The following is a 47,606-nucleotide window of genomic DNA, read 5'->3' on the forward strand; positions in this document are numbered from 1 at the left end:
GCGAGCTTTAGAGCGATGACGCCGACTTAAATCTTGAAAAACAGCCGGTCGGCGAGCTTTAGATTAATGAAAAAACAGTGAGACGTCGATGACGGTCTCACTGTTTTTTTTCTTTTTTCTTTTTGATGGAATAGGTGCATCGCTGCCCGCCCTTGGCCAGACACTCCGTCCGCGACACATCCGCATCCCCCAGCAGAGATTTAAAGAGCTGAAGCTCGCATTGGCATGCATGCTGATATTTGGAAGCCACCTGCTCGATCGGACAGTTGTGCTCCTTCAGCAAATATTCGTCGTCGTTAACCTTTTCCCACTCGACCATATAGCCGTTCTCATTCTGAATTTCCGCAAGCTTGGAGACACGATCGGATATATCCTTGCCTTGCATGCTCTGATCGTATTTTTTCAGCATTTTGTCTTTGCGGCCATCAAAGAGCTGATCAACCGCCTTTTCGCCAAAATGGTCCTCCAGTTCATTGAGCAGCTCCAACGTTAATGTATGGTATTTTCGAGGAAAAAATCCCTCCGCTTGCCCGGTTAACGTATACACCGCCGTCGGTCTGCCCATAGACTGCCTAATCGTTTTGGAAGCGATAAGATTGTCCCGCTCCAACGATTGAATATGGCGCCTTACAGCCATAACCGTGATGCCGAGCTCCTCCGTCAAATCCTTCGTGCTGAGCGCGCCTCGCGTCTTCAGGAGCTGAAGGATATATTCTCTTGTCGAAAGCTGGCCTTGCTCTATATTCGTCATTCGTTATCACCGTCCACTAACTATTCTGTTCTTATCGTATACCGAATCTTCTAATAAGATACTACCATCATACCATTTACTTAGTCGATATGTGTCTGATAACGATATATTTGACCTTTTATATACTATTATATATAATAAGTTTAATAATTCAATTCAATTCATACAGTGTAGCCAAACTTTATAAACGAGGTGATTGCGCCATGATCGAAATTAGCGATAAAGCCAAATCGATGATTAGCGAAATGATTTTGGAAAACGGCATTGAAAGCTTATTCCTTCGGGTTGGGATCGACGATGGAGGCTGCAGCGGCTTATCTTACAACATTAAATTGGACGATTCCTTGACGGAGCATGACCGCTCTTTGCAAAACGAGGGCTTTAAAGTCGTTTGGGACCAACGGACCGAGGAATATTTGGAAGGCATGAAAATCGACTACCTGCACCAAGGCATGACAGGCGGGTTTACCATCGACAACCCGAATGCTAAAGCTACGTGCGGCTGCGGAGCCAGCTTTAGAACGGCAAACTTTAAAGGGACCCGTAAAAAATGCGATTGAATGAGGCTAAGAGCTCCCTACATTTTATATTAATTATACATTTATGTTGAATAAGTTTTTAGGATGCGGTATTATAGCCGTATAACAAATCCATTTAAATTTTGGGAGGAATAAAAATGTCTCATCAATTACCTGCTTTGCCTTATGCAAACAACGCGCTTGAACCCCATATTGACGAACAAACGATGATGATTCATCATGATCGCCACCACAACACTTACGTAACGAATCTAAATGCAGCACTCGAGTCTGCTCCAGAATTGAAAAATAAATCCGTGGAGCAATTAATCGCAGATCTTGCCGGCGTTCCGGAGGAAATCCGTACGGCTGTGCGCAACAATGGCGGCGGCCATGCGAACCACAGCTTGTTCTGGGAAACGATTGGCCCTGATGCTGGAGGCGCGCCAACGGGCGCATTAGCAGCAGCCATCGACAGCGAGCTGGGCGGCTTCGAGGAATTTAAAGCCAGCTTTGCCAAAGCGGCAACAACCAGGTTCGGCAGCGGCTGGGCTTTCCTCTCCGTTGCTGGCGGCAAATTGAAAGTATCCAGCTTGCCTAACCAAGACAGCCCGATTATGGAAGGAGAAACTCCGCTTCTCGGCCTGGACGTGTGGGAGCATGCCTACTATCTCAAATACCAAAACAAACGCCCGGACTACATTGCGGCATTTTGGAACATCGTTAATTGGGCAGAAGTCGGCAGACGCTACGAAGCCGCAATTCAAGAGGGGTAAAACAAATGGCCTTTGTCATAACAGAAGCGTGCATCACCGAAAAAGCGGCCGATTGCGTGGATGTCTGCCCTGTCGACTGTATCGAGCTTGGCGAAGACCAATATTTTATTGACGGCGATATTTGCATCGACTGCGGAGGTTGCGAAGCCGCATGCCCTGTCGGCGCCATTTACTACGAGGAAGACCTCACGCCGGAGCGCCAGATCTATTTGGATAAAGCTATACGGTTTTTTAACAATTAACGATATTAAAGAACGCACGCCTCCCCGAACAGGAGGCGTGCGTTGTGCTTAACGGCGACATCACATTCTTGCAGAAAGCAGGTTCTAAGACTACAAACTCAAAAATCCTGTTTGTTCCAGTTGCCGCGTTCCGTCGGGAATCTCCGGCCGATCCTCGGAATGTACGAGAATATGCCAAGTCCCTTTCGGAAACGCTTGTTCCATAAATAATGGCTGGGGCAGCCAAACCCGGAATAGATTTGATTCATTGAACTCATTACCCGCTGATGCATAATCGCACATAACTAGCTTGCTTTCTTTATGTCCGACGAAATGAGTCGGCCTGATAAGAAAAGGCACCTCAAAAGCCATCCATACCCCCTCGGGCTTTGATGCAGCAGGCACAAGATCAATGTAGGTTTCTTGATCGGAGCAGTTATCCAGGAGAACATAATCAATGTTCCAGTCTTGGTTGTGCTTTCGCTCCATCTGTTGATGATCGAGCCAGAGACTGACATGCTTCTCTCCGTCAGAAAGCCGGCTGTCTAACGCAAGTACAATCGGTCCCACCATAATGGCCTTATGGTTTATATTCCCCGGCGCCGTAATCACGCGTCCCCTTAAATCCAGCTTCAGGTGAATTTCATCCCCCGATTTCCATTCTCTGTGGATTTCCGTATACGTCCCGGGTATGCAAGCAATCCGCTCGCCGTTTACTTGAAGCTCGTTTTGTCGGCTCCATGCAGGAATACGAAGCTTTATCGTATAAGAGCAGCTTTTACTCTGCTTTACCTTGATTCTAATATTGTCCGGTTCGGGATAAGCTGTCTCCATCTCAAAGCCAACTTCGTCCCCATTGTTCACTCGTCCACTCCAATTCCCTTGATAATACAAATTTATGGCTATACCGGAATCATCGTTCATGACCGCCCACCCGGGCGCCGTGAGGAGTCCGCGCGGACCATTGGCCGAGCAGCAACTGCACTGTACGAGTGGAACCTGCATATGACTAGGCACACGTTCCCCAGCCAATGGCGAAAAGTAGGCCCACCAGTTTCCGCTAGGAACCATTGCGCTGAGCAATGCATTGTATAGCGTAGTTTCCATTTCATCTGCCCATTTCGGATCGCCCGTAAGACGCAGCAACTGGTAACAATATTTGATCCAGGTTGTCGTGACACAGGTCTCCATAGGCTGCTCCAGCAGTTCAGTCTGCCTTTTAGTCCCGTCGCACCACAATTCGCCGCTGGAGCCGGAACCTACGATCATACTTTCCTTTTCTCTTACCAAATTCGCAAATTTGATTGCGGCTTCAAGGTACTCATGCCTTCCCGTTGCCCGGTACAATTCGCACAGGCCCTCATAACAGGACATCATCTCATAACCTTTAGGCGATGCAATTTTCAGGGGTTCGATTCCTGCAATGGCATCCTCGATCAGTCGGATTCCGTTTGGATTGTAAGCGCTCGGTTCGCTCCAAAGCGAAACGAGGTACTCGGCGAAATCAAGGTACTTCTGATCATTAGTTCGCTGAAACAACAATACGACAGGCTCCAGGATGGAGCACGACGATAGTGCCTCCAAGAGCGAGAGACCCGTTTCCGTCAGCTTTTTTTGGCCGGGACCGGCTATCCGAATAAGCTCGTCCGTAGCTAAAACAGCCGCCTGCAATGCCTCTTTTTTCCCGGTCAAATCATAGTAGGCGATCAGTCCAAGCAAGGCATACTTTCTTCCCCAGATGTCCCAGTCCCCAAAATCGTTCTCATAGCTGCTGATACGACCATTTTCCGACTGCGTATCTATCAGACCCTGAATCGCGTCAGCCAAAATCGCCCCGTGATGATCAGTTGGTTCAATCTGATAGGCCAGTACGGCGGAGGTAAACCATTTGCCCCAAAATTCCCCTCCCCAACTACCGCCTTCATCCGTTTTATCCCGAAACGGGATCTGGAATAAAGCATGATTGGCGGCCATGACGCCGTTGTGAATACAGGAGGTCATTCTTTGCCCCAGATATCCTTCAATACGTACGCTTCCGTCGCTGGATGGCATTAAACGATCCGTTGCCTTCAATTTCATCTACCAACACTCCTTAAAGCACTTTATAAATTTCTTATAACGCCGATAAAACCAAGCCGGAAATTTGTCCCCTTACAATTAGGAGTATTTCCATGCACCACTTCCAACTCAAACCGATGATCGCTTTCTTGCAACGAGTCCGAAACAAGATAGAGAGAAAACAGCCCATCATCGGACAGCCACTCCGGCCTTGCACGGTCTGAGAAAACCCAATCCGAATCATCAATCCGATAGTTAAATTCAGCCGTCTTCCAACCGAAATCCAGACCTAATGCCAGACCTTTCCCATAAAAGGAGAAGGAAAGCTTCGCTCCCACTGCCGAAGTTTCAAGTACTTGATCGATCCAGACGTGATGCAGCCACCTTTTGAGCACCCAGGGACCTTCAATAGATGCGGCTTTCAGAGGAAGAAGAGATACCGAATGCCATAATCCATCAAACATGGGTGCCGGCAATGATGTCGGAGCAGCTTTCGATTCCGCTTGGATGGACCTTGCACGCTCCGCCTCAAGAAATGCAATCACACCTTGAGCATAGCTCAAACTTCCCCGGGTCGATGGATGGAGTCCGTCAGGCAGCCATTCTTCCCAACTGAATCTCCCTCTTTTGAGTTCGTTCAAAGCATGGAGTCCCACCCACACAGACCCGATTCCATAATGCTCCGCCAGTTGTTCGAATTCCGCTACGGATGCCGGCATTTCTGCTTGCATCATAGTTGTATACATATCCTGATGGTAGGTGTATACAAGAATGACATCGCAATTCCCATTGGCAAGGATAGACCTGATCAGCGTTTCCCTTGTTTTATTTCTCTGCTCGGATCCGACAAATAGATCATTAACCGCATATTCGATAAATACCAAATCACATCCACGGTCAATGATATCTCGCTGCGCTCTAAACACCGCCAAATCGCTGCCGGTAGCCCCAATAGCCGCGTTCTCAATGCATATTTTAGCGGAAGGAAATTGTTCGCCAAACCATGCAGCAACCGGTTCGGGCCAGTTGTTGCGGGGCCTCCCGTCCGTTATGGAGCCACCCATAAAGCCGATCGTTATTTCCCCTTCATTTAACGAACGCCAAACATGCGACAATACATTTCTATTTGTAAATTCATTCAACCCTAACACCTCGCGTTCAGCCTCTTAATCGATAAACTGCAAATATTGAAGCATCCGCTTCAGTATGGCGACAGCTTGAGCTCGTGTCGCATCTTCCTTTGGAGAAAATGCGGAATCTGACAAACCCTGCATAATATTTGCATGTCGGGTGATTGCTGCCGATTCTAACGCCCAATCGGAAATGTCTCCCTGATCTGCGAATGGGTCAAGAACGAATTCCGCCGGATTGACCGTTTTACCGGTGAACGCTATCGCTCGCGCAATCATCACAGCCATCTGCTCCCGTGTGATGGTGTCATGCGGTCGGAAAGAACCGTCTTCATAACCATGGATTAGCCCTGCCTTACTGGCTGCTCCGACCGAACCGGAGTACCAAGTCCCTTCTCCAACATCCGAAAATTTCGAATCCGTTACAGTAGTGGACAAACCAAGGGATCGTACAAGTAGCGCTGCGAACTGTGCCCTTGTAATACTTGCATCAGGTACAAATTCCTTATTGGTCATCCCATTGACAATAAGTTTGTTTGCCAGCAATTTGACATCCTCTGCAGCCCAGTGTCCAACAAGATCGTTAAAGGATCTCTCCGATTCGATTACCGTGTAAATCCCGTTATGAGGGGAATATATCGTGATCTCAAAACGATCATCTTTACGAGAAATGACCGAAGGCATAAAATGCAAGCCGTTATCGTCATCCACCCATACGGCCGTCACTTTCGAAATATCCGAAGCGGCAGCAAATGAAAGTGTTCGACTGATATAGTTGCCGCTGAACTCCGTAACTTCTTTGCCATCGTATTCGACTCTGAAATCTACAGGACTTGCCAACATCTGCATGGATCCCATTTTTGCAACTCGGCTTTTAATGGCATCCGCCATTTCTTCGGCTAATTTTGTAATCGTAATGGTGATCTTCGTATCCCTAGGAATATTTTTAGCTATCTTTGTAGGAAGTAGATAACTGGCGTCAGCCACCTTGATTAGTAAACCTGCATCAGACCATTTCTCTGCCGCATCAAGAAGAGCCGAAGCCGGAATATCAACCTTGACCACAGGATCCGTGTTCTTTACCTCGAGTACGAGCGCAGATTGTTTACTCAAGGAGAAAGCTTGTGCCAGGACGTCCGCAGTCACCGACAATCTGACCACTGTTTGATTATTGTCATTCTTTTCTCTAGTCACAGTAACTTGCTGACCGCTATTACCTAACTTAACATCGGTAGGATTTGTCTGGATACCGGGAACGCTAGTAGGCGTTTCTCCTTCACTTGGCGGCAAAGCTTCTCCCCATACCTTAAACTCTCTACTACTCGGCCAAGCGTTGGCATCGGTGAGTGTCATTCGTACATAGCGGTAGATTCCTTCTACTTCTTCGGTAATCATTGGACCTTGCATGCCATCATTCGTTCGATCAACAAGGGTCACCCAATCCGAACCGTTCGCCGAACCTTCGATCTTGTATTTGTAGGTCTTGGTATCCGTGTCCGCAAACCATTGGTAGACATGAGTCAGGGAATACTTCTCACCGAGATCGACTTCAAGCCATGATGGATACTTTACACCATCAACCAGCCATCTTGTCTCCGGATTTCCATCTACGGCAAGATCCGGGGAAAACACCGCATCTCCTCCGTAATTGGTGTATTCCGAAGCGGTTGCCTGTTTTTTATAAGCGAGATTCACTTTCTGCCCGGTGATCTGGACCGGAACGGTACCCATTACTCCCGAACCGTCTCCAGCCTCCGCACGAACGAGAACTGTCCCGTTTTTATTGGGATAGAGCAGCCCAGTGTCATTTATAAATGCCACATCTGTCGGCGATTGACCGTCTTCTGCCCAGACAGACCATGCAACGGCTTTGTTTGTTGCATTTGCAGGCAGAACATCGGCAATCATCTGTAAACTCTGCCCGTTTAACTTGATTTCATTTGTTCCTCCCTCGCTCGAAACTTCAATGGCGGTTACGGGGATATTTTCCGGGATGACTTCGCCGGTACTGCCATAGATTTCAAACTCCTTGCTGGACGGCCAGGCATTGGCTTGAAGAAAAGTCATTTTTACATACCGGTAGTTCCCATTGACCGCCTCTGTGATCTTATCCCCGGTGACACCCACTATACTGCGGTCTACCATCAACACCCAGTTTTCACCGTCTAATGAACCCTCTATTTTAAATTTATAGGTTTGGGGTACTGCGGCGTACTGAATGATTGTACCGAGAGCTTTAGGCTCTCCCAGATCGACCTGCAACCAAGATGGATATTGCACGCCATCTACAAGCCACCAGCTATCCATATTGCCGTCGACTGCGTTGGATGGATAGTAGATTCCTGCCGCGCCATAATCGGCATAGGTAGAGGCGGTTACCGTCTTACCCCGCGCTAGGTTCTCAGGCTGATTGCTGATTGTGATGATTTTTTCGCCCTTTAATTCCGGCTGACCGTTGTCCGTCACTACCACTTTCACCTGACCGTTCGACTTAGCCGTTAGCAGACCGTCGCCAGCTATGGAAGCCTTAGTTGTAGGCGTGACCCCATCCATCTCGTAAATTTCCCACTTGACGGACATAAAACCGTCATCACCCAGTGGCTCTGCTTGATAGTCCATTTGCAATGTTCCATAAGGCTGTGGAATGGTGTCTGCTCCATTTGCAGTTGTTACAGTCAAGCTTGTAGCATGCTTAATGGTAAGCAACTGCGGAATCTGGTTTTTGTTTGGGAGCAGATTGTCCGGTTCGGTTGTCGCGTTGGAGAAAATTCTTCTAATTGCATTGAGGTAATCGAACCCATACTTTTCTGTAGGGGCGATATAATGGCCCTCGGCATACTCATTCCAGTTGTCGAGAAATAGCAATTTGCCGCTCAAATTTCCATCGGATTTAGCATTCATTCTGGTTTTCGCTTCGTCCAAAAGTCCTTCATACAAATTCGGGGGGATCTCCCAGACGGGTGCAGCCGTGCCCCACGGCCGTGCATCCCAGCCGCTTGATAAAGTCATAATATAGGGAACTTCGCTGTTAATATCGAAATTATTCCACGACTCGATGTGAGACTGGACATAGCTCTCAGACGTGATGTTCGCGTCAGTTGGATACGTATCCATAAAGGTCGGGATGTGATAGGAATAAATATAATCGATACCGATCTCTTTAGCGGCAGCGAAACTTTGTGTTGTATTCGTGTTCTCGGCTGTCATCAGGATAACGCCAGGATAACCGGCAACCGCCACTGCCTGGCGGAATTGGGTAATGGCATTTTTGGCATTCTCTTCCCCACCGACATCGCTGATGAATTTGGACAAGCTGTAGATCGATACGATTGGCTTGCCTTCAACTTTCAAATAATTGGATTTGGAGAAATAGTCCTCTATCCAGAAAGGGACCACATTGTCCAGGAAATCATTGATGTCCGAGACACCGTCGGCCGAATCATTGGAATTTTCCCATTGTATGGCCCATTTCAAATACTCTCTATGCTGAGCGCTGTTGGCCAAGGAGTGCGTCAAGCCATCAAAGGAGGACATAACCGGGGCTTTGCCCTTATTTCCTTTTTGTCTAAACCAGCATGAAAACAAACCGTCTATGCCGTTTTCGACAGCCATCTTGATCTGCCAATCTGTCGACACGTCGTAATTCTCGTCATAATACCCCATGAGTGGAGTCCGCTCCGGATAAAGAACGGGGTTCGTGCTTTCCCAAAAATATCTGCTTCCCCACAAGTTGCACGACTGCGCCACTACGATTTTGTCACCGGTATCGACAGGAACGGGGGTCGGGACCAGATCCCGCGGCTGAACATAGGATTCGCCTTTGACTTCGAACTCCATGCTGCTTGCCGGGCTCCCGTCTCCAGAACCGGTAATCACAAGCTTGACAAATCTGTATCTTCCCTGAACCATTTCTTCTATTGTGCTGCCGCTAACACCGGTTTGGGTACGGTCAGCCAGAACGGACCAGGACCAGTTGTTGGGCGTATTTTGATTGGAACCTTCAATTCTGTAGTACCAAGTGGTATCTGTCTGAAAATGCTGTTTCACTGCTCCCAGCGTAGTGATCGCATCCAAATCAAGGATAATGGTTTGAGGAAATGTTGCATTTGCTGCAACCCATCCTGTGTTAAGATCGCCGTCTACCGCTTTAACTGCGGTATGGATCCCCAGATGAGAGGAAGAGTCGGCCCGGCTTCCCAGCGCTATATTGGCATACCCGCCCTCATCATTTATTGTTTCTGAAGCTTCAACTTTATTTTCTTCCAGACCGATAATGCCCAAACACGGCAAGAAAATAGAAAGGATTAAAATACAAACTGCGATTTTGTTCATTCGTTTCCGATACAAAAATCCCATCCCCTTCCGCATATTCGCTTCTAAACTGTCCTGAAAGCTTCACGTACAGCTTCCAAATAGGAAAATCCATATTTTTCGGTTGGAAAGATATAATGCCCTTCTCCGTATTCATTCCAGTTATCCAGCAGAATTATCTTACTTTCCAACCCGCCGCCGTGCCGGGTATCAAGCTCCTGTCTAGCCGTTTCGCACAATCTTTGAAAATCACGGGGTTCAAGGCGCCATGTTTGGTCTGTGCAAGAATAACCCCACGGTTCCGAGTCCCATCCCATGGAACAAGTCACGATATTAGGAACAGCCCCAAGGGACTGCTCTTCCCAGCATTTCTTCTGCGCGAGAATAATGGAATCGGGATTGTCGCCAAAAAATTCCGCTCCGGGATGGGTAGAGCCATCCGCAAACGTAGGCCAGTGATACGAGAAGCTGTAATCCAGACCGATATCTTTCATAAGCTGATTCCGCTCTGTTACCGGACCCCAGCAATATTGACCGAAAAGGATCAAACCTTTAAATCCAGCCTCTATACAGCGCATACGCATATTCTCGATCGCCCTTGCAGCAGGAAGACTTCCACCAAGTTGCTCAACAAGCAGACCGATATTGTAAATCGACAGAACCGGCTTTCCATCCAGAACAAGGTAATTGGATTTAGAAAAGTACTTTTCCACCCAATATGGCAGCAGATTTTCAATGAGATCGCTTTCAGAATCCACTCCGGAAGCGATGTCGTTAGCGTTCTCCCACATGATCATAAATCTCATTTGATCTCCGTACCTGCTTTGTTCCAGACCTCTTAACCAATGATCGTATTCGGCCGTAATCGGACGTTTCCCCAAATTATTTTTGGATCGATACCAACAGTTCATAAAGAAGTGAATGCCATGCTCTAGCGCAAATTTTATCTCCCAATCAATGATGCGGGGGTCCGCCTCATCATACCAACCAAGTACAGGCCTTCGATTTGCAAAAGGTTTGATTTTCTCCCATGCGGAAGAGCTGTTCCACAGATTGCATACTTGTGCCCCGACCAGGTATTTACCCGTTTCAATCCGAACAGGTTGTGTGGGCTGGCTGCTGTAATCCCGAATCTCGTCGCTTGCCAAATGTACCGCCCCCTTATTAGGAGAACTCCGCCTTTTGTAAGGGGGAGTTCTCATTTTGCCTATCTTTGTGTGGAGGTTATTGACTAGTTAAGCTCCGAGAGGGCCTTCTGCATTTCCCCGTCCCAGAAAGTGTAAACCTTGTCAATCCCCATCTTCTCAAGTTCCTTGATGATCTTTGCTTTGTGAGCGACGAAGTCATCCGCAAGAATCAGCTTGATGACCTCCTGGTTCAGATAATTGACGATACGGTCCGAAATCAGCTTAATCTCATCCGGCTCGCTAGGCGGCAGCAACGGAGAAAGCTCCGCTATGCGTGTTTTGCCGTATTCTTGGCCCTTTGGCGGTATTTTGTTCGGAAATTCCGCATTGTAGTACGAAGTAATTTCCTTTTTCAGCGCATTTTCGGGCTTTTCCAGCTGGATCTCCATGTAGGATTGATTATTTCTGAAATCAAGCGGATTCTTAGTGCCAGGGATGAATCCCGTTATATCCAGTCCGGATTGGTTCGCATATTTCCGATATCCGAACTTCAAGGCGTTTTCAGCGTCTTTCTCGTTTTCGAAATAAGTATCTGTATACGTATACTCACCGTTCTCGTTTACCCAATCCTGTCCTTCGATTCCATTGATAATCGTAAGCACGCCTTCAACAGAATAGAAGTAGTTGATCAATTCCATTGCTCTTTCCGGATTTTTTGAGTCTTTGCTGATTGCATACACAAAGTTTTGTCCTTTGTTTGCCGTATTGTAATAATAGTTTTCTCCACTCATAGGAATTGGGTTGTCTGCGGTCCAACCTTTGTCGTAGATTTTCTTGGATTGCAAATAAGAGTTTGATCCGCCAATTACCCAGTTAATATAGGTGGCAAGTACCTGCCCGGTATTATATTTCTGGACAGCCTGATCATACTTTTGCGTCCAACTGTCCGGATCAATGAGCCCCGCTTTGTTGGCCTTATTCCAGAAATCAAGATCAGCCCAGAATCCCGAGTTTTCATTCGTGTATTTGTTGAAGTATTCGAAGGACTCTCTGTCGATCTGAAGAATATTCGTCAGTCCGCCTATAACCTCTGCTCCTTGGCGTCTTACGTTCCAGTGATCGGCCAGTATTCCGTAGCCCCAGTCCAACCATAATGAAAACCCATGGTATGGCTTTCCATCCTCGTTATTAGGATGAAGCTTTTTCATATCTGCGACAACCTTGATATAATCATCGGGCGTTTCGATTGCCGGGTAACCGAGCTCCTTGTAATAATCCCATCTTACATAGGGACCCGCCCAGATCGTTTCTGGCAATACGGGGCCGTCCGTGCTAATTTCGGAACCAAGGAATTTCAATTGCCCGTCTCCGAACATTTCTTTATAATAAGAAATCGTTTCCGGACTGATGTTCTTTTTAATGTCTTGTCCATATTTTTCAAGAAGCGGTTCCATATCAATAACCAGGCTTTTCATTTGATCAAAATTTTTCTTGGGAATAACCATAATATCTTTCAAATCGTTAGTGGCGAGAATGGCTGCCAGCTTCTCATCGGATGGCTGGGTTTCCATATCGAGTTCGATATTAAATTTCTCTTCGATATGCTTCATAATCGGATCTTCCTGACGTCCTGGCGGAGAACTGGCCCACAATTCTGCTGCCCAGAATGACAAGCCTACCTTTTCCCTCGGATTTTCCTGTGCGCCTGTCTCACCCTGATTTGTTGGCGCTTGTTCACCTGCGTTATTGTTTTTCTGCTCGCGATTGTTATTTGCGCACGCAGTGTTAAACGCGAGTGCAGCAATGAGGATCACAGTTGACCATTTTCCCATTCGCCTCTTCATACCCATACCCCCTGATATTTTTAAAATAATGCTTATTGTAACCTGCAAGCAGGCCAATAACGAAAGTTATCCTTTTACCGATCCAAGCATAATGCCCTTTACAATAAACTTTTGCATAAACGGGTATACAAGTATGATCGGAAATACCGTTACCATAGTGATTGTGGTCTTGATCGAAAACGAATCAAGCTGCTTGTTGCCTGCAACATTTTCCAGATTGATATTACCCTGCATTGCTGCTCGGGCAAGAGACTCCGCCTGCTGCAGGTAGTTATAAAGCATGAGCTGCAACGTTTGAAGATTCGGATTGGATACAAGGAAAAAGTTGTCCTGCCAGGCATTCCATTGACTCACCGCATTAAATACCGCTACAGCTGCGATTACCGGCAGACAAACCGGTGCTGTAATCCTCCACAAAATCGTAAAGTATCCAGCTCCATCGACTAGGGCCGACTCCTCAAGCGCAGTCGAAATCGATTCCATGTACGTCTTGATCAATATAACTGCGAAAGGCGAAATCATTCCAGGCAGTACATAGAGCCAAAAGGTGTTGTTTAACGATAAGGTTTTCATAATAACGAACCAAGGTATGAGTCCGGCGTTAAAGAAAAGCGTAATCACAGTAGCTCTATATATCCACTTTCTGCCTGGAAGAATATTTTTAGTTACCACATATGCCAACATGATGGAGAAGAACAACATCAAAGCAGTCCCAATGATCGTTCTTGCGGCTGAGATGCCGAAAGCCATCAGAATTCCGTCCAGCTTTAGAACACTTTTGAAATTATCCAGATGGAATCCGACTGGGAAGTAAAGCACCTCTCCCATAGCTACAGCTTGCGCATCACTCACAGAGGCAATAAAGATGTAGTAGAAGGGATAGATACACAAGAAAGCGAAAAACAAGAAAATGGTTGCATTGATCATTTGAAAGGTATAATCTCTTTTTTTCATCGTTTTCCCTCCTTGTTAAAATATCGACTGGTTTCTCAATTTCTTCGAAATATAGTTGGCACTGAACAGCAGAATAACACTGATAACGGTCTTTGCCATTCCGATCGCCGTAGACATCGGATAATTATTGAGCGTGATGCCTAGCCTATAAACATACACATCCAGCACCTGGATCTTGGATTGGGTAAGTCCATTCTGAAACAGGAAGTATTGTTCAAATCCCGTATTTAGCAGCCCGCCGATATTCAAAAGCAGCAGTGTGATGAAAGTGGGAATCAGACCGGGCAAAGTGATATGCCACATCCGCTTGAATCGACCCGCCCCATCCACCGAAGCTGCATCGTATTGTTCCTGATCGATCCCTGCAATTGCAGCAATATAGATGATGGCTCCAAAGCCAAGCGATTTCCATATCGAGATGGCTGTTTGAAAATACCAGACAATGTCGGGGTTTGCCAAAGGGTTAAGCGGTTTAGGGATCCAACCCAGATTGAGCAGTACTTTATTAAGAATGCCGTCCCCTGGAGCAAATATGGCGTAAGCAAATGAGAAGACCAGAATCCAACTGATAAAATTGGGTAATGTGCTTATCGTCTGGATAAGCCTCCGTAGTCTGCTATTGGTCATCTCCATAAGGAAGATGGCAAAAATTACAGCAATCGGCGTAGATAACAGACTGAGAAAACTAAGAACAAGAGTATTGCGCAGCACGTTGGACAACTCCGGGTCGTCAAACGCGAACACAAACCACTTAAAGCCCACAAACTCGGTATCTAACATTTTGAGCCCCGGTTTGTAATCGAAAAAGGCCATAGCCCAACCCGCCAATGGGAGATAAGAAAATACGACCAAGATAATAACGCAAGGAATTGCCATTAGCAGCAGGGTTATTCTTCCAGAATCCATCCCCTTATTTCTTTTGGCCATGTACACCTTCTGTTTATTGACCTGCAAGTTGTTTGTTGACATCTAAGTACCCCTAATCTATGATATGTTTAATTTCTGAAGTCCCGTAGGTTCATAGTAATACGATTCCATAATGGGATGCTATGATCAGAATTTTAGTAATTTGCAATAATTATGAACTCTTTGCCTGGAGGTTAACTAAACGATGATGTCACTATATTCCAGGTTTATTAAACGGAAATTTTTTAATCGTCTTCTTATCATTTACACGGGGATCATTATCCTTACGGTCATTCTATTTAGCATGTCCGTCATTCATAGTCTAAAGCGGTCCGCCGAACAAGACGGTCTATACAAAGTTAAAGAAAGCGCTTCCAATGCAATGAATTATATGGAGGAAAAATCCGAATCTGTCACTTTACTGACAAGACAGATTTATCTTAATCCGGTACAACACCAAAGTATGATGGACTTTTTGTCCAGAAAAATTACCAATTACAACGAAGCCGATTACATGGGCGCAACCGTGATCAATAACTACCTTAATGCAGTTGCATCCCTGGATAACGATATTTTTGATGCCGTACTGTATAAGAAGATCAGCAAAGACCTCATGTTTACCTCTAATCATTTGATCTTGAACAGCCAGAGTTTTATTGCGAACAACACATCCTCTTTCAAGAAAATGGACGATGATTTTTATGGTCTCTCGATAACTCCCTCCTATCTTCAAGACTATGCAACCTCAAAGGAATTGCGGATTTTTTCGATTTCATCGAACATCCGCGCGCCCTTTGCCCTTTCCGCTGGGGATAATACGTCAATGTACAACCGAAGCATCGCCATTCTGACCGTAAACTATAACGCAGAACGAATTGTCCGCCATTTCGAAAAAATGGCTAGCGGTAAGTTTTCACCTGAAATCATGGTGTTAAGTCAAAACGGCGACGTGATTTTGGACACTACCGGCGACTATTACGGGAAGACATACCCTCATTTCCGGCCAGACAGTCCGACACCGATTAACTTGGAGCCATCTAGTCTCGTCAGTTCCTTGTATAATGAGAAACTCGGCTATTATGTCGTAGCTATACTGCCGCGCTCTCAAATGATGGTTTCTATCCAGTCCTCCATAAACACGGTTGTACTTATCGCTGCAGTGTGCGCGGCGTTTGCCTTATGTTTCGGTATCGTCAGTATTCGGTTATTTTCAAGAAGGGTAAATCTCATCAATAAAGCAATCCAGAAAGTACAGATGGGCAATTTAAATTACCGGATTCCCGTCAGCAAAAATCAGGATGAGATCAACAGCATAGCGGTTAATTTCAATCATATGTGCAATATGCTCAAGGATTATATCAATAAGATTTACATTTCCGATTTGTTGCAAAAGGACGCCCAGATCCATGCGCTTCAAGCCCAAATCAATCCCCATTTTCTGTACAACACGCTGGAAGTCATCCGAATGGAAGCATTGTCTTACGGAGATGAGAGTACAGGGCATATGATTGAGCTTCTTGCCCAACTGTTTAGAAATAGCATCAAAGGAGAGTTGGTCGTTACGATCAAAGATGAATTGGAATTCTGCAACAACTATCTCGAACTGTATCATGTCAGGTATAGCAACAACCTGATATTCGACTTCCAAATCGATGAAAACATCCATCAATTCGGTATTCCCAAACATCTGTTGCAACCGATCATTGAAAATGCTTTGATTCATGCCGTCGATCATTCGAGACCGGAAAACCATATAACGATCCAGGGTTACAGGCAAGAACAGCAGATTGTAATTGAAATATCGGATGACGGGCAGGGGATGGATGACTCAACGAGGGATCAAATCAGGGAACAGCTCAGAATCACTAGTGAAATAAACCATAATAAAATTGGTCTCTCCAATGTTCATAGGCGTATTCAATTATTATTCGGCAAGGAATACGGAGTGGATATTGACAGCAAATCCGATAAGGGCACTACCGTACGTATCTGTATTCCAACAAAGAGCCGAGAGGAGATGCTGAGTGATGTACAAAGTTTTGCTGGTTGATGACGAGCCTAAAATTATTCAAGGATTGCAGCGTTTGGTTGATTGGGAAGACTACGGCATGGAGGTAGTCGGCACAGTCCAATCCGCAGCGGAAGCGATGGCGATCATGGAAGGAAGAACGATTCACGTCCTGATTACGGATATAAAAATGCCTGAAGTGGATGGACTTCAATTGATCCAATGGACAAAGTCCTTCAATCGGCTAATCAAATGCGTCATTCTTAGCGGTCATGCCGACTTTCCGTTGGTCAAGGAAGCAGCTATGCTCGGAATTGAGAATTACTTGCTCAAACCGGTAAATCGGGAAGAGTTGTCCGATACATTGATTGGGATACATTGGAAAATAGAAAGCGATTTATCTGAACAAACACAATTGAGAAGCGATGCAGTCATTTTGAGAAATAATATTATCAACCGCTGGTTAGTAAATCGAATCAGACGCCAGGAGCTTGAACAAAGAGCCGATTTGCTAAACATCAAATTTGATTCTCCTTCTATCATCGTCAGCTTAATAAAAGTCTTATATAAAGATTCCGATACCGATCGTGACAGGGATTTGATTCAGTATGCCGCCGAAAATATTTGCTCAGAGCTTGCAACGTGGGCTGTCATAGTCTGTGATCCCTATGGATATATCGTATGTATTTTTCCTGGCGAATCCGAAGATACAACCATACAAATCCGGAGTGTTTTAAAGGACTGCTCCGAAGCCATTGCAGCCTATCTTAAACGTGATGTGTTTATTACGGTCGGGACCCGGGAAAAGGAGCTGCACGACGTCCATCTCAGTTATAAACGCGCACTGTATTTAATGGATTACAGCCTTGTACTGCCAACGAATACAATTATGGATGACTCGGAGCAGTCTCCTCTAAAAAACATCATTCCAATCAACATCGATTATAATCGGTTACAGTCTTGTTTGATCAACGGCAATGGCTCCGGAGTATTGAGCTTTATCGAGGAAACTTTATCCGAACTATCACGTGCAGGAGGTGTTTCGCCTTCGCTCGTACAGAATGTCACGATTGAAATTGCCCACCATTTGCTTAGCTATACCCATAAAATAGACCCTGACCATGCGTTTCAGATAAAAAATCAGGGAAGTCTTGTAGCAGAGCTGCAGCAACAAAAAAACATGGATGAAATAAAGCTTTGGCTTCGTTCGCTAGCACAGACAGCTTTGCAGGCTGCTCATCTGAGAGACGAAGATAGGAATCCGATCATCAAACGCATGCTCGACTATGTTGATCGTCATTACATGGAAAACATCTCATTAAAAACCATATCCAATGCTTTTAATGTGAATGCGGCGTATATGGGACAACAATTTATTAAGGCCATGAATGATACTTTCTCCAACTATTTAAACATCAAACGTATCGAGAAAGCCAAGGAGCTGATTACGACAACCGATTTGCCTCTGCAGGAAATTGCGATCCGGGTCGGTTATCATAACCAAAGTTATTTTAACAATATGTTTAAAAAACATACCGGGGGTTACCCTACAAAATACAAAATAACGGCAAGATCCCTTCATTCAACTTAACATTCCCGAATTCGTTGCTTACGCATCCATTGCGTAGTCACCCATTTTTCGCCGCGGATTACAGGCTTGCCGCTATGTAGCGTAAGTTCATTTAATGCTTGATTACTATAAAAATATTCGAAGTAAACAGCAGAACCTTTAACCGGTTTAACAGTAATCTCTAAACTCGGGAATGTGGTTTCTCCTCCTTCTTCTACATCGTTTAAATATATGATTAATGTACTCATTCGATTATTATCACTAGAGGGATTATTGGACCCAAAAAAATCATAATGCTCTTTAAATTCTTGTCCAGGTTCATACTTTAAAACTTGTAATCCTTCGGCATGTACAATTGGCACATGCATCAAGCTTGATATGCGGTTCTCAATAATAGTAATTAAAGGGCTTTCATTTTCATCAAAAAACATTCCGCTGCTCGTACGAATTTGACTCACTTCTTTATTAGCCAACTTCGATTTTTCAAGACGAGATGCTGCAGAATCAATAAGTGCTTGGCATTCTTCATCGCTTAGTACACGATCAAACTTCATTAATAAAGGTTCTTCATTTAAAACTGTGGCAGTAATGATGTGATTGTCAATAGAATAGACAGATTGAATAGGTAAGATAGAAACTTCAGTTATCATAAATCAATCAACCTCCGTTATATTCTTTTCTGATGACAAAAACATGAATCTATAAATGAAGCACAGTGTACTCCGACTGATTAAACGATATTGAAATCTATCAAATATTGGAATGCATTTCTTTACATATTTTTTGGACTATGTGTATGAAGTAGGGAAAAACCCCATCCTCACTCGGATGGGGTTCTTTAGCCATGCAACCCTCCCGTTATACGGGGGCTCTGACGATAAGGGCCTACCGGGACTTGGATTAGGCTGGTTAATCCTTGCGAAGACATCTTGTAGATCTCGTCGCATAATCGGGCGTCAAAGCCTAGGAGCGGATGTCCCCCTAACCCGATAGCTGATGCTGTTAACAGCAATCGCTGTACAAGCATCCCTGCTTCCATCTGCTGGATGCGGTATCCCCTGTACCCCATCGTTGTTGTAAGATGATCCTTGGTCCCCGCTATATGAAAGCATAACGGTACTTGAAACAGGTTCACATTATCGGAAGGCATTCCCCGCTGCAGTTGGAGCCGATAATCCCCAGGATGTATCAATCGCAATGCATGAGCATCGCTGTCATAATGGTAAGCACCTGCTGGAATACCCTCAACATTATACAGACATACGTAGAGTGCGACGCGGGAAACGGAGTTCTCATGGCTTCCATCTAGATCATTCCAATACCTGAAGGAAGCCGCCGTCTCCTGCAACAGCAACGCCAGCTGCTCTTGGCTTACCTTGCTCATCATAAAATCACTGTCCGGCGAATACCGCTTCCGGCTCACAGACGCCAAATCATACAACAACCGCTTCATGCGGGGCAGCGCTACCGCCGAATCCTCGCCGTCAACGATCTTCTTTTCCCTAATTCGCGGTATCGACGGAAGTGATTCGAATAGGGAAGCCTCGTTCATTCTGATTAGCATCGGAAATTCCCTGACCCTCCGGGACCGGATATAATGGTCATGCCGAACCGTTGGCAGCTCCCGGCATAATTCGGTAGCGGAGACAATGTCCTCACTCTTATTCGAATTCGCAGCCCAATAAATCCCGGGCTCTATCGACAGCGGAATTACCGCATACACGCTTTCCTCTTGTTCGGATACACCGAGAAGATGATTTACGGCTCGATCAAGAAACTGGAAATGCACCCCCGATGCAAATCCAAACCGTTTGGCCACTTCCAAGAGCTGCCCCATCAGCGTACCCGCATCAAGACCTTGCAAGCGATAGGAAAAGTTATTGTATTTAAAAAAGTTTTTCCAAAACATGCTCGATACAAATACAGCGCCAAAGCAAGCCGACACGTCATAGCGATTACCAAGAGCCCTTGCCAAATAGGAATCGAAGTCGCCTTCTCGCAGCAATACCAAACGATGATGCGCTACATCATAATGATAGACCCCCGCAGGCAAATCCTCTACCTTTAGATACACATATAATTCATTCGGATATAACGCTCCCCCGGAAGGAGCAAAACGCCGATACAGCTGAAGCAGGCCCATGGTTTGCATCATGGAATTCGAGGCGAGGACTGCTTGGGACAATTGAGTGAGCCCAAATACGTACCAGAGAAAATGACCCATCTGGCGGAGGTCGGGCAACAGCTTCGCTTCACTGCCCTCAAGCGTCAGCGGTACTTCCGGAGATAGCGGAACCACAGGCAAACCGCGATAAAGCTTATAGGCAAGCGGTCCGTCTTCCCAATCCACCGCCAAGTCGGGAGGTTTGGTCTTATCGATGTCAAAATGCAGATCGTGCAAAAATGATTCCAAACTCATCCTTGTCCCTCCTTATATAAACGAGGGTGGTCAACCACGCCGCATTTTTTATACTTATGGAAACGGATGCGGATAGGGATTGAGGTCCTCTAGCTCAAGCGGCTCCTTTACGTACCCGAGCTCCGCAGGTACGCGGAGCACCCGCTCCAGCCCTGCCAGACGGGTAAACTGGTGCCCGAATGTCATCGGCAGCATCCCGGGGATCAGCACTTTTACGCAATGCAGACCATTTCGTTTAATTTCCGGCGCTGTTACATCTACCACAATGACATCGAGATGGAGCCGGCGGAATGTATGAAGAATGTCCTTCAGGTCATCCGTTAAATCAGTATGCCTTTCTCCCCGCTCGAATTCCTCTTCGAACGTTCGCAATGGGCGGTTTTCATCCAGCAGGAAGTTCAGACGCTCCTGCGCTTGCGGCAATCCGTAAAGCAGGGAATGATCCTCCATCTGCTGCACCAGGGATGAATCATGGAACATTCGAACATACGTCTCGCGGTTCGCCTCCAATTTCTCGTCAAGCGACTGCATCATGCCGGCCAACTCGAGAACCGCCCCCTTCACGGCCCTTACCGGATCCGGATGAGCTCCGGCCGCACAGATGAGATTCACTCCTGTTTGCTTTCTGTTTTTCGCGATTCCCCATACACTTGGAATGCCATTCTCCATCGTCGAGTTAAAGAAATGTACATCAAACCCCGCCACTGCCTGCAAACGATCGATCATCAATCGCAATTCCGGGTCATTAGTTGAATTTAAGTCAAGGCGCGGGAGAGGCAGCTGAGCGTACCAGGTCATCAGAAACGAATCCCGCTCCACCACTTCCAATATGCCGTAAAAAACAGCCTCCTCCAAGCTCCCGCCTAACGCGCACCCGTTGGACGTTTCAAACACAAAGTGGTGCCCGCAGCCCGTGCCGTAGTAGGCGAGCTGCTCTGGAACCAAGATTGGACGCTCTTGCAAAAACGAATAGCCCCATACCCAATTAATCGGTTGATCGGGATTAAACGTTGTAACAGAAGCCGTTGGCCGAGCATATTGCTCCTCTGTATGCACCCCTACAGTAACAGGGTCAAACGCTTGATCTTTAAGGCTGCGGAAGCTGCCACGGACGACCGTCCGTTTGCTTCGGGGCGCCAAACCGCAGTACCGCTCGAGCCCCTCCAATATAGCGGTCAACTCGCTCGCCGCATAGGAATGAGATCGTCCCGCCGTTCCCACATCCTCTCCGGGCAACGGCAGATTAACACTCACATCGGCAAATAGCGACTTAAGGTTGGCCAATTTCAAATTCAAAAAGCCGGTTCGGTAATCCAGGTAGTCGTTGGTCAATACTTTACCCAACTCATCCATGGAGCGGCAGCGATAACTGTCTGCGCTAATCTTAGGGCTTGGTTGCAGCGAAATACGGGCTGCTGTCGAGGAATCATCCTGTAATCGACTGCAAAACGGACACAGCGGATCAGGAAGAATGCGGTGAAGGGAGCTCTCCAGCGTTTTTAAGTTGGTCAAAAACATCTTCCCTGCCGATTGAACCGTTTTGCCTTGCAATAACCTTCGAGTCTCATCTGCCAGCAAGTGAGCGACCTGGAAAAGCCCCGTACGTGACGCCCATGCATCACGCGAAATCCCCCCATGCGTTCCCAACCTCTGCTTTAGCCCCCGCATCTCTTTGCGTTCACGTCCCGCCATAAGGCGCCGCGTGTCTGCACACTGGGAGCAACCTTGTGTACCCGGACGAACCAACGGTCCGACCACGCCTTCACCAAATGAAACGAAACCTCGCAGCCAAGGGATGCCAGCCGGTTGCAGTGCCTCTTCCGCCTTATGATGAACATAAGGATGCCAGGCATCGTGCAACACCAGCACCAAATCCGCCTTTTCAGGTACTCCTGCCTCGAAATCAATCTGACGAACAGCCTCAAATTCCGCTGACAGTTCCCCATACACGCAGTCTGCCAATACCCCTTCTCCCACAATCGCAATCCTAGCGCTCACCGGGATTCCTCCTCTCGCAGCACCACACCAAATACTCCTGCTATTTCCTCCTTCAAAAACGGTTCTACTGCCAGATCGAGAGCGAGGAGCCTCGTACTGTTCGAATTCAAAACCTGCAAGGCGGACTGAAGCACCTCATGTTGCGACGTCGCTTCGCAGGCAGGGATCTCGACGAACCTTAATGGCAACCGCTTTTCCAGATGCACGGACGAAAACGCCAATGCTTGCGAATGGAGGCCATCCGATTGGTTTTGTGCTGCTAGCAGAGCCTGTTGCAATGCCTTCCGCAAAGCTAATGTCACATTTAAGCCTGCATGTCCATACCAGCCATCCCTCATACCGACCCACATCACAGGAAATCCGCACACTTCCTCTCCCATTGCGATGGACGGCTCTCCCTTCATGCTCGTCAAGGCCTGCAGATAATAAGAGCAGTGTCGATCATCTACCGTACCTAACTGTACCCGGGAGACAATGGATAACGGGTGCTCCCGCCGCGTGACCAATACTTCGTCCAAGCACCTTTGCAACCCTCGGCAAATCCCTTCCGCAACCGTTTCTCCTGCTCCTACGCCAATAAACTCCTGCGTTTCCAGAGCAACGGGCAAACCGGCCATTCTCGATACATAGGCTTCAAGCCCGGATAACCCCGCTTCCCGCCTTGCCTCCTCATGCGTCAGATCGGCACAGATGATGTCCGGTAGCAGACCGGCCGGTCCTTCCGTTATTGGATCGATTGCCTGAACGCGGCACTGAGATAGCGGCAGCTGCTTTAAATCCCCCTCTTCCCAAGCATAAAAAATCCCTGATTCCGCCGATGTCAGTCGGATGAAGTAAGGAATTAATCCGTTCTCGCTTTTGTTCGAGCTCCGTTCAAGCCGTTGGTCCAAATCATGAATCCATTCAGGCGTGCGAAATCCGGTCACAAGCGGATGAGGTATGAAAGAATGCCACCTTCCTTCCAAAGTCTCCAGATCCAATAGGTAAAACCGATTATTTTGTTCCGAATCGTCCGTTCCCGTCAACTTTTTAAATAATTCAAACACGATCACATTGGCCAACATCGCTCCTGCTGTAGAAGAAAAGGCATGCAATTGCGGATCTTTATAAATCGCGGACTGGTGTATGCGACGCCATGCCGACTCCCAGCATCCCTCGGCATCCGGACACACTAGCGGTCCCGCCATACCGACTTGTTGCACGAATACAGCAGAAAGAAATACCTTTTTCTCCTCCCTGCAAGCGGCATGAAGAGCATGAAGTCCCTCGATATCGCCCTCTCGCGATACGAACAAAATCGAATCAAACGGCCTTACAATCTCCCGCCAGCCACTCTCTTCCCCCTTTGGTAAGGTAACCTCCGCAACAGCCACCTCGGAATCGGACTTACGGGCATGTACCGCTATTTCCGCCATTCTTTGCAGGTCCGTAGAATCCGAACCCGAGACCAGAACATAAAACCTTGGCAGCCCGGATTCCAGCAGCGCAGAAACCGCCGATATCAAAAATGGACCAGAACCGACCACCAATACGTTCGCCTGACGATAGGATTGAAACCGATACGCGCCCGAATCACCAAAATGATCCAAAAACTCAATTTGGGAAGCATACTTTTCGAGAACCTCTTCCGGCAATTGATGCGGTGCATCTTGGCCTACATCCCGAACATAGCCATTGCGATACAAGACTTCTGCAATGTCATATACCTGGTTTCGGTGTTGATCCGGCAATCCGTTTGTTAAATCCCCCAGTCTGTGCTCCCCGTTGAATATCGGTATCAGCTTTTCAATCCACTTATCGATCGCCTCACCTTCCATGCGGAACGAGCTTACATTGTTTCGGAAATACACACCGCTCGAATCAGGGAGAAAAAACGTATCTCGTTTCACCTTTAGACGCATGGAAGGATTTAACTTCCTCATTCTATTCCTCCTCATTAGCTGTTCTCGATCTGCCCCAATACTTTACAAATAATTCTATGTCCAGCTCTTTGTCCGTCATGTCAGTAACGTTGTAACTTCCGTCCATTCACTGCCAACGCAAAACACCCCCAAAATTAGATTAGATTGACCCGGGGGTTTCTCTAATATCTATTTTAGGGGCGTACATCAGATTGATTCAGTGGCCATTCTCCGCCTTATCTTCCTCCATGGTGACAGTGATGGCAGTTGTGACAGTTATGGCAGTTTTGGCAGTTGTGACAGTTTTGACAGTTGTGGCAGTTATGGCAGTTATGACAATTGAAGCAATTAAAACAACTGAAGAAGCAATTAAAAAAACAACTGAAGAAACATAAACGAGCTGGTTGCTCGTTTTGCACGTTCCAAGGAGTCGCCTCACTGGCCGTAATTGGGGAAACACTTAAATTCGATAAATCATTTTGGAAATTAGTCATATTCTTGCCTCCATTTTTTATATTGCTGGCAGCATAACCTCGCACTGGAATAAGATCAGGACCAACCTTCCCAATGAGTTCCGCCAATTTTAATGACAACATATGAATGGATCTCCGCACTTGTTACTGATTAAAATGCCTATATTTTTTTCGTTCATTCAAGTTGGAAATTGCGATGAAATGAAAAAAAGGAACTTGCCACCTTTACAGGGGCAAAGTTCCTATCTCGTTGTTGTGGATACTATCTAGCTATTTTTCTTTTATTACGCGGGATGGACGACCCTATACGATCAAAAATGAAGCAAAGCATTGTCCACGAATCGCCCAGACTCCACTTCTATATCAACATCATATGTGCCAGGATGTGGATATTCATCTGAACTATTAAAGAGATATGGGATCCAACCGCCTAAAACAACATACCTGATTTTTGACTCATTGAGAATTTCGGCAACTTCCCCCAATAACCCCTCTGCTGCCGCTAGTTTATCATCATATATTCGACTGACCAATATTGTTCCTCCCTAAAGTAAAAACTCTATAGATTAACGGTAAATTATGTGCTTCTAATCAATAAATATTTGCTCCCTGTTTCCCTTGATTCCTTAAAGTTCCCATATAATCTTTCATACTCTGTTTTAGAGATCCTTTTTAAGTTATTCAGCACTACACAACCAATCTTTTCTTTGCCGTCAACAAAGCTCGACAGTAGATTATAATCTTTAAAGCCACAATTAACTCTGTCTGAGCTAGTTGACCTATCTGCGTTAACAATATCCTTAAATGGTTTGTACCCTGCGAATTCAATCGTACCAATCAAATAATCTTCTGAGTAATCATCATTGTATCCGATTACAAATTCTTCTCCCTTTTTAGGTGAATATGGATTTCTAAGAGGATAATATCCACCTTTCCACATAAACGTTGCTGTTCTGACACTATTTAAATCCCGAAGCACGTTCTCAAGCCAAGATGACGTACCTTTCCCTAAATACTGCCTAAAAAACCTACTATTAAGCTCCGATGAGGATGATTGTATTTCGTGCTCCCCTTTAACTTCCTTTAAAGATCGAACATTTGATATAAAATCCTCCTTAGCGATATTCCAATGAGCTGTGTCCGCATCGGTTATACCGAATAATGTGATGAGTTTGTCTCTCAATTTATCCAAGCCACTTCCGTTACTCTCAAAGAACGCATGAGTTTCCCCTGACAAAACCCCTCTCATTTCCGAGAAATCCAGACCCTCTTCTAGCATCGGAAAAATCGTTTTTGCTTGCACCCATGCCGCTCCCATTTCACAAAGACATACGTGACTGTTGTAGAAATTCTTTGATAGATAAAATATCACTATACAATCATCTTCTAATTCTCTTTTCAACTGCATAATGAAATTCTCGCCATAATTCAAGGTATTGTATGGTTCGTAAGATGAACAAAATATGGAACTTCTACCTCTAACCCCTATCTTCTCTAGCAGATTTACAATTTCTTTAACGGCTCTTTGATCCTTTGTAGAGTGACTGATAAATACTTTGGGCATACACACTCTTCCTTTCTTTGAGTCAGAACTCTTTGCAAGAAATTTCTAGGTTTGTTCCAGCTATATACACAATTGTAACAGATTATTGAGTACTTTTTTAAATCCAACAGCTAATTGATTCTTCCTATTTACATGTGTACTATAGTACATATGTTCTTCTTTGTACAACTATCCGACTAATGATCTATCAGCCGATGAAAGATGGGGATAATGTGAAATTTAAAATTGAGCAACCTAAAATCCTAGTTGAGTTACTCGAAACAAAATCCATTCGCTCATTAGAATCAAAAGATGAGATCAGCAATGGAGTTATTGAAAATACAACAATTGAATCTCAGGATGCAATCAAGGTTTCCATGGATAAAATGATTTTTAGAAACGTAACCATTACGGAGTCTTCGTTGGAGCAAATCGAACTTACAGATATTGTTTTCGAGAACTGTGATTTTTCGAATGTTAATTTTTCAAGTTCATTTATGCATCGTATTGAATTTAGAAATTGTAAGCTCATTGGTACAAGCTTCTCTCAAAGCCGATTTCAAAATGTCCGTTTTCTGGACTGTTTGGGGGACTTTGCGAATTTTCGCTTCGCTACATTTAAACAGGCGGGTTTTGAAGATTGTTCATTAATAAGCGCCGACTATTATAATTCTACTTTTCAAAAAATATTTTTTACTCGTTGCAATATTGATCAGGCTTATATGATCGGATCAAAGTTAATGGGCGTCGATCTTAGCGATTGTACCTTTGACGAATTAAGTGTTGAGCTTCAAGATTTAGATGGATGTATGATTTCTAGTCATCAGGCCTCGACTTTTGTGGGGCTTATGGGAATGATTATTCGATAATCGATACTCGGGAGGCGTTATTATGTTTCAATATAGTAATGAAAATTATGATGGAGTTAATTTTAGCAGCCAAGATCTAAGGTATGGAGAATTGGTTAGTTGCACCTTCAATCGTTGTCATTTTTCTAACGGGGCATTGGAGGAAATAATGACGAAAAACTGTCGCTTCATTGAGTGCAAATTTCAAGGGGCATCACTAAACGGCTCCATTCATACGGAATCCGCTTTTGAAAACTGTAACTTTAGCCAAGCAAATCTCTTTGTTTCAAAATTTGATAATTGCAAAATGACAGGGTCGGATTTCTCAAGCTCAAATATGGATGGGATTACGATTCTTAAAGGAGACTGGTCTTACACGAACCTGAGACATGCCAGATTAACAAGACAGGATTTACGCGGGATTCGTTTTTACGAGGCGGATCTCTCTGAAGCCAATCTAGAAAAAACGGATCTGAGGGAATGTGATTTTACTAGAGCGATTTTATCAAAAGCGAAATTACAGGGGGCTGACATCCGTGGCGCTAAAATGGATGGTATCGATTTCAAAGCATTTGCTCTAAAGGGTGTTCGAATGGATAGGGAACAATCTGTTTTGCTCTCGCTTTCTTATGGTGCTAAAGTTGATTGAACGTTTTCGAGCCGGGCAAGTACGGAACGATTTCATTTGGAGATGATGGTCATATGCGTGGAATAGCCATATTATTTTCCTTCTTATTATTAGGTACAATTTTGGAACGGCTTGCTGGCGTCCCACTTCCAGGAAACGTGATCGGGCTTCTTCTTCTGTTTCTCTCTCTTGCGCTTGGATGGGTAAAGCTAGAATCGGTGGAAAACGTATCCCTGTGGCTGCTTAAAAATATGATGCTTTTCTTTGCGCCCCTCATTGTCGGCGCAATGGTATTCTTCCCATTATTCCAGAAGGAATGGTCTGCTCTAGTCATGTCCTTGTTGTTTGGAACATTATCAGTCGTGCTCGCTACTGCGCTCACGGCAAAATTTTGGCCTGAAAGAAGGAAAAAGTAATGAATGCGCTCGATTCATTGTTGTCTTCCCCGGTGTTTGGCGTTACTGTGACGGTAGGATTCTATGTGTTGTCCTTGCACGTGCAGCGCCGATGGTTGTGGCTTCATCCCTTATTCCTTACTTCAGGCGGAACCATCCTGCTGCTCATCCTCGCTGATATCCCTTATGAGTCTTACGCCAAAGGCGGCGATATCATCACGTTCTTTCTCGGGCCTGCGACAGTAGCGCTTGCGGTCCCCCTCTATAAACGACGTTACGAGATACGCGAACATTTTATTCGTATCGTCGGCTCCATTACGGTTGGCAGTGCCGTCGGCATCGTTTCATCTTGGTTTCTAGTTTTCACTTTTGGCGGGAGCTGGGACCTATTAATCGCTTCTCTCTCAAAATCGGCCACCTCTGCCATTTCCGTCGAGCTTTCGCGCAGCCTCGGCAAACCGCCTGAGCTAGCAGCCGTCTTGACCGTGCTGACCGGACTAACCGGCAGTATGCTAGGACCGCTATTATTGCGATTGCTGCGATTGGATGGCGCCATACCTCTTGGACTTGCCATTGGCACCGCGTCACATGGCATCGGGACCTCACGCCTGATGCGCGATAACGAGCAAGCTGGCAGTTACGCAGGCCTTGCGATGGGAATAACCGGGATCGTCATTTCCATCCTATTCATCCCGATAGTCTGGTGGCTTCATTAAAAGGGTGCAATAAGGCCGTTTATGCTTTCTTCAGTGCTTCATATGTTGTCAAAAATCCAGGTGCGCTGCCATGTATTACTTTGACCCGGCGCAAGCTCCAGCTTATGAAAGGCTTCTACGCTAACGATATGATCTGCGCACCACATCGTCATGCCGCAGATATCAATCTCGTCCTTTACGTCTATACGGGCGCCGGAGGCTTCATTTATCATCGACCATTCAAATATTTTTGGGTTGCCTATTTGTATCTCTTCCAGCGGCACCTTTACAGAGGCAGGCGAAGGTGAATATTGCGCAAAGGTAAATCCATGTCCATCACCTTTTATTTGCCCGTTTAGCACGTCTTTCCCCATGTCTTTGATCGAATCCATTCGTATCTTGTAATCCGGCCCAAGAGCCATAGAATTTATGGTAAGAAAATTATGGCAATATTCGCGGATACTTACCGGCTTTTCTCCTTCGTTCTTAACCGTGATTTGCATAATGAGCCTGTTATCCTTAACCCATACATCTTTCTTTTGGCTTATTGCATAACCCATACAAAATCGCGGTTCCGTTATGAATCTGGCGCCGTCCTTGCTATCCTCAACACGAATGTTGTACGGCTCGGCATCGTATCTTTCCCAGAACTTGTACGGCGCGTCTTCGAACTTATTTAAAAGACCGACGCCGAATTTTGGAAAAGGCTCGCCTATCTTTGCCTCTGCGCTGACATCGAATACATATTCGCTGCAAAGCCCGCGCCCGCCGGAAGACGGATGGGAGAGATTATTAGGCTCCGTGGCGCAGAAACGATGCACCCCATCAAGCACGATTTCGGTTATAAATCCCGCACGGTCGAAACGCGTAGTTATATTGGGAACTTCGTTCGGGTGAGCAATCTCAACACGCAAACGATCTGATTTTATTTCAAACATCACTTCTGCTCCTTTTTATTCTTACTTTGATGATATGGCGACAATACTGCGTTACTTTAAAGCATAGCACAAAAACATCCTGCAACGAAAGAAACCGTACAGAGTGGCACAGGGCAATCGCATTAATCCTCATCATATGTCTACTGAATGTCTACTTTTTCAGGCATAACAAAAGCCCTAGACCTAGCTGGTCGGGCTTTTTATATAGTTTGTTTGTTGTTTTCCATTTAATTGGATTTAGCGTTGATGAGGCAGACAACTCCCTACTACTAGCTCTAAATAAGTTGAATTTAAAATTCTTACTTGTATAATTGTTATAACAGTTGAATAAATTGATAGGGAGGGAACTTAATGAATAGGATGGGTGAGATGGAACGAAAAGTGACTAAATTCGGCAACAGTCTAGGTATAACCATGACTGACGCTTTGAAACAAATTGGTGTGGATCAGGGCGACATTGTCGCCATCGATGTTAACCCTGATACAGGGGAAATCGTCATTAGGAAATCGACGAAAGTTTCCTTACCTGACGGAATTAGTACGGACTTCATGGATACACTGACTGATGTCATTGAGGAATACGATCAAACGCTTCGTGGGCTTAAAGACAGATGACATCCATTCGATATTTATCCGTCCAAGAAGTGATAGCTATCAATGTAGCCATGATTCAACGTTATAGCCCGGGGGAACATATTGGAGTGAAAGAGCCTGGATTGCTCGAATCGGCCATCCATAGGCCTCGATCTTCTGTCTTTAACGAAGACGCTTATCCCACTATTTATGAAAAAGCTGCCGCTTTGTTCGAATCGCTAGGGCAAAACCATCCTTTTCACAATGCAAATAAACGAACAGCTTTTACAGCACTGGTTATATTTCTACGTTATAATGGCCTGCATTTTAAGATGGATACCAAGAAAGCCGAAGATTTTACGGTGGATATGGTTAATCATCGATTCGATCGTCAACAAGCCGTTGCGATCATTGAAGCTCACTGCGTCACTATTCAAAGGCCATAAAATGCAAGAAAACCATTTCCGACTCGCTTATCCACATCATTTAGTTCAAATGATAGGGGAACGTCCCCATTTATACTCGAAAGGACCTCGAATTCCACTGTAAAGTGGGAAATAGGTCCTTTTTCTTAAAACACACAACCCTGCTATAGTGAAAAATCGGTAATACCCTTTTTATAGGCATATTTCAGAGTATATGTTCCTAATTCTCCATATGGCATTGTAGCAATTTTTATACGAGTATAATCAAGCCTGCTGTCTCTTAAAACTCTTTTTACCAAGGCTATACTCCGTTCTTCTTCGGTAATGATACAAAATATATTAAGAGCATATTTTTTCGGGTCAGATATGCATTTCCCCATATCAAAGCCATCAACACAACCTAAGTTAGCATCAGCTAAAGATATGTCCAAGTACTCCATCACTTTATCTCTTAACCAATTGTCACGTTGGCTGCCTTTTTCACTTTTCAGAGGATATTGTACCACCAACCAAAATTTTTCACTCATTCTGACTCACCAGCCAATGTTCATATAATATATTACACAATTGCTTTTGGTACCCCCTTCTCCTTCAAGGGATTTACATCATTCATTATATCAAAGAAACCTTGTCAAATGGACATCCTATGTCTTGCTTTATAGCCAAAAACCATATCAAATACGTACCACCGTCAGGCCCAACGCTGCTCATCCTGGCAGTCTAACAACCTCCTTCTCCGCCATAAAAGCTTGGCTGTCGATACAAGATCCGTCTCATTAAATTCATGACTTTGTATCTTAAGCCCCTGATCGATTTCTCTTCCCGTTCATTCTCGACCCCATCCACCAAACAAACGCGACTAGCTTCTCGTTTTAACTTAAACTTCACCTTCATCCGTTTCGTACAATTGAATGATCCATGCCGATTGCCCCTGTTCCTCCGGCTGCTTAAGCGCCGAGAAAGCTATCCGGATCAAACGAGCTGCAAATCAACGAAACAGCCATGGCATCCTCATGCTGGATAGTGTTTTGCAGTCGATATTCATATCACACTTCACGTTCCGGACTAATACCCTATATGGTTATCATTATCATGCAGGGAGCGAGCTTAGTGGATAAAAAAATGACCTATGACTACATCGTAGTCGGTACAGGGCCAGCAGGCGCCGTTATTGCAAATACGCTTTCAAATAATAAAAAAACATCTGTTCTTGTACTTGAAGCCGGTGGAAACAATGATCATGACGAGCCGATAAGAAATTCAACAGCCGCAGCGGAGCTTGAGGAAAACTATTCTGCTCAATATTTTTGGCAAGGCAAAGGAATCCCCCAAGAAGGGCTTGATGATCGTTCCTTTGAATGGACAACGGGAAGACTCGCAGGCGGAGGCTCTTCCATTAATGGAGAGCAGTATGTACGACCGACATCCGAGGTCATGAGAAATTGGGAGGAGCTCCTAGGCCGTACATGGTCTCCCCAAAATGCAATTCATCGTTTTAAACAACTGGAAAGGTTTAGCGGAGAAACGAATCATGATCATGTGCATGGCTACCACGGCAAGATCAATATTAGGCAGGCACCCGAGCATCCAACTTCGATGACGGAAAAATTGACTACTGCGATGGAAAGAGCTACCGGATTTCCAAGAATCCTTGACTACAACGATCCCCATACTCCTCTAGGCCCCTTCACACGTTGGCAATTGTATCAGAAGCTTAGCGGAAATCGAGAAAGTGCTTCAACCGCATTCTTATCCCCTCTAGTCGTATCACGTAACGGCCATGGAGTTCATGGGCGCAAACTAACCATACGATTTCATACAACCGTGCTCCGAATATTATTTTCCCAGAGGCGTGCTATCGGAGTAGAATTCATGCAGGAAGGCAAATGTATAAGAGCCTACTCGCGCAAGAAGGTCATTATTAGTGCGGGAATCAATAGCGCCCAACTCTTACTGTTATCTGGTATAGGACCCGCCGATTCACTGAGAAAGGCCAACATTCCCGTCGTCTTTCATAATCGGAATGTTGGCCAGTCCTTAAGAAACCACACTCTTAATTCCGCCACCTTCTCGGCAAATCCTAACGATCGCGCCCTGCCACTAAACGATCCAAATGCTTTGTACTCAGGAGGAGCCTTTTTGCCTGATCCAACAGGAATTGCTCCGCATCGACGCGCTGTTCAATTGATCGGGTTAGGTTCTAACGGCAAGTTAACTATAGCCATCATCTACCTTCGACCAAAAAGTCGTGGAACCATCCGGCTCCAAACGAAAGATCCCCTTCAAATCGTTTTAGCGAATGAGGGATTCCTTCAGGATCCAGAAGATATGGAGGCCATTAAAAATACTTACCGAACATACATTAAAGATATTGCACATGAGTTATCCCATATCGATTCATCCTATCAACTATTGTCGCCTGATATAGATACAATCGAAGACGATGCAAAACTTGAAAGCTTTATTAAAGAAAATTTTGATCATAATCATCATCAACAAGGTTCACTTCGAATGGCTCCTTTAAGCAAAGGTGGAGTGGTTGATCGCTTTGGTCGAGTGCATGGAGTTAACGATTTAATCGTTGCAGACGCGTCGATTATCCCTTTTACAGTTGATGGGAACACTTCCGCTTCCGCATACCTCATCGGTTATACCATAGCGAAGCATTTACAGAAAGTCCCTCGGCGTAGGAAAATAAAACAATATATTTGGGAGGAATCCGAAGAAGAATAAACAAACATCGTGAGTGACTAACCTTATAGGTAATAACTGCGGAACAATTGAAGCACTTCGTTGACCGTAAGGCCATCTGCCGCTTTAACATCCTGCATAAGCGCTCCGAGGCGTTGCCTTAATTCTTTTGTTCCGGACGGGACTCCCAAGACCCTGACTTCTCCTGATGTTGGCTTTGTCATTCGCTAGATACAATTAGTGTGGGTTGTCACAAAACGAATATGACAAATGTCAGAAAAAGAGGACCGCACAAAAAAAGAAGGACCTTAAGCCCTTCTCAGCATGACGTACAATTCACACTCTTCCGACTCCTCTCATTTTCACGCAAAAAAGCCAGCATCTTTCGGCTGGCTTTGATGTATTACTGTCGTAATCTTCCTAGTAAAGCCCGCATTACGGTTTTCCGTTTGGCGGCGTGGGCGGCAGAACGACGGCGCCGGCCGCTTTACCGTCAATGCCTAGAACTTCAATTTCATCAAGGAAGACCCAGACATTGACCGGAAATTCAACTCTGACGTACCTGGCGTACACCTTATCGGCTCCCGCTTTCCCTGGCACACCGTCTGTTACCCCGCTCCATCTCACGAAATCAGCCGATATAGCATCTTGTGCCGATGACGGGGAAATGGTTGCCAGCTTGCTCCAGGTTTGGCCGTTAGTTGATACGGAAAAAGAGACATTCTGAGGGAAATAGATGCCGGGCCCTTTATCCTGAAGAAAATGGACTCTTATTAATCCGATCGATTTATTGCGGCCCAAATCAAATGTGATTGTACGATTTCGATCCTCCGGGTAGTCGCTTCCCGCATGGCCCTGCCATTGCCCGTTGCGGTAATCCGTCCCGCCGAACAGACCGTTCGTAAGTTCACTCCCTGAATCGGTATAGTTGCTGTTAGGCTGCCGCGAAATGGTATAGCTTTGACCGAGAGCCAGGTTGCTGAGGCCCCAGCCGTCAGACCATGCTTGAATGAGAACTTGGGCGTAAGTATCAAGCAGCGTTGCTGCCGAAGGCGAAATCAGCTCTTGCGCTTGCACGGCCGGGTCGTGAATGTGCGCGAGAAAGTCCTGCATATACGTTACTGCGTCCTTCGGCTTGTTTTGGTCCAGAAGAAGCTTGATAATCTGCAAACGGTACGACAAATCATTGCCAAAAACCGAATTGATTTCGTTTGACGCGACATAACTTTGTATAAGCTCCATCATCGTCTCCGGCGCCGGGTCGCTGTCAATGGCGTATGTTCCGTTCAAATACTGATACAGCCAGTCATACATTAAACGCAAACCCGGATCCTTGCTTACCCCTAAGTTGTAAACTGCATTATTGCCTTGATAGTAAGCTCTGAAACCATTTTGCATCAGGCCGGATCTGACGCCGCTGTCCAGGTATTCGATAAAACGCTGGAGGAGTACGGGGTCTGTCAGCATCCCGTCATCAAATTCGATCTCGTTCCCCATCCCGAATCGCTTTGCATTATTCGTAGCATCATCTAGACGGTCGGAATCCATTCCGCCAAAGAAGTAATTCGGCTGGTAAGCCGCAGCATCCACTCCGAGGTCTTTCCACATATACATCTTGTAAGCCATAGAGTGCGGAATCCAGAAAACCTTCCTATTCATGGCATGCACTTTTCCCGTCACAGCGCGCATCATATCTGGCCCGGATTCGGATATTTCGACTTGTTCCGGCATCCAGTACATGCCGACAAGATCAAGATTCGAGTAGTTGGCAGCCTGCCATTTTTGCTGAACTTGATCCAGATACCAATGCACCGCTTTTTCCCTGTTTTCAAACGCTTTTTCTTTGCCTGCGGAGGTCTCGTTAAAGTTTAAGGAACCGCTGCCGTCAATATCGCCAAAATCGGTTAAGGATTCCCCAGGATTCGGAATCATCAACACAACCTTGACCCGGTGATCGGGCTGTTTCAGCTTGGCTCCGACTTCCATGGCAGCCTCGTTCAACTGCTGCATATCCCCCGATGCCGCGAAGGTTTTATTCAAATACCAATTCCAATCTTCCAGATTCGTTTGCCCAGTGCCGAAATCTCGGCCGGCAGGCGATGCAATCCCGAGATAGAGTATGCCGTCAAAAAGCCAATCGACCGGCTCTCCGTCTTTATTTACATAGCTAATGTTAGGAATAATCCGTTCCTTGGTCCAATCGCCCAACCCATTTGCGTATTGCCCGTTATACAGCAGATTCAGATTTCGGATACCGGCTGTAGCTTCCCCAGGCTCCAAAAAAAGATGCTGCTCGGCAGGAACCTTTACTGCCCCGTCAACCTTGCCGTCCATACCCAAAATTTCGATTTCGTCAATGAATTCCGATAGCGCATGATGCATTGAAAATGCTACTTTCACATAGCGGGCATAAGCCAGCTCGCCATCCGTATTCCCGCTTTTGATTCCGTCCCGGCTGCCATCCCATTCAAAGGTTTCCTCTCTGGGCGGGCCATCTCCCCAAAGCAGCTGCGTGGCGTTATGGGAGAGCAGCCCCCAATTTTCCTTATCGTCGGAGACATACATCGATACCGACAGCGGTACGAGGATGGAGTTCGTAGGATAATCTTGAAAAAAATGAGCAGTTATCCTCCCGATCGACTTTTCCTCTCCCAGATCGAATACGACTTCGCGCGTTTTTCCGCGGAGATGCCCCACCCATGCCGGGTCGTTCATATCCAATGTGCCGTATATTCCATCCGTAAGCTTGTATCCGTCATCGGGATGTGAAGCTTCCGGCGCTTCAGACCATTCATACGGAAGGCCTGCCGCGAGATTGCGGAAATTCGTCTCTGCCGCCGATGGCGCTGCCGCCTGCTTTGCGGCCGCGGCCGCAACAGGCGATGTCGCCTGCCATGCAGAAATCGGGGTTACCAGCAAAGCTGCTGCCATCAGGATCGATACCCATTTTTTGTTCGAAATCATCTTGGTCAGCTCCTTTTTTTGTTTTATTTGCCCCTCGCCGCCAGAAACTCATCAATTTGCTTTTGCAGCTCCTGCTGAATTTTTTTAAGGGCGGGACCTGCCTCCGCTTCGAATTTCTTCAATGTATCCTCCGGATCGATAACTCCGTTAAACAGCGCCGTGTAATATTGCCCATCGACTGTATTGTACTGGCTGATCTCGTTTTGCACAGAGGTACCGTCGAATTCGAAACCGGCCAAAATATCGGTGGTGAACATGTCGGCATCGCGAAGCAAGGCATCCATTTCATCATTCTTCGGGTCGCCGCCTATTACAGTTCGTTCATCGACCGGATTCCATAGCCAGACATAACCGAATGCAGAGTAGCCGGAAGTATCCAGGTTTTTCATTTTGTCCTCTCCTACCGCTTCCCAATGCTTGCCTTCGATTCCGTAAGAGAGCAGATCGTAGTTTTCCTTCTCATTCGCCCAGTTCAGGAACATCATCGCTCGCTCCTTGTTTTTGCTCACCTTCGGCACAGCCAGGAAATTCCACTGTTTGAAATTAGTGAAATTCGCGCCCTTTTCCGGGCTGAAGAAAGTAACCGTTTCCAACTCGCCGTTCGGCACATTATTCTTGAACGTGTTCTTAAGGGAATCGCCGATGCCGAACGCGCCGTTCGTGACGATCGCCACTTTGCCTGCCGAGATCGGCTGGTGAAAATCTTTCGTCGTCAAAATATCCTTGAAAATCAGCCCATCGGTAAACCATTTGTTCGTGTTCGCCAGCCACGTTCCGATAGGCTCCCGGTCCTCCAGCAAATTGTAAACTTTGCCGTCATTGTTTTTGTAATAGAGCATCAGGCTATTGCCCAGCGCATGGGTCGGTCTGACATGGGTGTCGTAATCATTCAGGGCATGGTGTGCGACAAATGAATATGTGGCGGAGCCTGCAGTCATCGGGATGATGCCTTTCTCCTGCTCCTTCACCTTGTAGGCAAAAGCAATTAAATCGTCATACGTTTTAATTGGCGGTACGCCAAGCTTCTCGCGAATGTCTTTGCGCACCATGTAGGAATTGCCGGACATGTAGCTGACGCCAAGCGGAACGGCCATAATTTTGCCGCCATACTTGTTGTAGTCCCACATTTGCTGCGGCCGTTTCTCCAGCACCGTTTTGCCATACTCGGCCAGTAGATCGTCCAGCGGCTCATAGAAACCGCTTGCAATCATTTGATTGATATGCAACCACGGCGCATCGAAGATCAGGTCGATATTTTCGCCGGAAGCAAGCGTCACCTGCGTCTTTTGCGCCAAGTCGGACCACGGCACGAATACGACGTCAAGCTTTACATTGATCGTATCCTTCATTCGCTTCTCCGCTTCGGCGATGACTAAATCCATATCCGGCGGCCGGTCTCCGGGAATCATAATTTTCAGTGTTACCTGCTCCAGCTTGTTATCACCGCTGGCGCCGTTATTGTCTCCGGTCTGACCCGGAGGTTCGGACGTCTTCCCTTCTCCTTCGCTATTCCCCGTGCAGCCTGCAAGTGCGACAAGCGCGATCAAGAGCACGAGCGCGGTGGATAAAAATCTTTTCATCGTTAATTCCCCCTGTTTCAAGGATGAACTTCTCCTAACCTTTTACCGATCCAAGCGTCAAGCCTTTAATGAAGAAACGTTGAATAAACGGGTAAACGAAGACGATCGGACCGATAGTAACACAGACGATCGCCAGCTGCATACCGTAGGTCGGCACGACGACATTATACTGCGTCTGGCTGCCGCCCACATAAGCCATAACATTTAAATTAGACATCAGCTGGCGGATCATCATTTGCAGCGGCAGCATTTTGTAATTGTCGATAAACAGCAGCGACAAGTACCAGTCGTTCCAATATTGCAGCGCATAGAATAGACTCACCGTAGCGATCGCAGGCAGCGAGATCGGCCAGATAATACGAAAGAAAATATAGAGATCATTCGCGCCGTCCACCGTTGCTGCCTCATTCAACTCATATGGCAGTGTCCTGTAGTACGAGACGAGAATGAAAGCGTAGAACGGATTAAGCAGATAGGGCAAAATTAGCGCCCAAACCGAGTCTTTCAGATGCAGCCAGTTGGCGATCAGCATATAGAAGCCGACCAGCCCCGCACCGAACAGCATCGTCAGGAAGGTCAAAAAGGCTAAAATGTTGCGGTATTTCACTTTCCGGTGGCTCAGCGTGTAGGCATAGGCGGCTGTTACGAGGACGCCCAGTGCCGTGCCGGCTATCGTCACCATAATTGTAATGCCGTAGCTGCGGAACACCTGTTTGCCGGAGAGCAGAAATTCATACGCATGAAGACTGAATTTCCCAGGAAGCAGCTGATATCCCGCCGTTTGAAGAATCGATTCATCGGCGAACGAGTTGATGAAAACAATCCAGAACGGAATGAAGCAAAACAACGCAAAAGCGCATAGCACCGCGTACATAAAAACAAGAAACAACCGTTCTTTCACATCGATCACACCTTAAACCATTCGGCGAAAAAGGCTGCTTGACCAAGTCTTCGCCCGCTTGCCGAACCTTTTTTTTGAATTTAGAATAGTCTTGAATCCGCATCCACCTTGCGCGCAATCGCATTGAAGATCAGAATCGTAACAAGACCCATGCAGGATTGGTATACGATGACGGCGGAGGACATGCTGAAATTGCCCAGCTGCCGCAGTGCGCGGTACGCATACGAGTCGATGACATCTGTTGTTGGAAACAGTACGCCGTTATCCCCGATGATCGCGTAAATCATGCCGAAATCGCCGTAGAAAATACGACCGACACCAAGCAGCGCCAATACCATCACGATCGGCCGCATGAGCGGCAGCGTAATGTAAAACATCTGCTGCATCCGGCTCGCGCCTTCGATTCTCGCGCTTTCGTAATATTCCGCGGAGATGCCTGTAATGACCGCCAAAAAAATAATGGAATTGTATCCGGCGATCTTCCAGGCGCTGATTACCGTTAAGATGTACGGCCAGACGCCAGGCGTCAAATACCAGTCCACGCCTTCAAAGCCAAGGACAGCAAGCGCGCGGTTCATGAGCCCCTCCGATGTGCCAAACAGCGTTAGCGCCATCATGCTGACGACAAGCCATGAAATAAAGTAAGGTAAAAAAATAAACGATTGTGCGATTCGCTGGAACAGCCTGTTCCGGACTTCATTCAGAAAGATGGCCAGCACGACCGCGCTGCCGAGGCCAGATACGAGAAACAGCGCATTAAGGAAAACGGTATTCAGTGTCACGCGCAGCCAATCTTTCCCATTAAAGAAAAACTCGAAGTTTTTAAAACCGACCCATTCGCTCCCCCATATTCCGTCCGACAGCCGGTAATTTTGGAAGGCGAGCAGGTGCCCAAGCATCGGCGTATACGCAAATACAACCAGAAACGCGATACCGGGCAGTGCCAGCAGATACAAATATCTGTTCCGCGACAGTTCACTTACGAACGTCCTGCCAAACTTTCTTTTTCGCTCCAAAAAGCGTTCCTCCTTTCTTGTCTTGTTTCACTTGCAGGTTTCGAACGCTGTCATCGTAGCATTCACAGCAAATACTTGCCTAGTTCTCATTGGCCGGATTCGGTTCTCGGCCAGCCGATTTGCGAGGATTCGGCCGGTTGTTATTAACCTGGCGAGTTCGCAATCGCCTGCTAATTCGCCGAGTTCTCAGCCATATAGCGCGACCACTCGTTTCGTTCCTCCGTCTTACTCTCGCGGTATTGGCTCGGTGTCATGCCTGTCGCTTTCTTAAAAGCGGTGAAAAAATGGCTCTTCGTCTGAAAACCGGACTCTACTGCAATGTCGGCAACCTGCATCGTCGTCTGTTCCAGCAGCTCCTTCACCTTGCCGATCCGCTCATTCAGAATGAAATTCGACAGCGTCAAACCATATTGTTCGTGAAACAGGTGCCGAACGTATTTGGCGGACAACGCGATATGATCTGCAATTTCGTCCACCGACAGCATCGGGTCGTGAATATGGTAACGGACGAACTCGATAATTTCCTCGATCTGCTTTTCCTTGCGGTTGAAGCCCTTTCGGTCGCTTAGCAACTGGATGATCCGGCCGGTCTCTTCCTTTAGCCATTCGCAGACATCGGCAAGTGTGGCGAACTGCCTCAAGTGATGTTCGATTCCTTCAACACTCTGAACGGACGTCATTTTGCTGAACGATTTGACGATCGCAAACAGAAGCAGCTTCAGTTGGAATTGGCACTCGGTATATTTCATTGTCTGCAAGCATACGAACAACTCATCCAGCATCGCCAGCGCCTTCTCCTCTTTGCCGCTGCGAATCGTCTGGATCAGATTTTCATGCACGGCCTCCTCAATTGGAGCCTGCAGATCTGCATAGCGCTCAAAGTCCTGTTCGATGTAAATCTTGTCATCGCCGCTGACAAACTTGAACAAAGTCAGTTCATTTATATCGTCGTATACTTTGCGCAAATCATCGTGCACGCGGCGAGCTTCACTTTCCGCGATCGTGACGTTCAATTTGACGTAGCTGGCAACTTGCCGGCGCAGTTCCTTCAGCTCTTTTGTCAAATTGGCGTCAGGCGAGGAAGTGGCCGCGCCAACGATCAGAACGAGATGGTCCGAGCCGAAATCGACCACCTCTATCGGCCGTTCCGGCCGGCCCAGCAGCTCCTCCGCGATATTGCCGATTGCATACTTGAGCAGCTTGCGCGAGACAAAATCATACTGTTCGGACAGTTCATAATAGGAATCAATTTTGACGACGGCCAGCCGAAGCCATTCGTAGTCGAGCAGGCCGGATTCGCGGGCAATCGCCGCTCTGGCGCTGTCGGTCAGCCGGCCCTGCAGCAGCCACTGCCGCAAATATTCGGTCTTGATCAGCGGATAATGATCGCGAAGCATGACGACGCCCTTTTCAATGACGCCATAATCGTTCTCCCCCTTCACCCCCAGCTTACGCTGCAGCTGATCCGCTAGCCGCCGGAAAGGTCCGACGAAACGGCGTGAATTCCAATAGGCGATAAGGAGAAGCACCGCAAGCAGCAGCAATGAGTAGTTGATAATGACGGTTTTGAACGCATCGGCCTTTTCCCGGAATTGCTTCATCTCCGTGATGGAGACAATATTCCATCCCAACGATTCGAGACGGGCATAATTAACGAACGCTTCCCCTCCGGCACGGTTTAGCTCGAAGGATCCCCGCTCCAATCCCGTCCGGATGCTGCTGATGCTCTTCTCGAGCCGCTCATCCGATTCCCCCAGGATCAGCCTGCCCTGATCATCCACAATGGAGAACAGCGCATCCGCCCTTCCGCCGCCCGATATCAAATGCTTTTGCAGCTCCTTCTTGTTGAACAGGACGACAAGATACCCGTCGCGATTTTTTTGCACGGGAGTCGAAGGAAGCTGAAGCGCCAAATATGAGTTTCTTCCTATTTGGTGGTCGAAGTAGCGGAGGAAGGACCCTGGATTACGCTCGATCCGCTGCAGCATCGACCGATCGGCGAATTCCTCGAACGGGAGCAGTCCAACTTTGGAGTCGATGACCTCACGTTTGCGCATGTTAAATAAGTAAGCGGATTCAATAAAAGGCTCATTAGATAAATACTTCGTTAAAACCCGCATCGTACCGGCATTTTGCAGCAGATTTTCGGCGGAGGCATATAACCAGCTCTGAACGGTATGATCTTCGTACATGTTCAGGCTGTACCATTTCAGCTTGGCCAGCATAAACTCCGTCCGCTCTGCCATTTCATCGATGCGGTCTTGATTGAACGTTCCCACCTGAGTGTAAGCGAAGTGAGAAAATCGGTTAGCCAGGAACAACGAAAACGGAATAATCGTAATTGCGAAGAAAATGCCGCTGATCACAAATATGCGCCAAGATGTCGATCTGAACATAGCTGATAACCCCTTTCTCCCTTCGTCATTAAAGGTTCTCTTTTGACTGGTATGTTTTATCTTATAGCAGCCCCTTCCTGTTTGCCTAGTCCTCGTTTGTCCGTCAAGTTCTGATTTTGCGTTTCCGCCCCGTTCTGCATGTTCTTGATCCTTAGGAAGATGAAAATGATGTGCAATGAAAACTCACGGTCGGAAAAAGGTGTCACCCCTATCTACAAACGGTCTACAATTTTGGGCAAAACAAAAACACCATCCTCATGCGGATGGTGTTCATGATGGTGGAGGCGAGGGGTGTTTGTGCAAATTCACAATTCTTCGGAGCGTGATGATTCGAATATTTGGGGAGGTGGCTTAATGAGGAGCATACACTTGCATCTTAGTGGTATCAATTATGAGCCCAGCTGTCCGAATGAAATCGAGGAATTTTTGACCATCGTATATAATGAATCGAATTAACGCGATGACGGTACCAGGCATCACGAAATATGAGGACGTTATTAATACCAAAAATAAGGTATTAATAACGTCCTCATTTAATTTCACTAACACAAGTTACATACCAATAATTTGAGGTCGAGACTTGTACCGGCAACTGAAATGCCGGTTCACCCGCCATTACGGCCTTTCCTTCTTGCTTACTCACAATTATCCCTTCGTATGACTGCTCGCCGCCCATAGCCTTGAATTTGACCTTCTAGATCTTTATCATGATTTACCACATTTGCTGGGATGACAGGACTCTCCTTGGGTCACGTCAATCGACTTCCTCCCGAATCCAGCCCTCTTAACTTCCAGAATCCACCAGTGTAGTGCGGGATATTCTCTTTTTTTCGAAAGAGTTACCCGATATTGTCAGAAAACTTGATTTCAGCCGCCTGTTTCGGGATTTGACTTCAAGCCCCCGCTCTCATCCTTTCGGACCACATGCTGCCTGTCAGCTATGCACTTCCGTCACCTCGCTGTGTGCACGGGACGTCTTGCGCTTGGTAGCGTAACGACTAAGGGGCCCCGAGAGGCTCCTATTCAAAGAACACTTCAACTCCACAAATGATCTAAATCGACATTATTCTACAAGCTTATTTAGGAAGTATTACTCAAGAATGTTTCCTTATTTTTGGTGTAATTGTTACTATATTACTTTTCTTCTTCGCTGGTTTTATCTGGATATTCAATTTCACTTAGAGTGCTTTTATTTTCATATGTCGCAAAATAGATTTCACCTATGATGGCTAAGTTCCAAACATTCTTTTCCGTCTTTAAATTTAAAATCTCTGGTCTATTCTCATAGGGATTAACCACAGTTAAATAATATTTTCCGTTGTCGTACGATTTATCTTTTACTTGAATGTAGCCGGTTGTACTTTCTGGACCATTGCAACCTATAAGCACCATAAATATCAGAATCAAGGATAACACTTTCACCCTCATCCTAGACCTCCTTTAAGTTGTTATTCTTATTCATAATTATATACAGAAGGTGGGTGATATTACAACTTTATGAACCTGAATTGCTAGTTGTACTACAAAAACTGATTTCTTAGGAGGCTTCATATGAATCGCTTGAAAGTAATTTTATCATTTATTTTGATTTTCACATTAGGTTCTACTTTAGCTCATGCTGAAGAAAACGTGTTGTCTGAGGAACAATATGAGCAAATATTAATTGATGCAGGAATGCCCCAAGCTTTGATAGATAATATGGACTTCTACGATAAACAGTTTATTGTTGAGAACTCTTCCGGCTCTGATTTACAATTTGATGGTTACTCTGAAAGTGCTTATGCATATAATACTTTTGGAGAGTTAGCACCGGTTGTGACTCCCCCTCCAGGAGTAGTTACACCATTCGCGAATATTCCCTCAACAGATCTTGTGCTTACTATGTTTCACTTTGTGACCACTTACAATGGTGTACAACTACACGACATCTATGGGACTTTCGAATGGCTCGCAAATCCTCATCAATCAACTAGCATCTCGTATTATGGAATTCAGAATGATCACATTGGCATGGCAGTCCCTGCAGATTGGGAAATACAAGATGACAAGTATGCTTGCGCTACACAATATAAAAACATTGGAAATGGAAATGTATGGTCCGCTCCATCGTCTGCAGGGTGCAATGATGATGATGGATCCCCTGTTGAGGATGAGTTATATGGCTCCGCATGGGAATTCGGAGGAAACCTTACTGATATGCCTGCTACAAAATATAAAGGTACCGTAAAGTTTGCTTTGGAAAAGAAAGTGTCAACCGCAACTGAACGAGCAGTAATTAAGTACAGCCAATCCAAACCACTAGGTGGAGTGTTCTCTACATCTATATCATTCGGACCAGCTACTGTTAATTTCAACCCATCAATTGGCACTAATGATACTGCTTCGGCTGATATAAGTTGGTAATATCCATTGAAGTAGCATTAGTTCAATGAAATAGCGACAGTCTAGGAGTCTTTCTTGTTCCTGACTGTCGCCTTTTTTAATTTACATATCATTTCAATTTCAATTCAATTTTTCGGACAATAAGAATCTGTTTCAATTATAGCCAACTCACGATAACCAATAGAATATAGACATAATGTCTACAATTTCTTTTCACAAACCCGCAGCATAAAGCTCGTGTCTACATCCCGTCTACAATTTCCGCCCACAGAAAAACCCAGCCCTCTTGCGGACTGGGTTTTCATGGTGGAGGCGAGGGGATTTGAACCCCTGTCCGAAGATCACGCCACACGGCTTTCTACGGGTGTAGTCACGAATTTGATGTCACCTGAGCAGACGCTTCGTAACCAGCTTCCGTTCAGGTCAGCCTGATTGTCTTCTTCAGCACACCCCAGGCGGAGATGTGACAGCGTATCCCACTAAAGTTGGGCCCTCATCCCGGTACATGGGCGATACAGAGCGAGAGCACGTGTGCAGGTTATTAAGCTGCTACAGCGTAGTTTGTTTGTTGTTTGCCGTTTAATAGGCTTTAGCGTTGATGAAGCAGACGACTCCCTGCTACCCGCTGGCTCGCGCTCGTCCAATCCCCGTCGAATCCATAAACGCCCCCGATGCGGCATAAACGTCACCCTGCCAGCCACTTCGCATCAAGCGAATAACTAAACAGCCAACGATTAGCACAGATCACTGGGACTCCAGGATTAACGATGAGTCGACTACTACGAGTCGTTCATCATGTCTTGCAACTTGCCAGTCTTGCTCGTTGCTACAAACTTAGTATACCACGCATCCATACAGAATGCTCGGAATTGTTGCTGGCAACGCTGGTCTTAACAACCATGTAAAGCTGTTCATTTCTTACTGTTGAGTCAAGCGTACATTACTACCCGATCTCGAAGCGAGCTCATGCTTGCTTCCAGTAGTAATTCGGCTTAACGAGCCACCTTTTGCTTCTCCCTAAGCGCACGCTGGATGTCGCGCTGCGCATCGCGTTTGGCTGCGGTGTCGCGTTTGTCGAACTGCTTCTTGCCTTTGCCCAAGCCGATCAGCAGTTTGGCATAACCGTTCCGAACGTAGATCTTGAGCGGAACGATCGCATAACCGTCGCGTTTGACCAAGCCCAGCAGCTTGTGAATCTGCTCCTTGTGCAGCAGCAGCTTGCGAGCCCGAGTAGGATCAGTCGGATTATGCATATTGCCTTGCTCGAACGGACTGATATGCATATTGTGGATGAACATCTCGCCGTCTCGGATCGTCGCGAATGCATCTCCGATATTCGCCCTGCCGTTCCGGAGCGACTTGATCTCCGTGCCCATCAGCACCATGCCCGCTTCGAAAGTCTCCTCGATGAAGTAGTCATGGGATGCCTTCTTGTTCTGGGCAAGCACCTTGCCGTCGTTTTTCTTAGCGCCCATGCCATTCACCTCGTTTCGGTCAGCATCTCCAGCCATAGGCTTGCTGGTGTTTTTCATTGTAACAACTTTGTATAGGGAAATCAAGGATGCTGCGCCGTACCATTCGGCTTAAAAGATCTTCTACCGATGACGCCCTAGTGTTGCCGCATTCGAAACCCAACTCTAATGGACATCAGCGACGCTATTCTTCAAAAAATCGGCATTCCGAAAAGGTAACGGACATAGGAAACCTTATTGCAGCCCAGTCAGCCTCGTAAGCTCCATTTCGGCCAAATAACGTCGCTGATGTCGCTTAGAATTGCAAAACATCGAAATCAAGCTCATAGTGTAGCTGATGTCCGTTAGAACGTTCTTTCAACAAACGCAAATAAATCCAACCCCTACAACGAGAAAGACCGCCCTCAACCGGATGGTCAAGGACGGTCTCATCGGAATTAAGCTATTACAGCTTAACTACGTTTTCAGCTTGAGGACCGCGGTTGCCTTCAACTACGTTGAACTCAACGCGTTGGCCTTCTTCAAGAGTTTTGAAGCCTTCGCCAACGATTGCGGAGAAGTGTACGAAAACGTCGTTTCCGCCTTCAACTTCGATGAAGCCGAAACCTTTCTCAGCGTTGAACCATTTAACTGTACCTTGTTGCATGTGGAATTACCTCCAAAAAGTGTATTAATATGCGCCTGTTTCGTTATTAAACAAAAAATTCACACATTGGAAAGGGTTTCATGACTCTAATGACACCCTTTTCAATATGTGAATTCAGGTTCATATCATCGATTCGATTGCCTTTAGTTTATAATACCCGCCGCCAAAAAGCAAGCGACAAGTCTAAATATATTTTCCCAGTTCATCCAGCCGACAGCACGCTCCGGCATCACGGGCACTACGCCCCTCCAACACCGCGTAATTGCCCGTAATCCCGAGCATTACCGTCTTATTATATCCTCAGCTTCCTTACCTTATACAGGACTATTTGCGATTTTTGCGAACGAATGCAGCTGTCGCGTTGCCGCCGCTTTTCTTCCGTTTCCTTTTTGCCGGACTGCCTGCGCTCGGAGCAGCCTCGCTGCCATTCCCGCCAGCCTTCCCGGCGTTGAAAATGCCGCTCGTCGTCGTATTCTTGCGACGACCGCCGCCGCCGCCTCCGCCGCTCGGACCGCGGCCGTTACCTGCTCTGCCCTTGCCGCCTCCCG

Annotated in this window: 39 protein-coding genes and 1 other RNA gene; 13 read left to right on the forward strand and 27 right to left on the reverse strand. The window is 46.3% G+C overall.

The features are described 5' to 3' along the window. Positions 1 to 97 precede the first annotated feature (97 nt). Entirely contained in the window at positions 98 to 751 is a 654-nt protein-coding gene (locus PAT3040_RS09420) for a helix-turn-helix transcriptional regulator (RefSeq protein ID WP_087567503.1), read from the reverse strand. Between the two features lie 203 nt (positions 752 to 954). Here PAT3040_RS09420 and PAT3040_RS09425 point away from each other — a divergent pair, with 203 nt between their 5' ends. The 3 genes from PAT3040_RS09425 (at position 955) to PAT3040_RS09435 (ending at position 2,287) form a co-directional block, all read left to right on the forward strand. Continuing rightward, a complete protein-coding gene (locus tag PAT3040_RS09425) occupies positions 955 to 1,311 on the forward strand; it encodes a HesB/IscA family protein (RefSeq protein WP_087567504.1) in 357 nt (118 codons plus the stop codon). A 116-nt stretch (positions 1,312 to 1,427) separates the two neighbouring features. After that, positions 1,428 to 2,045, forward strand: coding sequence for a superoxide dismutase (locus PAT3040_RS09430; RefSeq protein ID WP_108992420.1), 618 nt, complete (start codon positions 1,428 to 1,430; stop codon positions 2,043 to 2,045). 5 nt (positions 2,046 to 2,050) lie between these two features. Next, complete coding sequence (locus tag PAT3040_RS09435; RefSeq protein WP_087567506.1) at positions 2,051 to 2,287, forward strand: DUF362 domain-containing protein; 237 nt, start codon at positions 2,051 to 2,053, stop codon at positions 2,285 to 2,287. A gap of 90 nt (positions 2,288 to 2,377) precedes the next feature. On the opposite strand, the gene PAT3040_RS09440 is transcribed toward PAT3040_RS09435, so the two are convergent. From PAT3040_RS09440 to PAT3040_RS09470, 7 genes are all read right to left on the reverse strand, one after another. Beyond that, positions 2,378 to 4,345 (reverse strand): beta-L-arabinofuranosidase domain-containing protein, encoded by a 1,968-nt coding sequence (locus tag PAT3040_RS09440; protein WP_108992421.1) that lies wholly within the window; start codon positions 4,343 to 4,345, stop codon positions 2,378 to 2,380. 23 nt (positions 4,346 to 4,368) lie between these two features. Then, positions 4,369 to 5,466: an SGNH/GDSL hydrolase family protein gene (locus PAT3040_RS09445; protein ID WP_146200392.1), complete on the reverse strand. Its 1,098-nt coding sequence runs from the start codon at positions 5,464 to 5,466 to the stop codon at positions 4,369 to 4,371. A 24-nt stretch (positions 5,467 to 5,490) separates the two neighbouring features. Next, the gene (locus tag PAT3040_RS09450; protein WP_181376527.1) at positions 5,491 to 9,801 is read right to left on the reverse strand and encodes a discoidin domain-containing protein; all 4,311 of its coding nucleotides are present in this window, start codon (positions 9,799 to 9,801) and stop codon (positions 5,491 to 5,493) included. A 29-nt stretch (positions 9,802 to 9,830) separates the two neighbouring features. Then, positions 9,831 to 10,967: a glycoside hydrolase family 99-like domain-containing protein gene (locus tag PAT3040_RS09455; protein WP_108992424.1), complete on the reverse strand. Its 1,137-nt coding sequence runs from the start codon at positions 10,965 to 10,967 to the stop codon at positions 9,831 to 9,833. Positions 10,968 to 10,996: 29 nt separating this feature from the next. Next, positions 10,997 to 12,736, reverse strand: a complete 1,740-nt coding sequence (locus PAT3040_RS09460; protein WP_108992425.1) for a type 2 periplasmic-binding domain-containing protein — start codon at positions 12,734 to 12,736, stop codon at positions 10,997 to 10,999. Positions 12,737 to 12,802: 66 nt separating this feature from the next. Next, a complete protein-coding gene (locus tag PAT3040_RS09465; RefSeq protein WP_108992426.1) occupies positions 12,803 to 13,690 on the reverse strand; it encodes a carbohydrate ABC transporter permease in 888 nt (295 codons plus the stop codon). 15 nt (positions 13,691 to 13,705) lie between these two features. After that, positions 13,706 to 14,617 (reverse strand): ABC transporter permease subunit, encoded by a 912-nt coding sequence (locus PAT3040_RS09470; protein WP_258234909.1) that lies wholly within the window; start codon positions 14,615 to 14,617, stop codon positions 13,706 to 13,708. A gap of 361 nt (positions 14,618 to 14,978) precedes the next feature. Between PAT3040_RS09470 and PAT3040_RS09475 the strand changes: the two genes are divergently transcribed. Next, entirely contained in the window at positions 14,979 to 16,646 is a 1,668-nt protein-coding gene (locus PAT3040_RS09475) for a sensor histidine kinase (protein ID WP_181376529.1), read from the forward strand. Then, a complete protein-coding gene (locus tag PAT3040_RS09480) occupies positions 16,624 to 18,195 on the forward strand; it encodes a response regulator (protein WP_108992428.1) in 1,572 nt (523 codons plus the stop codon). The genes PAT3040_RS09475 and PAT3040_RS09480 overlap by 23 nt, the downstream gene beginning before the upstream one ends. Here PAT3040_RS09480 and PAT3040_RS09485 read toward each other — a convergent pair. The 7 genes from PAT3040_RS09485 to PAT3040_RS09510 form a co-directional block, all read right to left on the reverse strand. Continuing rightward, positions 18,192 to 18,824 (reverse strand): 2OG-Fe(II) oxygenase, encoded by a 633-nt coding sequence (locus PAT3040_RS09485; RefSeq protein WP_087567507.1) that lies wholly within the window; start codon positions 18,822 to 18,824, stop codon positions 18,192 to 18,194. The genes PAT3040_RS09480 and PAT3040_RS09485 overlap by 4 nt on opposite strands. 188 nt (positions 18,825 to 19,012) lie before the next feature. Further along, entirely contained in the window at positions 19,013 to 20,593 is a 1,581-nt protein-coding gene (locus tag PAT3040_RS09490) for a SagB family peptide dehydrogenase (protein WP_108992429.1), read from the reverse strand. A 54-nt stretch (positions 20,594 to 20,647) separates the two neighbouring features. Continuing rightward, positions 20,648 to 22,591, reverse strand: a complete 1,944-nt coding sequence (locus PAT3040_RS09495; RefSeq protein WP_108992430.1) for a TOMM precursor leader peptide-binding protein — start codon at positions 22,589 to 22,591, stop codon at positions 20,648 to 20,650. Beyond that, positions 22,588 to 24,513, reverse strand: coding sequence for a putative thiazole-containing bacteriocin maturation protein (locus PAT3040_RS09500; protein ID WP_108992431.1), 1,926 nt, complete (start codon positions 24,511 to 24,513; stop codon positions 22,588 to 22,590). Before PAT3040_RS09500 ends, PAT3040_RS09495 begins: the two co-directional genes overlap by 4 nt. 215 nt (positions 24,514 to 24,728) lie before the next feature. Beyond that, positions 24,729 to 25,088, reverse strand: a complete 360-nt coding sequence (locus PAT3040_RS40485) for a heterocycloanthracin/sonorensin family bacteriocin (RefSeq protein WP_507763366.1) — start codon at positions 25,086 to 25,088, stop codon at positions 24,729 to 24,731. A gap of 188 nt (positions 25,089 to 25,276) precedes the next feature. Then, a complete protein-coding gene (locus PAT3040_RS09505) occupies positions 25,277 to 25,498 on the reverse strand; it encodes a hypothetical protein (RefSeq protein WP_108992432.1) in 222 nt (73 codons plus the stop codon). 44 nt (positions 25,499 to 25,542) lie between these two features. Further along, positions 25,543 to 26,529, reverse strand: a complete 987-nt coding sequence (locus PAT3040_RS09510) for a toll/interleukin-1 receptor domain-containing protein (protein ID WP_108992433.1) — start codon at positions 26,527 to 26,529, stop codon at positions 25,543 to 25,545. Between the two features lie 212 nt (positions 26,530 to 26,741). Here PAT3040_RS09510 and PAT3040_RS09515 point away from each other — a divergent pair, with 212 nt between their 5' ends. From PAT3040_RS09515 to PAT3040_RS09530, 4 genes are read left to right on the forward strand one after another with little or no spacing between them, the layout of a single operon-like run. Then, positions 26,742 to 27,377 (forward strand): pentapeptide repeat-containing protein, encoded by a 636-nt coding sequence (locus tag PAT3040_RS09515; protein ID WP_108992434.1) that lies wholly within the window; start codon positions 26,742 to 26,744, stop codon positions 27,375 to 27,377. Positions 27,378 to 27,399: 22 nt separating this feature from the next. Next, positions 27,400 to 28,005 (forward strand): pentapeptide repeat-containing protein, encoded by a 606-nt coding sequence (locus PAT3040_RS09520; protein ID WP_108992435.1) that lies wholly within the window; start codon positions 27,400 to 27,402, stop codon positions 28,003 to 28,005. Further along, positions 28,002 to 28,400, forward strand: a complete 399-nt coding sequence (locus tag PAT3040_RS09525; RefSeq protein WP_258234910.1) for a CidA/LrgA family protein — start codon at positions 28,002 to 28,004, stop codon at positions 28,398 to 28,400. The genes PAT3040_RS09520 and PAT3040_RS09525 overlap by 4 nt, the downstream gene beginning before the upstream one ends. Beyond that, a complete protein-coding gene (locus tag PAT3040_RS09530) occupies positions 28,400 to 29,095 on the forward strand; it encodes an LrgB family protein (RefSeq protein WP_108992437.1) in 696 nt (231 codons plus the stop codon). Before PAT3040_RS09525 ends, PAT3040_RS09530 begins: the two co-directional genes overlap by 1 nt. Positions 29,096 to 29,133: 38 nt before the next feature. Here the strand turns inward: PAT3040_RS09530 and PAT3040_RS09535 are convergent, their stop codons facing one another. After that, entirely contained in the window at positions 29,134 to 30,012 is an 879-nt protein-coding gene (locus tag PAT3040_RS09535; RefSeq protein WP_108992438.1) for a hypothetical protein, read from the reverse strand. A 351-nt stretch (positions 30,013 to 30,363) separates the two neighbouring features. Between PAT3040_RS09535 and PAT3040_RS09540 the strand changes: the two genes are divergently transcribed. Both PAT3040_RS09540 and PAT3040_RS09545 read left to right on the forward strand, forming a co-directional pair. Then, positions 30,364 to 30,627 carry an AbrB/MazE/SpoVT family DNA-binding domain-containing protein gene (locus tag PAT3040_RS09540; RefSeq protein WP_108992439.1) on the forward strand — a complete coding sequence of 88 codons (264 nt, stop codon included), beginning with the start codon at positions 30,364 to 30,366 and terminating at the stop codon, positions 30,625 to 30,627. Further along, positions 30,624 to 31,031, forward strand: a complete 408-nt coding sequence (locus tag PAT3040_RS09545; protein ID WP_108992440.1) for a type II toxin-antitoxin system death-on-curing family toxin — start codon at positions 30,624 to 30,626, stop codon at positions 31,029 to 31,031. Before PAT3040_RS09540 ends, PAT3040_RS09545 begins: the two co-directional genes overlap by 4 nt. 143 nt (positions 31,032 to 31,174) lie before the next feature. On the opposite strand, the gene PAT3040_RS09550 is transcribed toward PAT3040_RS09545, so the two are convergent. Beyond that, positions 31,175 to 31,537: a hypothetical protein gene (locus PAT3040_RS09550; RefSeq protein ID WP_108992441.1), complete on the reverse strand. Its 363-nt coding sequence runs from the start codon at positions 31,535 to 31,537 to the stop codon at positions 31,175 to 31,177. A gap of 565 nt (positions 31,538 to 32,102) precedes the next feature. Here PAT3040_RS09550 and PAT3040_RS09555 point away from each other — a divergent pair. Next, positions 32,103 to 33,743 carry a GMC family oxidoreductase gene (locus PAT3040_RS09555; RefSeq protein ID WP_181376530.1) on the forward strand — a complete coding sequence of 547 codons (1,641 nt, stop codon included), beginning with the start codon at positions 32,103 to 32,105 and terminating at the stop codon, positions 33,741 to 33,743. A gap of 393 nt (positions 33,744 to 34,136) precedes the next feature. Here PAT3040_RS09555 and PAT3040_RS09565 read toward each other — a convergent pair whose 3' ends face one another. The 6 genes from PAT3040_RS09565 to PAT3040_RS09590 all read right to left on the reverse strand — a co-directional run bounded on the left by PAT3040_RS09565 (position 34,137) and on the right by PAT3040_RS09590 (position 43,986). Next, positions 34,137 to 36,665, reverse strand: a complete 2,529-nt coding sequence (locus PAT3040_RS09565) for a DUF4855 domain-containing protein (protein WP_258234911.1) — start codon at positions 36,663 to 36,665, stop codon at positions 34,137 to 34,139. A gap of 23 nt (positions 36,666 to 36,688) precedes the next feature. Then, positions 36,689 to 38,245 carry an extracellular solute-binding protein gene (locus PAT3040_RS09570; RefSeq protein ID WP_108992443.1) on the reverse strand — a complete coding sequence of 519 codons (1,557 nt, stop codon included), beginning with the start codon at positions 38,243 to 38,245 and terminating at the stop codon, positions 36,689 to 36,691. A 34-nt stretch (positions 38,246 to 38,279) separates the two neighbouring features. After that, the gene (locus tag PAT3040_RS09575; protein ID WP_108992448.1) at positions 38,280 to 39,146 is read right to left on the reverse strand and encodes a carbohydrate ABC transporter permease; all 867 of its coding nucleotides are present in this window, start codon (positions 39,144 to 39,146) and stop codon (positions 38,280 to 38,282) included. A gap of 80 nt (positions 39,147 to 39,226) precedes the next feature. Next, entirely contained in the window at positions 39,227 to 40,162 is a 936-nt protein-coding gene (locus tag PAT3040_RS09580; RefSeq protein WP_087567530.1) for an ABC transporter permease, read from the reverse strand. Between the two features lie 170 nt (positions 40,163 to 40,332). After that, positions 40,333 to 42,558, reverse strand: coding sequence for an AraC family transcriptional regulator (locus PAT3040_RS09585; protein ID WP_108992444.1), 2,226 nt, complete (start codon positions 42,556 to 42,558; stop codon positions 40,333 to 40,335). Between the two features lie 1,134 nt (positions 42,559 to 43,692). Next, entirely contained in the window at positions 43,693 to 43,986 is a 294-nt protein-coding gene (locus tag PAT3040_RS09590) for a hypothetical protein (RefSeq protein WP_108992445.1), read from the reverse strand. A gap of 123 nt (positions 43,987 to 44,109) precedes the next feature. On the opposite strand from PAT3040_RS09590, the gene PAT3040_RS09595 reads away from it, so the two are divergent. After that, complete coding sequence (locus tag PAT3040_RS09595) at positions 44,110 to 44,961, forward strand: hypothetical protein (protein WP_108992446.1); 852 nt, start codon at positions 44,110 to 44,112, stop codon at positions 44,959 to 44,961. A gap of 283 nt (positions 44,962 to 45,244) precedes the next feature. Here PAT3040_RS09595 and ssrA read toward each other — a convergent pair. The 4 genes from ssrA to PAT3040_RS36895 form a co-directional block, all read right to left on the reverse strand. Continuing rightward, positions 45,245 to 45,610, reverse strand: a transfer-messenger RNA (tmRNA) gene (gene ssrA, locus PAT3040_RS09600). 322 nt (positions 45,611 to 45,932) lie between these two features. Beyond that, positions 45,933 to 46,415, reverse strand: coding sequence for an SsrA-binding protein SmpB (smpB, locus tag PAT3040_RS09605; protein ID WP_087572268.1), 483 nt, complete (start codon positions 46,413 to 46,415; stop codon positions 45,933 to 45,935). Positions 46,416 to 46,857: 442 nt separating this feature from the next. Continuing rightward, positions 46,858 to 47,058: a cold-shock protein gene (locus PAT3040_RS09610; protein WP_068678946.1), complete on the reverse strand. Its 201-nt coding sequence runs from the start codon at positions 47,056 to 47,058 to the stop codon at positions 46,858 to 46,860. A 324-nt stretch (positions 47,059 to 47,382) separates the two neighbouring features. Then, the coding region (locus PAT3040_RS36895; RefSeq protein WP_373863933.1) for a hypothetical protein at positions 47,383 to 47,606 on the reverse strand (224 nt) is incomplete at its 5' end.

Source organism: Paenibacillus agaridevorans, assembly GCF_003112455.1.
Taxonomy (GTDB): domain Bacteria; phylum Bacillota; class Bacilli; order Paenibacillales; family Paenibacillaceae; genus Pristimantibacillus; species Pristimantibacillus agaridevorans.

Bases quoted from the DNA above. Each gene is read 5' to 3' on its own strand.
- PAT3040_RS09595 (WP_108992446.1), top strand. From the start codon at position 44,110: ATGAATCGCTTGAAAGTAATTTTATCATTTATTTTGATTTTCACATTA.
- PAT3040_RS09490 (WP_108992429.1), bottom strand. From the start codon at position 20,593: ATGAGTTTGGAATCATTTTTGCACGATCTGCATTTTGACATCGATAAG.
- PAT3040_RS09440 (WP_108992421.1), bottom strand. From the start codon at position 4,345: ATGAAATTGAAGGCAACGGATCGTTTAATGCCATCCAGCGACGGAAGC.
- PAT3040_RS09455 (WP_108992424.1), bottom strand. From the start codon at position 10,967: ATGAGAACTCCCCCTTACAAAAGGCGGAGTTCTCCTAATAAGGGGGCG.
- PAT3040_RS09425 (WP_087567504.1), top strand. From the start codon at position 955: ATGATCGAAATTAGCGATAAAGCCAAATCGATGATTAGCGAAATGATT.
- PAT3040_RS09585 (WP_108992444.1), bottom strand. From the start codon at position 42,558: ATGTTCAGATCGACATCTTGGCGCATATTTGTGATCAGCGGCATTTTC.
- PAT3040_RS09435 (WP_087567506.1), top strand. From the start codon at position 2,051: ATGGCCTTTGTCATAACAGAAGCGTGCATCACCGAAAAAGCGGCCGAT.
- PAT3040_RS09565 (WP_258234911.1), bottom strand. From the start codon at position 36,665: ATGATTTCGAACAAAAAATGGGTATCGATCCTGATGGCAGCAGCTTTG.
- PAT3040_RS09540 (WP_108992439.1), top strand. From the start codon at position 30,364: ATGAATAGGATGGGTGAGATGGAACGAAAAGTGACTAAATTCGGCAAC.
- PAT3040_RS09485 (WP_087567507.1), bottom strand. From the start codon at position 18,824: ATGATAACTGAAGTTTCTATCTTACCTATTCAATCTGTCTATTCTATT.
- smpB (WP_087572268.1), bottom strand. From the start codon at position 46,415: ATGGGCGCTAAGAAAAACGACGGCAAGGTGCTTGCCCAGAACAAGAAG.
- PAT3040_RS09465 (WP_108992426.1), bottom strand. From the start codon at position 13,690: ATGAAAAAAAGAGATTATACCTTTCAAATGATCAATGCAACCATTTTC.
- PAT3040_RS09570 (WP_108992443.1), bottom strand. From the start codon at position 38,245: ATGAAAAGATTTTTATCCACCGCGCTCGTGCTCTTGATCGCGCTTGTC.
- PAT3040_RS09610 (WP_068678946.1), bottom strand. From the start codon at position 47,058: ATGCAACAAGGTACAGTTAAATGGTTCAACGCTGAGAAAGGTTTCGGC.
- PAT3040_RS09590 (WP_108992445.1), bottom strand. From the start codon at position 43,986: ATGAGGGTGAAAGTGTTATCCTTGATTCTGATATTTATGGTGCTTATA.
- PAT3040_RS09430 (WP_108992420.1), top strand. From the start codon at position 1,428: ATGTCTCATCAATTACCTGCTTTGCCTTATGCAAACAACGCGCTTGAA.
- PAT3040_RS09545 (WP_108992440.1), top strand. From the start codon at position 30,624: ATGACATCCATTCGATATTTATCCGTCCAAGAAGTGATAGCTATCAAT.
- PAT3040_RS09480 (WP_108992428.1), top strand. From the start codon at position 16,624: ATGTACAAAGTTTTGCTGGTTGATGACGAGCCTAAAATTATTCAAGGA.
- PAT3040_RS09475 (WP_181376529.1), top strand. From the start codon at position 14,979: ATGAATTATATGGAGGAAAAATCCGAATCTGTCACTTTACTGACAAGA.
- PAT3040_RS09550 (WP_108992441.1), bottom strand. From the start codon at position 31,537: ATGAGTGAAAAATTTTGGTTGGTGGTACAATATCCTCTGAAAAGTGAA.
- PAT3040_RS09470 (WP_258234909.1), bottom strand. From the start codon at position 14,617: ATGGCCAAAAGAAATAAGGGGATGGATTCTGGAAGAATAACCCTGCTG.
- PAT3040_RS09555 (WP_181376530.1), top strand. From the start codon at position 32,103: ATGCAGGGAGCGAGCTTAGTGGATAAAAAAATGACCTATGACTACATC.
- PAT3040_RS40485 (WP_507763366.1), bottom strand. From the start codon at position 25,088: ATGTTGTCATTAAAATTGGCGGAACTCATTGGGAAGGTTGGTCCTGAT.
- PAT3040_RS09520 (WP_108992435.1), top strand. From the start codon at position 27,400: ATGTTTCAATATAGTAATGAAAATTATGATGGAGTTAATTTTAGCAGC.
- PAT3040_RS09530 (WP_108992437.1), top strand. From the start codon at position 28,400: ATGAATGCGCTCGATTCATTGTTGTCTTCCCCGGTGTTTGGCGTTACT.
- PAT3040_RS09460 (WP_108992425.1), bottom strand. From the start codon at position 12,736: ATGAAGAGGCGAATGGGAAAATGGTCAACTGTGATCCTCATTGCTGCA.
- PAT3040_RS09420 (WP_087567503.1), bottom strand. From the start codon at position 751: ATGACGAATATAGAGCAAGGCCAGCTTTCGACAAGAGAATATATCCTT.
- PAT3040_RS09535 (WP_108992438.1), bottom strand. From the start codon at position 30,012: ATGTTTGAAATAAAATCAGATCGTTTGCGTGTTGAGATTGCTCACCCG.
- PAT3040_RS09510 (WP_108992433.1), bottom strand. From the start codon at position 26,529: ATGCCCAAAGTATTTATCAGTCACTCTACAAAGGATCAAAGAGCCGTT.
- PAT3040_RS09500 (WP_108992431.1), bottom strand. From the start codon at position 24,513: ATGAGGAAGTTAAATCCTTCCATGCGTCTAAAGGTGAAACGAGATACG.